The organism is Pseudooceanicola atlanticus, from assembly GCF_000768315.1.
Lineage (GTDB): Bacteria > Pseudomonadota > Alphaproteobacteria > Rhodobacterales > Rhodobacteraceae > Pseudooceanicola > Pseudooceanicola atlanticus.
Window position 1 is genome coordinate 56992 of the sequence record NZ_AQQX01000012.1, and the last position, 50721, is coordinate 107712.

Below are 50721 nucleotides of genomic sequence, written 5' to 3' on the forward strand. Positions count from 1 at the left end.
CAGATAGCCAAGCGCGGCCAGCCGATGGTGGTTTTCCTCGGGGTAGATGCCGTCGCGGTCCCAGCGTGCGGCGCGGTCCCGGAATTCCCCGAGCGCCAGTTTTCGCGCGGCATCCTTGAGAGCGACCTGTTCTGTCGTTAGCAACGAGGGATGCATCCGCCCTACCCCCGCCGCTGGTCGAAGCTGTGGCCGTAGACCATGGCGGCGATCGTATTGCGCAGGATTTCGACGGTGCCACCGCCAAGCGCGAAGCCGCGCGCGTCACGCACCATACGTTCCAGCGGGTATTCGCGCGTGTAACCATTGTGACCGTGGATCTGCAGCGCTTCGTTCGTGACCCTCTGCGCCATTTCGTTGGCGTAAAGCTTGGCCATGGTCGCATCCATCGGATCGGGAAAGCCGTTCGGCGCGGGGTTGGTCGCGGCCCGATAGACCATCAGACGCGCAGCATGGATCTGTGTGGCCATGTCGGCGATTTTCCATTGCAGGCCCTGGAATTCCTTGATCGGGCGCCCGAACTGATGGCGAATCTCGGAATACGACTTTGCAGCATCGAAAGCGCCCTGCGCCAGCCCCACGCACATCGCTGCGTTGCCCACCCGCTCGGGTCCGAAACTGCTCATCAACAGCGCGAAGGAGCGCGAGCTTTCCGGGTCCCCTTCGACCAGCACATCCTCGGGACCGGCCTTGTAGTTTTCAAGGATAATCTCGGCCTCGGTCAGTCCCCGGCCACCCATCTTCAGCGATATGTGGCCGATCCGAGCGCCCGGCTTCTTCAGATCGACGACAAAGGCACCAATCCCCTTCGCCCCGCTGGCCTTGCCGAAACGGCAGAAGACCAGCGCATAATCGGCCACATGGGCGCCCGTGGACCAGCATTTGTTGCCATTCAGCACCCATCCGTCGCCGTCCCTTGTGGCCGTGGTGCGCAGGTCTGTCACCGCCGACCCCGCCTCGGGCTCGCTGATGGCGATTGCGATGAATTTCTTGCCGGCCGCCATGTCTGGCAGGAACCGCTTTTTCTGCTCGTCGCTGCCCAGAACGCTGATTGCCCGGGATGGGCCGTTCAGGTAGAGTTGCGAGACCAGCGCCGTGTTGAAACAGACCCGCGCCATTTCTTCCAGAAACACCGTGCCCTGGATCACTGGCGCGCCGGAGCCGCCGTATTCTTCAGGGATGAACATTCCCAGATAGCCAAGTTCGGCCAGCTTGTCGCGGTTCGCGGCTGGAAACTCTTCGGCTTCGTCCCAATGGGCGGCCCTGGGAGCAAACTCGCGCTCAGCCAGCTTGCGTGCCTCGTTGCGAAAATCCTCCAATTCCGGATCGAGCTTGAACATGTCAGTAGGTGTCCTTTGATTGAGCAGAGGGCAGGTCCTGTTCCAGTGCGGTCAGGATGCGCGCCGTATCGGCGCCTACGGTTGGTGCGGGGATAGGGGTGACCTGTGGGTGAGCCGCGAAACGCATCGGCAGCCCTGGAACAGGGACCGTGCCCAGGTCTGGATGCGGAAGGTCATGGATCATGCCGCGGGCGCGCATGTCATCGTCCGACACCACCTCAGCGAGCGTGCGCACCGGGGCGCCCGGCACATGTGCGCTGCTCAGGGCCGCGAAAATCTCGGCGCGGGTCTGACTTGAGGTCCACGCCGTCACCCAGCCATCGACTTGGGCACGCCGCGCGCAGCGCGCGGGTCCCGCGGCCAGTTCGGGATCTTCGGCCAGATTAGGGCGACCCATGGCCCGGGTCAGCTGCTGCCAGTGGCGATCATTCAGGCACATGATGGCCACCTGCCCGTCGCGCGCCGGAAACAGGTCGTAGGGTGCGACCTTGAGCACGGCCTGACTGTTGCCGGCCCGGTCGGCGAACCCGTCAGGCGCCAGCAGATAGCTTGCGACATTCGACGCCAGCGCGTGGTGCGTGACGTCCTGCATCGCGATCTGGACAAAATCCCCGCGCCCTGTCGCGCCGCGCGCATGCAACGCCGCCATAATGCCACCAAAAAGGTGGATACCGCCCAGAAAATCGGTGATCGCTGCGCCGCATTTCACCGGCGGACCATCGGGAAACCCGGTCACCGACATCAGCCCGGTCAGGGCCTGAATAGGAAAATCCATCGCCGGCGCATCGCGATAGACGGAATCGGCCGCGTAGCCCTTTCCTGACCCCATGACCAGGCGCGGATTGCGGGCACAGAGTGTTTCCCACCCCAGCCGCAGTTTCTCCATCGTACCGGGACGGAAATTCTCGATTAGAACATCGGCCGAATCTGCCAGCGCCAGCAGGGCGCTGCGCCCGCCCTCGGACCCCAGATCGAGCGTCACGCTCTGTTTGCTGGAATTGAGCATCATCGCTGCGGGGTTCTCGCGCCCGCCCGCGATGCCGCGGATACTGTCGCCGCCGGGCGGCTCGACCTTGATGACCTCGGCCCCCATGAGCGCGAACATCAGACCGCAATAGGGCCCAAGGTAGACCTGCCCGAGGTCGATCACCCGAAGACCGGCCAGCGGGCCACTATCGGGCGCCGCGTTCATGATCCGACAAAGCGCGGCGGGCGCTTTTCCTTGAAAGAGGCGACCGCCTCGCGGTGATCTGCGGTCTGCATGATATGGGCTTCGGCGGTTGCCTCGATCTCGAGATAGGTCGCGAAATCGCAATCCATGCCACGGTTCAGCATCGACTTGCCCAGCCCAAAGGCTCGGGTCGGCCCTTCGGCCAGACGCGCGGCCAGCGCATCGGCCTCTGCGTCGAGCGCGTCTTCTTCGTGGATTGCGTGGACGATCCCAAGGTCGTGCGCCTCTTGGGCATCGATCACCTGGGCCGTCAGGAACATCGCCTTCGCCCGCTGCGTCCCGACCGTCCGCGCCAGCAAGTAAAGCCCGCCACCGTCGGGCACGATCGCCACGCGCGCATAGGCCTGGCAAAAGCGGGCCGAGGGCGCGGCCAGGATCACGTCAGCCAGAAGCGCAATGTTGAACCCCACGCCAAAGGCCGGCCCGGCAACCGCCGCGACGACCGGCTTTTCAAGATCATATAGCATCCGGGTTACGCGGTGCTGTTGTTTCATGCGGTCCCGCATGGCCACAGGCGAAGAACCGGCGAAAGTGCTGATATCGCCTCCGGCGCAAAACGCGCCCCCGGCGCCCGTGATCAACAGCGCGCGCACGCGGTCATCGTCGCGCACCTGGGTGACGATGCGTTCCATCTCTTTGCGTGCGTCTTGATCAAGGGCATTCTTCTTCTCGGGAAAATCGAAAGTCATCCGACCAACGCTTTCCGAGCGGCTGTAGAGCAATGGCACCGCTTCCTCCTCCCAGGAATGGGCTAGCATGGAACACGATAGGAGTGGCATTGAGCGACGGGCTATAGTCCGGTGCGGAAAATCAGACATGTGTAAAATTCACCCGTTCTGTGTATTTCCTTGCGGTCTGCTGGCACGTTTTTTCGGCTTCCCTTCCCATGCGCGCCCGTCACGGCTACGGGCCTCGGCACCCCCTGTTGAAACAGCAAAGAAGAAATAGACAATGTACTCCGACACCCCTCTCGGCCGCTTGCGCCTGCCTGTGATCTGCTCGCCCATGTTCCTGGTGTCCGGGCCGGATCTTGTCGTCGCCCAGTGCAAAGCCGGCGTCATCGGCAGCTTTCCGGCGCTGAACGCACGCGAGTCCGAAGGTGAACCGCCGCTGCTTGGAGCCTGGCTCAAGCGCATCACTGAAGAGCTTGACGCGCACAATCAGGCCAATCCCGATCGGCCCGCCGCGCCATTCGCGGTCAACCAGATCGTCCATCGATCGAATGATCGGATTGAGCGGGACGTCGAAATATGTGCGCGCTGGAAAGTGCCTGTCTGGATCACATCAATGGGCGCACGGGAAGACGTCAACCAGGCGGCACATGAGTGCGGCGGCACTGTACTGCACGATGTAATCAACAACAAATACGCCAGGAAAGCGATCGACAAGGGCGCCGACGGCCTGATCGCGGTCTGCGCCGGCGCTGGCGGCCACGCCGGGGCCTTGTCACCCTTTGCGCTGGTTCAGGAAATCCGGAAATGGTTCGATGGTCCGCTTGCCCTGTCCGGGTCCATCGCGACCGGGCGCTCAATTCTGGCGGCGCAGGCCATGGGTGCGGATTTTGGGTATATCGGATCCCCCTTCATTGCCATGACCGAGGCGGTCGCGTCGGAGGAGTACAAGCAAATGATCGTCGAAGGCGGGGCCGATGATATTGTCTATACCGACTATTTCAGCGGCGTGCATGCCAACTATCTGAAACCGTCGGTGCGGGCGGTCGGTCTCGATCCGGACAACCTGGCCGGGATCGGCAACAAACTCGATCTGGCCACCGGCGACATTCGCCCCAAGGCCTGGCGTGACATCTGGGGCAGCGGTCAGGGGATCGGAGCGGTGAAAGAGGTGATGACCACGGCGGACTACGTCGACCGTCTCGACCGGGAATACCAGGGCGCCAAAGATGCGCTCTGTTCCTGACGAAAGAGGGCGGCCAGTTGCCCGGCCGCCCATCTGTTTCTGCGGTTGTCGCGAATGATCGAGACCCGATCTTAGCGGTCGTTTTGGTTGACGATCAGTTCTGCATTTTCGGGTAGTTCCGAAACAATGTTCACCTCGTCAGCACGAATTCGTGCATGCAGTTTGAAGGTATCAGCGGCGGCGGCTTCCGCGGCGGAAGCGTCGGCACCGTCTTCCAGCACAAGCGAGAGGCGGATCATGTCGCGATCGTTCTCGCGCGTTACCACGGCCTGCGCGGCCTTTGCGCCCGGCGTGCCGATGACAACTTCTTCAACCACGCGCGGATAAACGAAAATCTCGCGCACTTTGACCGCTGCCCCGACCCGTCCCTGCAATGCTGAAATCCGGCTGACGGTGCCATCCGCGTTGCTTTCCAGGGCAAAGGCGCTGTCGCCGGTGCCGAACCGGATCATCGGCCAGGTGGCATCGCGCGCGGTCACGACAACCTCGCCCGGTTCACCATGGGCGACCTGTTCGCCGCTGATCGGATCGCAGATCTGCACCACGCGGTCGGGATGAACCAGGTAGCCTTTGCCGCCATCCTCATAGGCAACAAGGCCCAGATCGGCGGTGGCATAGGCGGCCCAGGTGGACACGCCGTATTCGGCCTCGATCCGGCGGCGCTTGGTCATCCAGTCGCCCATCTCACCGCCGAGGAAGGCTGTCTTCACCTTCCATGCGTCGCGGCCATAGGTTTCGATCACCTTGTCCGCCAGCGTCAGGAAAAACGCGGTCGAGGCGCAGATCGAAGTCACGCCGGTTTCGACGATGATCTGTGCCTGAAGCTCCGTATTGCCGACGCCGCCGGGGATTACGGTGGCGCCAGCAGCCTGTGCGGCTTCGTCGAACAAAAGCCCCGCGGGCACCAGATGATACATCCAGGTGTTCAGGATGATACCCCCCGGCCCCACGCCTGCCGACTTGAACAGCAGGTCAAGGCCGTGGCCGCCGCCGCCCGAAAGGGCCGGTTCGAAAATCGGGCCGGGGGACACGTAGATCCGCCCGATATCCTTCAGATCAGACGCCAGAAACCCGCCAAAGGGCGGGTTCTCGCGTTGGATTTTCAGAAGTTCTTCCTTTTTCATCACTGGAAGACGCGAGAGGTCCGTCACCGATGTGACGGCTGCCGGATCGAATCCGGCAGCCGCAAATCGCGATTTCAGGCCAGGAGCCTTGTTGGCCGCAGCGGCATAGGCTTGAGCTATATCTTGGTAGATATCATCAGACATTTCCATGCCTCCTCGTCCAATCGGGCGTTAAATCGGGCAGTCCTTGCGGAAGTTCGGCGTGCGCTTCTCGCGGTGCGACAACACACCCTCCTTGACGTCCTCGCTCATGAAGCCAAGCATCTCCAGCGCGGTCGACGCATCAAAGATCGGCCCGGCCTGGCGCAGCCAGTTGTTCAGCGAATACTTGGTCCAGCGGATCGCGCTTTGCGAGCCGTTGGCCAGTTCGACAGCCGTGTCCAAAGCGATCTGCTGAAGCTCGTCATCCTCGACGCACATTGACACCAGACCGATACGCTCGGCCTCTTCGCCCGACACCGGCTTGCAGGTCATCAGATAGTATTTCGCCTTGGCCATCGAGGTCAGCAGCGGCCAGATGATCGCCGCGACGTCACCGGCGGCAACACCAAGGCGGGGATGACCATCGACAATCTTGGCCTTCTTTCCGGCGATCGAGATATCGGCCAGAATGGCAACCACAAGGCCCGCGCCGGCCGCAGGGCCATTGATCGCGGAAATGATCGGCTTGTTGCAGTTGATGATGTTATAGACGAGATCCTTGGCTTCTTTCCACGTCTTCATGATCTCGTGCGAATTGCCAATCATGTTTTCGATCAGGCTGAAATCACCGCCGGCGGAAAACGCCTTGCCCGCGCCGGTCACGATGACCGCGTTAATGTCGGGGTCGCGGTCGATGTCGATCCACATGTCGGTCATCTGGGTGTGGGTTTCCGCATCCACGGAATTGAAGGTCTCGGGCCGGTCGAAGGTGATGCGCAGCACGCGATCCGCCGGGTAGTCAAATTTCAGTTTGTCGTATTTTGCATAACGATCCGACATAGTTCTATTTCCTCCGTGGGGTATTGAATTAACCAGGCAGCCCGAGGACCGCCTTGGACAGGATGTTTCTCTGGATTTCGTTCGATCCACCGTAGATCGTGGTGGGTCTGGCCTTGTAGAAGCTGGCCAGAACATCGACATTTATGTTGCCGACCTGAAGCGGCCCGATGGAGCCGCCATCGGGGCCGGCTGCTTCGATCATCAGCTCGGTGATGCGCTGGAAGCATTCAGTCACCCAAATCTTCAGCATGGAGACATCCGCACCCAGCGTCTCGCCACGTTTGAGCTGATCTGCAAAACGGGCATAAAGTGCGGCATGATCTTCCACATCCAGTGCCGCCTGGGCAAAACGGTCGCGGAACACCGGATCGTCAAACGCGCCACGGCCACGGGCAAAGCTCTCCAATTGCCCCAGCGCGTTCTGGGCCAGACTGGGCGAGCCGATGAAGATACGCTCGAAGCTCAAAAGAGCCTTGGCCATCGTCCAGCCCTTGTTCAACTCACCGACAAGGTTTTCGCGGGGCGTCCGGGCATCGTCAAAGAAAACTTCGCAGAACTCGGTTTCACCCGAAAGGGTGGTGATCGTGCGGACCTCGACACCGGGCTGATCCATCGGGGCCAGAACGAAACTGATGCCCTGTTGTTTTTTCGGCGCTTCCGGATCGGTGCGCACCAGCATGAAGATATGCGTGGCGTCATGCGCCATCGTGGTCCAGATCTTCTGTCCGTTGATGACAAAGTCGTCGCCATCAATATCCGCGCGTGTGCGCAGGTTCGCCAGATCGGACCCGGCGCCGGGTTCCGAGTATCCCTGACACCAGATGTCTTCGCAGGTCAGGATACGCGGCAGCCAGTAATCTTTCTGTTCCTGGGTGCCGAATTTGATGATCAGCGGCCCGACCATCTGCACGCCCATGTCGCGGCCGCGATTGACGCCCCAGCGCTGCTGCTCTTCGTAAAAGATCAGCAACTTGGCGGCGTTCAGCCCCATACCGCCGAATTCAGCGGGCCAGGCTGGCGCGACCCAGCCCTTGGCGTGAAGCTTGCGGTGCCAATGTTCGATCTCGGCGAACTTCGGTCGGTGCGGCAGGTGACGCAGCTCCTCGGGATATTCCGCCTCGAAGAACTGGCGCACTTCTTTGCGGAACTCTGCATCGGTCATAGCGTTCCAGTCGGTCATTGTGCTGCCCCCTCTGCTTCGCGTGTCTCGAACCATATCCGCCTGTGATAGGCATCGTCGCCCAACCAGGCCGACAGCACCAGCGCCCGGTTCAGGTAGAGCCCGATATCGAACTCATCCGTGTACCCGACGGCCCCGTGCAGCTGGATGGCGTCGCGGGTGATTTTCTTGGCGGCCGTGACGGCGCGCGCTTTGGCGCGGCTGGCAATCGGGGCCCGAACCTTCGGATCGGTTTCGCTATCCATCTGCGCAAGCGCCTCCCGCACTCCGGCCTGCGCGACCTCGCACATCACGTTGAGGTCGACGGCACGGTGCTGGATGACCTGGAATGATCCGATCGGCTTGTCGAACTGCTCCCGCGTCTTGATGTAGTCGAGCGTGATCTCGAAGGCGCGCTCGCTCAGGCCGACAAGCTCGGCCGCGGCAAGCGCCGTTGCATCGGCGACAGCCTCGGCCAGTGCAGTGAGAACTGCACCGCTGCTGGCCAATTCCGCGGCCGGAGTTCCCGAAAACGAAAGCTCGCCCAGAGAGCTGCCATCCGCCTGCGTCCGCTTGTCGATGACAAGCCCCTGCGCGTCTGCCTCAGCCAGAACCAGAACCGGACCATCATCCTGTTCGGCCACGACAAGGAACCCGTGCGAACCGATCGCACCGACGACCCAGGCCTTGCCACCGGTCAGCTTTCCGTCCGCGTATCGGCAGGTCGCATCGGCAGGCGCCCCGTCGGGGCCGCGTTCCTGCCAGGCAACCGCCAATGAAATTTCGCCGCCGATGAGCTGTGCCATCTTCGGATGATCCGGACAAAGGCGGCGCAGAAGGCCGAGGCTCAGACCGATCGTCGACACGACCGGTTCCGGGGCAATCACACGGCCGACTTCCTCGGCGATGACACCCCCGGCGGCTAGGCCCATGCCAAGCCCGCCCTGATCTTCGGGCACCGCCACGCCGAAAACACCGGCCTCGGCCAGTTCCCGGACCATCTCCGGATCGAAACCGCCCCCGGCATCACGGAGTTGTCGGGCTCTGTCACTTCCGCCCGCCCGTTCAAACAACGTGCGCACGCTCTCGCGCAACAGGCGAAGGTCTTCTTGTTCGCTGGAAAGGATATCAGTTTGTGTCATTTTGTTTTCGCTGGATCATCACGGGGGTGTCGGTCGAAAAAACGACCTCGCCCTCGGGGTTTTTGGCGCTGAGCGTATAGTGCAAAACACCTCTGTCGGGCTTGCTTTTTGACGGTGTGACCGAGTTGACCGTCAGTTCGACATCAAGGGGTTCGTTCGGGTGCACAGGCCGCAGCCAGCGCAAATTGTCAAAGCCCATGCCGCCGATATTGGCAACATCGACCATCATCTCGGTCATGACCGGCTTGAACACCTCAAGCATGGTCTGAAAGCCCGAGGCGATCAGGCTGCCATGTATGGCGGTTGCATAGTCTTCATCGGTGTGCAGCCGCTGCGGATCCCATTCCTTGGCAAAGGCCTTTATTGAATCCGCGCTCATCGGAGCGCTGCGAAAGCGATAGACTTGGCCCGGCGAGAAGTCTTCCAGATACCTCAAGAGGCACCCTCCTTTGCGAAACCGTCATCGTATCCGCTCGCATCCTTGGATATCCGGATGCGGTTGAATTCTTCCAGCTTCGGATAGGTTTCCTTGAACGCCACCAGGAACTCACCCATCGGCGCGTCGAAATAGAGACCACGGTCGTTCACATATTCCATGTGCCGGTGATTCTGTTCGTCGAACTCATGAAAGAGCGCGTCGTGATAGCCGTCGAAGACCAGGGGTTTGACCCCGAATCTTTCACACAGTTCCATGTTGAATGCAGGTGTCACCTTGTAGGCCTCATTCCCCAACCACAGCTGAACATAGCCGTGGTAGATAAAGAGATCGGTCCCCATCAACTCCTGCAACTTGGGTGTATTCAGGTGGTTGCGCACATCCGCGAACCCCAGAGCGGCGGGGATACCCACAGCACGCAAACAAGCCGCCAGAAGAATTGCCTTGGGAACGCAAAACGCCGCTTCCGCCCCAGCGATACGGCTGGCACGGTAAGAGTCCTCATCCAGCGCAAAACAATAGGGATCATAGCGAATATCGTCGCGCACCGCTTCGAATAGGCGGATCGCCTTGTCGCGATTGGTTGCGCCCACAGGGAGATCACGCAAAGCCGATGTCACGAAACCCTGCACTTCCAAGCTATCGCTTTCCACAAAGCGCGATGGCATGACATATCGCTCAGCTTCAGTCGGCAGGTCATCGTCAGACTTGTCCATTGGCCCCTCCCTTTTTCTAACAAATGTTAGATTACCGATTCAAAACCTGCCCGTCAACGGGATTTACTCTGTCTTTGGTTGGTCCACGCCATAACGCGTATTGTCTTCGCCCAGAGTGGCTGCAACTCCGACCGAATTTCCGGAAGAACGGAACTCCGGCGCAATTGGCAGCGGCAAAGCAGGCGCGTCCCGGCCGGAGATTTTTACGGTCCGCCCGAACACGTCACGCGCTTTGAAATGCGGGTCATGTGCCGCCTCGGCGGGCGTTTTCATGACCGAACAGCAGCAATCTGCCGCTGCCAGCAAAGCCTCCCAATGGGTCGAGGGATGTTCCCTCAGACGACGTGCAACCTCCGCGGCACAGGCATTTGGATCGGACCAATCATCGCGAAGGGCCACCGGCAAACCAATGACATCGCAGAACAACTGCCAAAACTTTTCTTCCAACGCGCCGACGGCGATCTGACGCCCATCCGCAGCCGAATAAAGCCGATACCGGGCCAGGCCACCCGTCAGACGGCTGCCACCGCTTTCGATGTTCTGCCCGGCAATCACACCTTCGGCATGGGCCCAATAGGCAAAGGCGAACGCCCCCTCGGCCATTGCGATATCCAGATGCGTCCCCTGCCCGCTTGCCTGGCGCGCAATCAGGGCCAGCAGGATATTCATCACCGCAGGATAGGTTCCGCCTCCGATATCGGCGACCAGCCCGAACGGGGCCGTTGGCTGGTCATCCGGTCCGCGACTGAGCGACAGGATACCCGCATCACCGACGTAGTTGAGATCGTGGCCGGCGGCGCTGGCCTTTGGTCCGGTCTGGCCATAGCCGGTGATCGAACAATAGATGAGACCGGGATTGATCTTTCGCACCGCTTCATAACCAAGCCCCAGCCGGTCCATCACGCCGGGACGGAACTGCTCTACCAGAACATCGGCCCTCTCGATCAAGGGGCGCAGACGTTCCACTGCGCCCCTTGACTTGAGGTCGATGGCCACCGATCGCTTGCCGTGGTTCAACACGGCAAATCCGATGCTCTCTCCGTCGATCTTGGGCTCGGTTTGGCGCGCGTCCTCGCCGACTCCGGGACGCTCGAACTTGATCACTTCGGCGCCAGCCTCGGACAGCATGAGCGTCGCCATCGGACCGGGAAGAAGTGTGCTGAAATCCAGCACCAGGATATCCTTGAGCGGTTGAGCCATCTTCACTGCCTCAGGCGAAGCGCGCCGCGCCGTTGTTCAGAACAACCACGTCGCGTGCCGGAATAGATGCTCGAAACCGGGCCTCGCCGTCCTCTTCCCAGATTTCGAACCGCACGGTTTCGCCGGGATAGACCGGCGCCGAGAACCGAACATCCAGACCGACAAGCCGGGCAGAATCATAGTCCAGCAACGTCTTGAGAATCGCCCGGGCCGCCAGCCCATAGGTCGCCAGACCATGCAGGATCGGGCGGTCGAACCCGACAGAACGGGCAACATCCGGGTCAGCATGAAGCGGATTGAAATCACCGCTGAGACGATAAATAAGGGCTTGGCGCGGCAGGGTATCGATATCACATATATGATCAGGCGCCCGATCAGGCAGCACTGCGGGTGCCGGACCCGCCTGGTTTTCACCGCCAAACCCCCCATCACCGCGACAGAAAGCCGACATCGCCACGCGCGCTAGTTTTTCGCCGCTGTCCGCGTCGATAATATCGCGGCTTTGGTAAATGACGGCTCCCTTGCCCTCGCCCTTGTCGGCGATGAAATCGATCTTGCTACGGCCGACAAGCCGGGCATGTGTCGGCAGCGGCTTGTAGATGTCGAGCCACTGTTCGCCGTGCAGCACTTTCTGCCAGTTTACGCCGGTCTTGGGATCGCGCAGCCAGAAGCCGGGATACCCCAAAATAACCGCCATCGAGGGAACTGCCTTGAGCCCGTCCTCATAGACATAGGCCAGCTCCTTTTTGTCGGTCGGATCCTCACCGAACCCAAGGCCGAGTGCATACAGGATGGTATCCCGCTCGGTTAGCGTCTGTTCGATTTCCTCAAAGTCCCAGTTCGACAGTGCATCGAAATCCAATGGCATTTGCTTTCCTCCCTTAGTTGCCGTCAGAGCGTGTTTTGAGATCCAAGTATGGCCGTGACCTGACTGGACAGCACACCGCCGTTGCCATGCGCCAGCGCCAGATCAATATCCTTCAACTGAATGCCTGGCGCGTCGCCACGGATCTGGCGGGCAGCCTCGATCACTGTGAAGATGCCGTACATCCCGGGGTGCACACAGGACAGGCCGCCGCCATTCGTGTTCACCGGCAAGACGCCGCCAGGCGCGATGCGTCCGCCCTCGACAAAGGCCCCTCCCTCGCCCTTGGCGCAGAACCCCAGATCTTCAAGAAACAGGATGGTATTGATGGTGAAGGCATCATAAAGCTCGACCGCCTGGATGTCCGCAGGGGTCACGCCGGCCGCCGCAAAAGCGCGCGCGCCCGAGGCGCGGGCGGCGGTCACGGTGAAATCCTTCATTTGCGAAATCTGCCGGTGCGAGCTTTCCGCAGCACTGCCCAGCACATAGACAGGCGCCTTCGGGAAATCCCGGGCGCGGTCCGCGTGGACCATAACGATCGCGCCGCCACCGTCGGTGACAAGACAACAGTCGCGCACGGTCAATGGATCGCCCACCATGCGCGCACCCAGCACGTCCTCGCGGGTCAGCGGGCCGCGCTCGAACGCTTCGGGGTTGCGCTGCGCCCAGGCCCGCGCGGCAACGGCCACGTCGGCCAGCTGTTCGCGGGTGGTGCCGTATTCATGCATGTGCCGCGCCGCGGCCATCGCGTAGGCCGAGATCGGATAGCGCGGATTATACGGCGCCTCGTAGGCCGGCGGACGTGAAGCGGTCACCAGTCTGCCCGATGCGGTGCGCTGGTTGGAGCCATAAACAATCAGCGCGACATCACACAGACCGGCATCAAGGGCCATGGTCGCGGACGTCAGGTAGTTTACGAAGGACGAACCGCCCGACATTGTGCCATCAATGAAACGGGGCTGGATGCCCAGATACTCCGCCGCCATAAGCGCCGGCATGCTGTCTTCCATCATGGTGCAAAACAGCCCGTCGACGTCGGACAGGTTCAGCCCGGCATCGCCAAGCGCCGCAAGCGCGGATTGCGCCATGACATCATAGGCCGTCAGGCCATGGGCTTCTCCGAAACCGGCATGACCGGTTCCCACGATGGCGGATTTTCCCCGAAGTTCAGTGGTCATGGCCTATCCCTCCGACGGTTTGAAAAGCACGGCCGGAACACCCTCAGCCTCGCCCACGAATGCGGTTACAGGCATGTCGATGACGACCTCACCTGGGGCAATGCCCTCGACCCGGCTCATCATCCGGACACCCTCGTCCAGCTCGACGACGCATACGTTGTAGTCGCCGCCCCGTTCGGGCTTTCGGCGCACGACTGTTGTGGTGTGGACCCGTCCCTTGCCGCCTGCCTGCTTCCACGAAATCGCGGCGCCATGACAATGGGGACACAGGACTCGCGGGAAAAAGTGATAGGCCCCGCAGTCGTCGCACTTGGGCAGCAGGATCTCTCCCTCTGCCAGCGCGCGCTGGAAAAACTGGTCTGGTCCTATGGCGTCCTGCACCGGCGTTCTCCTTCAAGCGATCCAGTCTTTGTCTAATCGTATTGATTATGTTTCTAACAATTGTTAGATTTAGTCAACCTTTTAGGATCAATTGAGAGAAACTCATGCCAGGTTCAGACTTAGCCCCCCTTTCCGGCAAACTCGTCGTTGCGTTGGAACAGGCAGTCGCCGCGCCTTTTTGCTCCTCGCGGCTGGCCGATGCCGGCGCGCGCGTGATCAAGATCGAACGCAAGGGAGCCGGCGATTTCGCCCGCGCCTACGATACCGCCGCCAACGGCGAAAGCGCCTATTTCACATGGCTGAACCGAGGCAAAGAAGCGGTCGCCTTGGACATTAAAGCCGACGAAGACCGTGAAATCCTGCTCAGGATGCTGGAAAACGCGGATGTGTTTGTTCAGAACCTGCTGCCGGGCGCGCTGGCCAAGCTCGGGCTCGATTCCGCAAGTCTGCGAGAGAGATTCCCGCGCCTCGTGACCTGCGACATCACCGGATACGGCGAAGACGGCCCGATGCGCAACGCCAAGGCCTATGACCTTCTGGTGCAATGCGAGAGCGGTCTGGCATCAGTGACCGGTACTGCGGACGGACCGGGACGGGTGGGCGTATCGGTCTGCGATATCGCCACAGGTATGACAGCCCATGCCGGAATCTGCGAAGCGCTTGTCGGGCGTGATCGCACCGGCAAGGGCAGCGGCGTTTCCGTGGCAATGTTTGATGTGATGGCCGACTGGATGTCGGTTCCGCTGCTGTATCACGATTACCTTGGCAAGCCGACACCGCGTGTCGGGCTGAACCACACGGTCATCTGCCCTTACGGGGCCTATGAATGCAAGGACGGTCAGCTTGTCGTCATTGCCGTTCAGCACAGCGGCGAATGGCAACGGTTCTGTGAACACATACTGGGCGATGCGGCTTTGGCAACCGACCCCCGGTTCCATGACAACACGTCGCGAATTGAAAACAAACCCGCGCTCGAAGTTCTCATCAAGGCCGTGTTCGCCTCGCATGACCGCGCCGAGATGCTGAAGCGGCTTGACGCTGCGGGCATTGCCTCGGGCGCGGTGAACGACGTGGCGACCCTGTCCGGTCACCCCCAGCTTGACCGGTCCGTAATTCGCACGCCTTCCGGTGAAATCAACGTCCCGACCCCCCCGATCCGGCGCAGCCTCGGCGAAACGGCACTGGGCCCCTGCCCGGCCTTCGATGCGCAAGGCAAGGCCCTTCGCGCCGAGTTCGGCCGTTGTTCATAAAAAACGGTAGGCAGCTAAGTGGACAATCAAATGACCGATGAGAACAATCAGGCGATCCTTCAAGACGTGAAGATCGTCGATCTGACTTCTGTAGTTTTCGGACCTTTGGCGACGCAGATGCTGGGCGATCTGGGGGCCGATGTGATCAAGGTGGAAGGCCCCGAGGGCGATCTTCTTCGCCAGGTCCAGCCATCGCGCAACAAGCTGATGGGTGCCGCTTTTCTGGGGGCCAACCGTAACAAGCGCAGTGTCGTACTCGACCTCAAAACACAAACCGGTCTCGATCAGTTGCGCAAACTGCTCATCGATGCCGATGTGATGATTTCGAGCATCCGGCCTGCGGCGCTTGCCAGATTGTCTTTGGAACCCGAAACCCTGCGCCAGGAAAACCCGAACCTGATCACGGTATCCGCCACCGGTTTCGGACAGGACGGGCCCTATGCCGCCAAGCCAGCATTCGACGATTCCGTCCAGTCGGTGTCGGGATTGGCCAGCCTGGCAACCTTGCGCGACCCCGAGGCACCGCCCGCTTATGCCCCGACAATTCTGGCCGACAAGCTTGGCGGGGTCACCGCCGCCTATGCCGTGATGGGCGCCCTGTTCCACCGCGAGCGTACGGGACAGGCCCAGCATGTCGAAGTTCCGATGTTTGAGACGCTGGCCGCCTTCCTGCTGGCCGAACATATGGATGGCGCCACCTTCGAGGAGGCTCCGCAGGATTTCGGCTATGCCCGCATGCTGGTTCCGCACCGGCGTCCGGTTCAGACCGCAGATGGCTACATCACAATTCTGCCTTACACCAACGTACAATGGGCACGGTTTTTCAAGACGGTTGGGCGCAATGACATGATCGACCATGTCTGGGTCACGGACATGGACGCCCGTAGCCGCAACATCGGCGCAGTATACGATATGGTGGCGCACATTGCGCTGACCCGGACCACAGATGAGTGGCTTGACCTCATGGAGCAGGCCGACATACCCGCCATGCCAGTGCGCAACCTGTCAGATTTGCCGAACGATCCCCATCTTGCCGCAACCGGGTTCTTTCAACGGATTGATCACCCGACCGAAGGTGCGATCTGGACGACACGCCCGCCGGTTCGCTTTTCGGCGACCCCTGCGCGACATGATCATCGCCCGGCCCCGCGACTTGGGGAACACAGCGACGAAATTCTGGGGCCGGGCAGGGAGTAGCCCCACCCGGCACCGGACGGATCAAACATCCATCGAGCGTGCGATCAGTTCCTTCATGATCTCGTTGGTGCCGCCATAGATCATCTGGACCCTGCTGTCGGCATAAAGTCGCGCGATGGGGTATTCCATCATGAAACCGTAACCGCCGTGCAGTTGCAGGCATTCATGCATGACCTCGTTCTGCGTCTGGCTGCCCCACCATTTCGCCATCGAAGCCGTGGCCGCATCAAGTTCGCCCGCTTCAAGACGCGCGAGCCCGTCATTTACGAAGGAACGTAGCAATTCGGCCTTGGTTTTGCATTCCGCCAGTTTGAAGCGTGTATTCTGGAAGTCCATGATCCGGCTTCCAAATGCCTTGCGGTCCTGAACATATTTCACCGTTTCATCGATCGCAAAATCAATAAAACCGAGCGCGGTAATGCCGATCATCAGCCGCTCCCAAGGCAGCTGCTTCATCAGCTGGTAGAACCCCTGCCCCTCTTCCGGACCAAGCAGGTTCGCCGTGGGCACGCGCACATCCTCGAAGAACAGCTCAGCAGTATCCGAACCTTTCATACCCAGTTTCTTCAGGTTCCGTCCCCGGCGAAAGCCCTCGGCGCCCTCGGTTTCCAGAACGATCAACGAAACGCCCTTGGCGCCGGCGTTGCGATCGGTCTTTGCCACGATAACAACGAGATCCGCCGTGTGCCCGTTTGTGATAAAGATCTTCGAACCGTTGATCTTGTAGTGGTTGCCATCCTTTTCCGCATAGGTTTGTACGTTCTGGAGGTCAGAGCCCGTTCCAGGCTCGGTCATGGCAATCGCCGCAACGCTGTCGCCGCTGACCAGTTTCGGCAACCACTTTTTCTTCTGTTCCTCACTGCCATATGCGTTGAGATAATGGATTACGATGGACTGAATCCCATAGCCCCAACCCGTATCACCGGTGCGCCCCTGCTCGTAGACGGTAATCGCGTCGAACCCGATGCCGCCACCGAACCCACCATATTCTTCGGCAATCGAGCCACCCATGACACCCTGCTGACCGACTGTTTTCCAGAAGTCGCGGTCAACAATTCCCTGCTCCGCCCATTTTTCAATCTTCGGAGCCATCTCTGCATCGAAGAGCCTGCGTGTACTATCGGCGAACATCTTGTGTTCATCCACTGCCCAACTCGGGGAGTTCTTGATCAGAGACATGTTTTATTCCTATCGGTTCATGCTTGCATTGAAGAAATCTAACAAGCGTTTTATTTCCTGGCAATGAACCCGAGGCGTTCTGACGGGGCGTCACAAGGCTTCGGACCGTGCGCATCCGGATTTATCCAATCACGCGCCGCCCATTCGGCTCGTACAAAAAGGCCCGCCAAAACAGGCGGGCCTTTTTGTAATTTTTTCGCAATGACTTACAGCCTGTCGGTCAGTTCGGGCACGGCGTCGAACAGGTCGGCAACCAGACCGTAATCGGCAACCTGGAAGATCGGGGCTTCTTCGTCCTTGTTGATCGCGACGATGATCTTGCTGTCCTTCATGCCGGCCAGGTGTTGGATCGCACCCGAGATGCCAACGGCGATATACAGGTCAGGCGCGACCACCTTGCCGGTCTGGCCAACCTGCCAGTCGTTCGGTGCAAAGCCCGAGTCGACGGCGGCGCGGGATGCGCCAACGGCGGCGCCCAGCTTGTCGGCCAGTTTCTCGATCAGGGCAAAGTTCTCTTCGGAGCCGACGCCGCGCCCACCGGACACGACCACACCGGCCGAGGTCAGTTCGGGACGATCCGATGCGGCGACCTTGTCTTCGACCCATTCCGACAGGCCGGGGTTGTCCCCGGCACCGATGCTTTCGACCGAGGCAGACCCGCCTTCGCCAGCGGCATCAAAGGTCGAGGTGCGGAAGGTGATGACCTTTTTCGCATCCGACGATTTGACGGTTTGAATCGCGTTCCCGGCATAGATCGGGCGCTCGAACGTTTTGCCATCGATAACGCCGGACACGTCCGACAGGACCATCACGTCCAGCAGCGCGGCAACGCGCGGCATGACGTTCTTGGCGTCCGTGGTGGCCGGGGCGACGATATGTTCATAGTCACCGGCCAGCGATGCGATCAGCGCGGCGGTCGGTTCGGCCAGGCGGTGACCCAGCGATGCTTCTTCGGCGACCAGAACCTTGGTCACGCCGTCGATCTTGGCGGCGGCGTCGCCTGCGGCAGCAGCAGAGGCGCCCGCGCACAGAACGGTCACATCGCCCAGGGCCTTGGCCGCGGTCACGGCCTTGGCGGTTGCGTCGATTGCCAGTTCACCATCGGAGACTTCTGCGAGAAGAAGAACAGCCATTATACAGCCCCCGCTTCTTTGAGTTTTGCGACCAGCTCGTCCACCGAGCCGACCATGATACCGGCCGCGCGTGCCGCGGGCTCGGAGGTTTTGACGATTTCCAGACGCGGCGTGGCATCAACGCCGTAATCATCGGCGGTTTTCTCATCCAGCGGCTTTTTCTTGGCCTTCATGATGTTGGGCAGCGACGCATAGCGCGGCTCGTTCAGGCGCAGGTCCACGGTGACGATCGCGGGCATCTTGACCTTGATGGTCTGCAGGCCGCCGTCAACTTCGCGGGTCACGACGGCACTGTCACCGTCGATGTCCAGTTCCGAGGCAAAGGTACCCTGCGACCAGCCCAGCAGGGCCGACAGCATCTGGCCGGTGGCGTTCATGTCGTTGTCAATGGCCTGTTTGCCCGCCAGAACCAGACCGGGCCGCTCTTCCTCGACGATCTTGGCGAGGATTTTGGCAACGGCCAAGGGTTCGATGTCGGTGTGCACGTCATCGGCAGCGACAACCAAGATCGCGCGGTCTGCACCCATGGCCAGGGCGGTGCGCAGGGTTTCCTGGGCCTGTTTCACGCCGATCGAGACCGCAACGACCTCCTCGGCCTTACCGGCTTCCTTCAGGCGGATGGCTTCTTCGACAGCGATTTCGTCAAAGGGGTTCATCGACATTTTAACGTTGGCCAGATCGACACCGCTTCCGTCCGCTTTGACACGAACCTTCACGTTGTAGTCGATCACGCGTTTCACAGGCACGAGTACCTTCATTGGCGTGGTCTCCTTGAGTTTTGCGATAAGGTTTCAACCGAGCTAACGGTCTTTGAATTCTGGAGTTCTTTTTTCCGAAAACGCTTTCATGGCCTCGGGAAAGTCATGCGCGCACAGCAAAACGCTTTGGGCATCGCGCTCGATATCCAGCGCCTCGAGATAGCTGCACTCGGCTGCGGCGCGCATCACACGCTTGGCGGTCTGAACGCCAAACATCGGGTGCGTTGCAATCTCGCGGGCAATTTCCAGCGCCCGTACCTCGACCTGGTTGGCCGGCACGCATTCTTCGACAACGCGCAGGTCCCTGGCGGTGCGCCCGTCGATTTCACGGCCCGTGAGCACAAGCATCCGGGCAACGCCCGCACCGGCGCGCTGCTGAAGCAGCCAGCTTGATCCCGTGTCGGGACAACCGCCGACGCGTGCAAATACTTCGCACAGCCGGGCATCTTCGGCGGCAACGACAATGTCCGCCGACAAGGCCAGGCTGAGGCCCGCGCCAAAAGCCACGCCGCATACCGCGGAAATCAGAGGTTTGCGAAACAGATAGGCCGCGCGTCCGCCATCGTGAACCAGGTCCACCATTTCCGACGTCGCCCGCGCGCCTTTGGCGATCTCGGACTGAAACCCGACAAGATCGCCGCCGCTGCTGAAATGATTGCCACCGGTCATAACAACGACACGGATCGTAGCGTCCCGTTCGGCTTCGCGCAGAAGCGCCACCAGTTCTTCGACGAACCCGATGCTGTAAGGGTTGCGTTTTGTCGGCTGAAGAAAACGCAGGATTCCGACAGGGCCTTCCCTGTCCAGGCGAATAAGCTTAGTCATTCAAGTCTCCATCAGGTCCCGGTCCAGACGGGTGCTCGCTTTTCAGCAAAGGCCTTTGGGCCTTCAATCGCGTCGTTGCTGGCGTAAACCACCTCGTGAAGGCGCTTGCCCTCTTTCAGGCCACCCGCACAGCCCAGGTCCATGGTCGCGCGAACGCCGCCTTTCGCGGCAACAACCGACAGCGGGGCCGCGCTGGCAATGCGTTTGGCAAGGTCAAATGCCCTTGCGCGGACAGCATCGGGAGTGTCTTCGATATAGTTGGTGAACCCGTATTCGTGCAGGCGCTCGATCGGCATCAAGTCGCCGGTCAGAACGATTTCCATAAGGATGGGCTGCGGTAGCATGGACAGTGCCGGCGATGCCCAGGGCGATCCACGACCGATCTTTACTTCGGTGATACCGACCTTGGTCCCCTTGAGACCGACCCGCAGATCGCAATTCAAGGTCAGCATCATGCCGCCCGCCATCAGCGACCCTGTCATCGCCGCGATGATCGGTTTCTTGCAGGCGCGCATGGTCTCGTGAAACGGGTCGCGCATCTTGGTCAGAATATCGACACCCTCGTCGCGTGCGATTTGTGTGGCTTCCTTCAGATCCAGTCCGGCGCTGAAAACGCCGCAATCGGCAGAAGTCAGAATGGCCACACGAACGCTGTCATCCGCCTCGATCTTCTCCCAAGCGTCGGTCAGCCCGTTCGTCGCCGCCACGGAAAGCGCGTTTTTACGTTCGGGCCGGTTGATACAGACGGTCGCAATTCCGTCTTCGATCTTCACGTCAATGGGGCTCATGATACCTGCTTCGCTTTCTCGGGACAATCTAACTGCGGAAAGCTTCCCCGCGACATGTCTGCCGCGGGGAAGCTCTGTCTTATTCGACGGTGAACGTCGCGGAGCTGTGCTTGATGACATCCCAAACAACGTCAAGATAGTCGGCGCTCCAGTCGGTCAGCGGAACCCAGGTTTCGCCATTCCACTGCTCGACCCGGGTCTTGCCGCCACCACCGTGGTCTTTGTCGGTCACTGTAACCGGGGCCATGATGCCGTTTCCATCGAAGTTCTCGATCGATTCATAGGCATTCTTCATGCTTTCCGGTGTGATCGGCCAACCGTTTTCAGTAATTGCGATCCGCGCGGCTTCGAAACCGGCCGAGTAGATCGCCATGCCCGTGTTGTAGTACACGTCGCGCACCAGGCTCTCGGGACCGCTGCCCTTGCCATTGGCATAGTAGGTGTCCAGCATCGTCTTGACGATCGGAACTTCCTGGCCACCGGCCACGTTGGTCCCGCGCAGGATGCCTTTCGCCTCTTGTGCGCCGATATTGGCGATATCGACTTCGTTCAGCCAGTTCACCGACAGATATCGGTCGATCGGGAAACGGTTGCGGCGCATTTCCTTCGAGGCGACCACATGCCCGCCCGCCAGCAGCCAGCTGATCACGTAGTCAGGCTTGTCGCGGCGGATTTTGCTCCATGCGCCGGCCTGATCCGACCCGGGAAGCGGTACGGGATACAGCTCCAACTCGAACCCTTCCTTTTCGGAAAGCGTTTTCAGGATCTCGATCGGTTCCTGGCCAAAGGGATAATCCAGATAGATGAACCCGATCTTCGCCTTGCTCAAGTCACCGCCCATCTGACCCTTGATGAAGGCAACGTCATTTGCCGCCTGCTGCCAGTACGTCGGACCGACCGGGAAAACCCATTCGAACACTTCGCCGTCCACCGCGTCACCGCGGCCAACGAAAGACTGCATCAGTACGTTACCGTCCTTCATGGCACGCGGCAAAACCGCGTTCGTGACCGGCGTGGACAGAAAGTTGAACAGGAACACGCCTTCGCGCTTGAGCTGCTCGTAGCATTCCACACCGCGCTGCGGTTCGTTGCCGTGATCGCGAATGATGACTTCAACCGGATGACCTTCGATACCGCCATTTTCGTTGGTGTACATCGCCAGGTCCTGCGCGGCCTGGGCCACCTGCGGTGAAATGAACGTGTAGGATTTACTAAGGTCGAAGCAGAGTCCGAAGCGGATAGGCTCCTTGTCCTGCGCTGAGGCAACAGTCGCGCTTGCTGCCAGTGCAGTAGCAACGGCCACTGCCTTAATGTGCTGTTTGACTTTCATGTTATCTCTCTCCCGTTGGTTTAGTGTAGGGCGGTGATACCGTTTCGTAAGCGCCACTGCCGCCCCGCGTAGCGTCACACTTCCTGCAATCAGTCATTCACTGCTCGTATTTCGCGGAACTCTCTTTAACCACACCCCACACAACGTCCGTGTACTCAGAGATCCAGTCGGTTTGCGGCACCCAAGTCTCTCCGTCCCACATTTCGATACGGGTCTTGCCCCCGCCGCCATGATCTTCGGCCGTCACCGTAATGGGGGCCATCAGCCCGTTCGCGTCATAGCCCTCAAGCGACTCCAGTCCGGCCTTGTAGGATGTCGGAGTGATCGGCAGCCCCTCGGCTTCCGCCGCCTTGCGCGCGGCTTCGAACATGATAGAATACATGGCCAGCCCGGTGTTGTAGAAAACGTCCTGCGTCTTCTCGATCGGGCCGGATCCCTCGCCCTTGTCATAAAGCTCGGCCATGATTTCCTGATACAGGGCAATATCCTGACCGCCCACGACATTGGTCCCGCGCTTGATACCTTTGGCGGCCTCTTTACCGATGTTGGCGATATCGACTTCGTTCAGCCAGTTGACCGAGATGTATTTGTCCATCGGAATGCGATTGCGCTTCATCTCTTTCGAGGCAACCACATGGGCACCGCCCAGCATCCAGACGATCACATGATCGGGCTTGTCGCGGCGCACCTTGGACCACACGCCGGCCTGGTCGCTGCCAGGCAGTGGCACGGGGTACAGTTCAAGCTCGAAACCCTCTTTCTCGGACAGGGTTTCCAGGATCTCGATCGGCTCCTGCCCGAAGGGATAATCGAAGTAAACAAACCCGACCTTCACATCTGACAGATCGCCGTCATTCAATTGCTTGATGTAGGCGACATCGTTGGCGGCCTGTCCCCAATAGGTCGGCCCGATCGGATAGACCCAATCGAAGACGGTGCCATCAACGGCATCGCCGCGCCCGACAAGAGACTGCATCAGGATACGCCCGTCTTCCATGGCCCGCGGCAGGATAGCCAGAGACACCGGAGTGGACAGGGTATCGAAAACAAAGACGCCCTCGCGGCTGAGTTTCGAGTAGCACTCGATTCCGCGCTGCGGTTCGTTCCCGTGGTCACGCACGATGACTTCGACCGGTTCCCCACCGATGCCGCCCTTCATGTTGATGAGCTTGGCAAGGTCCATCGCGGCCTGCGAAACCTGCGGCGTGGCAAAGGTATAGGCTTTGCTGAGATCGTAGCAGATGCCGATCTTGAATGGCTCGGCCAGCGCCTGGGTGCCAAACATTGCTCCGCCGAACATTGATAATACGGCCAACGCTTTGGTAAGTTTCTTCATTTGTTCCTCCCTGAACAGCTTCTGATTAGTACCTCAACTCAACCAACGTTTGCGTCGGCTGTAGTGTTTGACGTTGTGAAAATCGGTCTCTCCGCCGCCTAGATAGAACTCCTGAATGTCGGAGTTAGATTTGAGCGCCTCGGCGGTGCCGTGCATAACAACGCGGCCGTTTTCGATAAGGTACCCTTGCGAAACGATTTCCAGAGCCGCCAAGGCGTTCTGTTCCACCAGCAGGACGGACAGGCCCTCATCCTTATTGATCTTTTGTAGGATGCCGAAGATTTCCTCGACCAGGAACGGAGCAAGCCCGAGACTTGGTTCATCAAGCATCAACAGCTTCGGCTGGGTCACGAGGGCCCGCCCAATGGCAAGCATCTGTTGCTCACCACCCGACAAATAGCCTGCTTGCGAATTTTTGCGTTCGGCAAGCCGCGGAAAATATCCGTAGATCTTTTCCTTTTCCGCATTCAGCGTTGATCGGGACATTCCGCGTGGCGCGGCGGCGGTCAGGTTCTCGTCGGGGGTCAGGTGTTCGAAGACCCGCCGCCCTTCGATGACATGACAGATGCCCATCTCTACGCGTTTTTGCGCGAGCGCTTCGGTAATGTCCGTTCCCTGGAACGTTATCTCACCTCGGCTGATGCGTCCGCGCTCGGCTTTCAAAAGACCGCTGATCGCTTTCAACGTGGTGCTTTTTCCCGCTCCGTTAGAACCCAAAAGTGCGATCATCTCGCCCTTTGGAACCTGAACCGAAACACCTTTGATCGCCAGCATTACATTGTCGTACAGCACCTCGACACTGTTCATGGACAGAATGTTCTGGGCTTCAACTTTTTCTTGCATCGGCATTCCCCTATTTCTTGAACTGATCGAAGGGCCAGACCATCAGATAGTCTCTGATGTTGCCGTAGAGTTTTCCCAAACCGAGTGGTTCGATCAGAAGGATAATGACGATCAGTGCGCCATAGACTGCGTTCGGGATGTGAGCGAGTGTTTCAACATCGATCTGCGTGCCAAGCCCGTCACTCAACGTGACGACGAGACCGTTCACGATACCCGGAACAAGAAGGATCAGGGCAACACCGAAATAGGAACCGATAATGCTGCCAAGGCCGCCAACAATCACCATCGCAAGAACCTGGATCGAAACGGCAACCGAGAATTGCTCGGGTGCGGCGAGAAAGAAAAAGGTGGCAACAAGCAACGCACCGCTGACGCCTGCGATGAACGAAGAAGTCGCGAATGCGAGGATTTTGTAGTAGAAACTGTTCACACCCAGGATCGCGGCCGCAAAGTCTTTTTCCCGGACAGCGACCAAGGCGCGACCGAGTCCAGTCCGCTTTAGATTAAGCATGAAGATCGTCACCAACACACACCAGCCGAAGGCGACATAGTAGAAGCCAGTATCAGTGGTAATCTCTTGCCCGAGCAGCGCCAATGTCGGTGACTGGAGCGACGCGTGTGAGCCCCCCGAGATCGCCGGAGAGTGGGTCAGAACCCAGTCCATCACGAATTGCATAGCGAGAGTAGTGAGAGCGAGATAGAGGCCCTTGACCCGCAAAGCGGCAAAAGCGAACAGGCTGCCGATCACGGATGACGTCAATCCGCCGATGATAAGGGCGAATTCCCACGGCACCCCGAAACGCGCGGCATGGATCGACGAATACGCTCCGACGGCCATGACTGCAGCATAACCCAAGTGAAGTTGGCCTGCCCAACCTGTCACCAGATTCAATCCAAGCGCGGCGGCCGTCCAGATCAGCCAAGGAAGCATGTAGCTGTTCAGATAAAGCGACGGGATGATGAATGGCGCGGCAAGGCCAATCAAGAAGATGAATGCTGTCAGATTCCGGTCAGCAGGCAACTTGAAGATTCGGCTGTCCGAAACGTAGTTGGCGTGATGGACGCCAGAAAGTCTGTAAAACATGCCTTACACCCTTTCGATGTCGTGACGACCGAACAGCCCGTGCGGACGGATCATGACGGTAAGAATGAGCACGGCAGCGACGATAAGCTCACGGCTTCCGCCTCCGACAAGCGGATCGAGGAAATCAGCGCCAACGTTTTCGACGACGCCCAGGATGATGCCTGCGATCACGGCGCCAAGGATACTGTCGAGACCACCGAGAACGGCAACCGTCAGACCTTTGAGAAGCAACAGCGACAGCGCCTGATCGACACCCTGAATCTCGCCCCAGATAACGCCAGCGGCGACGGCAACAACGGATGCCAATGCCCAGGACAACCCAACGCCGCGCTCAACCGCGATACCGACCGACCACGAAGCCATGTAATCATCCGCGATCGCCCGCAACTTGATCCCGGTCCGGGTTCGGAAAAACAGCATGAATGCGACAAACAAGGCGAGCGCAACACCGGCACCAACCAGATGGATGCGGCTGATGAAGATGTCGCCCAGGAACAGCGGATCATAGCTGACGCCCAGTTCCATCGAACGCGACGTCCCGCCCCAGATCGCAAGCGTTGTACCCCGCAGAAAAATGTCGAGGCCGAGTGTCAGCATCAAGATCATGACAACCGGCCGACCTGCGAGACGGCGCAGGGCAACACGCTCAATGCCGAACCCAAGGCCGAACATGACAACCGCAGCCAGAGGGATGGCCAGCCACAAGGGTAAACCCACGTCGCGTGCCAGCGCCAGGACCACATAGGCCCCGACCATGGTCAACCCGCCCTGCGCCAGATTGGGCACCGAAGATGCCTTGTAAATCAGCACGAGGCCGATGGCGAATAGCGAGTACAGCAGACCCGTCAAGGCTCCGTTGATCGCAAGCTCTGATAGAAAGACCCAGTCCATTTATACCTCCCTGATGGGAAGGCTTCTTTCGACCTTCCCTACTTCCCCGGTCTCGTAAGTCACCTGCGCGCTTACATGGACCTCTTTTGAACCGTCGTAGAGCGCCGCGATCACGTCAGCATAGCGTTCCTGAACGACCTTCCTCCGCAGTTTTCGGGTTCGCGTGATTTCACCATCGTCCGGGTCGAATTCTTTCGGCAGACTGACAAAGCGTTGCAGGCGCAATGGTTCGGTGACGGCCTTGTTGACCCGTTGGAAGGCCTCGCGAAGCAACGTCGCGACCTCTTCACGCTGAGAAAGATCGGCATATGACACGTAAGGTACGCCGTTCACTTCGGCCCAGTGCCCCACGGCCTCGAAATCCACGCAGACCATCGCCGTCAGTTCCTTCAGCCCGGCGCCAATCACGGCCGCATCCTTGATATACGGGCTGAATTTCAACCGGTTCTCGATGTAGTTTGGAACGTAACGTTCACCGTCGGCGGTGTGCATGACCTCGGATACACGCCCCAGAACAACCAGGTGTCCGTCGTCCTCCAGATAGCCGGCATCACCTGTATGCAGCCACCCGCCGTCAAGGGCTTCGGCGGTCGCTTCGGGTTTGTTGAAGTACCCTTCAAACACGCTGTCCGAGCGCACCAGGATCTCACCGTCTTCGGCAATGCTGACCTCGACGCCAGGCGCGGGTTTGCCAACCGTATGAAGACGGACCTCGCCCGGAGCCTGAATCGCGTTGATCGCGCTGTTCTCGGTCTGGCCGTAGAGCTGACGCAACTTGATCCCCAGGGCGCGGTAGAACACAAAGGTGTCTTCCCCGATCGCTTCACCGCCGGTGAACGCATTCTTGAGGCGGCTCATCCCGAACTGGTCCTTGATCGGACCGAAAACAATCGCCTCGCCCAGAAGCCGGCCCAATGGCTCAAGAACACCGCCGCTTTTGCCATTCAGCTTGCGCGTTTCCGCCGCGATGGCCCGATCCATGAAAAAATGGTACAGCCATTTCTTTAAAGGGGTCGAATTTTCGATACCAACCTGGATTGTCGTCAGCATCTGGTCCCAGCTTCTTGGCGCCGCCAGATAGAATGTCGGAGCGATCTCGCGCATGTCGCGCACGACCGTTTCCTGGCGCTCAGGCACATTCACGGTGAAACGCCAAAGGAGTGCCGCGGCAACGGTTATGGCGTAGTCTCCCACCCAGGCCATCGGCAAGTACGCGAGGATCTCCTCATTTTCGTCGAAGGCACCCGCCGCATGTCCATTCCGAGCAGCAGCAAGAACGTTCTTCTGACTCAGTACGATGCCCTTCGGCGCGCCCGTCGTTCCGGAGGAGTGCAGAAAAATGGCCGGATCTTCCGGCTTCGCACGACTAAGCAGTTCCTCACGCAGGCCCGGGGTTTCGTTCAGATCGTGCTGACCAACTTCGATCAGGTGATCCCAGGACAACAGCCCTTCAACCTCGTAGAAGCCAAGACCGCGCGCTTCATCATAAATGATGTGGTCGATGCCCTCGGCGCCCGCGTCCTTCAGTTCCAGGATCTTGTCAACCTGTTCCTGATCTTCGGCGATGGCCGCGACGATTTCGACTTCGCCAAGAAAGTGCCGGAGTTCTTCGAGCGTCGCGCCGGGATAGGCAGGCATTGCATAGGCACCCAGCAACGAAATAGCCAGCATTCCGCCATACAGCCGCGCCCGGTTGTCGCCCAGGATAAGCACCGCCTTGCCCGGTGTTACGCCGATTTTCTCAAGCCCGGCCGCGCAGGCCAGCACCTCTTCGGCGTATTCCGCCCATGTGGTTTCCTTCCAGATCCCACGCTCTTTTTCGCGAAGCGCGATTTCCGAACCGTGTTTCGAGGCGTTCCGCGCCAGAATTGCGCCGATCGTGTCGCCGCCCGAAGACTGTTTCTTCGTCAAATCAGTCATGCGACCCTCCGATATATGCCTCGATGACCCGCGGGTCCTTCACAACCTCCTTGGGGATGCCACTTGCGATCATTTCACCATAATTCAGGGCCAGCATCCGATCACAAATGCCGGTGATGACATCCATATGGTGTTCGATCAGCAGAACGCTGACGCCGCGTTCGGCACGGGCATCCAGAATGAAACGGGACATATACCCTTTCTCTTCCTGGTTCATGCCGGCCATCGGTTCATCGAGAATCAGCATCTGTGGCTCGGCCACCAATGCCCGCGCCAGCTCGACCCGTTTTTTCAACCCGATCGGAAGGCCATCGACCAACTCATGCCGGATGCTCTCGAGTTGTAGAAACTCGATCACCTCTTCGACGATCTTGCGGTTTTCGATTTCTTCACGCTGTGCTGCCCACCAGTAAAGCGCGGTGCGCAGAACGCCCGGTTTCATGTGGATGTGCCGCCCCAGCAGGATGTTGTCCAGAACGCTCATCCCGTTGAACAAGGCAAGATTCTGGAACGTCCGGGCGACGCCGAGCTTGGCAACCTTGTGAGGTGCCGTACCCGTGATTTCCTTTCCTGCCAACCGGACAGTCCCCACATTCGGTGGGTAGAACCCGGTAATTGCGTTCGTCAGTGTTGTCTTGCCGCTGCCGTTCGGGCCGACAAGTCCAAAGATTTCCCCCTGCCGAATGACGAGGTCCACACCGGTGACAGCGACGATGCCGCCGAACCGTCGCTCGACCCCGCTGCACTCCAGTATCGCCCCATCATCGGCTCCGATTGCTGTTTTAATCCTTGTCGTCATCTAGATATCATTGTCCCCCTAAGGTTCATGGCCAACATCAGGTAATCCGGAAGTAGTCCGGCCGCCCCGTTGGCCATGGATCCCCCCACAATTGCTGCCCACCGTCGATGTTCAGAACTTCTCCGGTTACGAATTTCCCTGAATTCGCCGCCATATAGACAACCCCTTCAGCGACATCCCATTCGTCCCCGGCGTGCCGCATCGGGTTGGAGTCCTGAAAGGTCGCAGAACCCTCCGGAGGGTAGTTCCCGAAACCGTTGCTTTCGCAGCAACCCGGCGCCACGCAGTTCACTCGGATACCGTGCGGGGCCCACTCCACCGCAACCGACTTGGACAGGTAAACTACCCCTGCCCGGGCCGCACAGGTATGCGCGATGCCGGGCATGCCGCGCCAGATATCGGCCACGATGTTGACGATGGAGCCCGATTGCTTGTTGGCAACCCAGTGGCGCGCCGTGGATTGCATCATCCACCACGTGCCGTTCAGGTTGGTGTCTATGACCGCATTCCAGCCCTTTGGACTAAACTCCAACGCTGCTTGCGGAAACTGACCCCCAGCATTGTTCACCAATACGTCAATCGCCCCGAACTCCTGGTTCGTCTTGGCGACAAAATCCTCGACCTGCTCAGGCTCCCGGATGGTCATAGGCACAGCGAAGACTTTACCCCCGAAACTTTCGAGGAACTCCCTCGCCAAAGCCAGTTTCTCTTCGTTGCGTCCATTGATCGCCAGATTGGCCCCGAGCCTCGCGAACAGGGTCGCAATTGCCAGCCCCAATCCGCCTCCAGCGCCGGTCACCACAACAGTTTTGCCGGTGAATAAACCGCATGCGTAAACGGTTGCACGTTTTGATAGGTCCTCCCTCGAAGACCCAAACTGCGTCTTATTCATGACGCCTCCTCCCATTCCCCATTAGGGGCAGTTGCCAGCAATCTAACGAGTGTTAGAAAATTGGTCAAGACAACTTTTCCCACCAGCCCCGCCCGTTATCTCCGATCAGTAAGACTTTGGAAGTCCAAGGGCTTTTTCTGCTATGAACGACAGAAGCATCTGCGGTGTCACCGGTACGATGCGGAACAGCAGAGCTTCACGTACCAGTCGCTCCACGTGATATTCCTTAGCATATCCGAATCCGCCAAACGTAATTTGCGCGGCTTCGGTCGCCTCGACCGCGGCGTCGGCGGCCAAAAGCTTGGCGGCGTTCGCCTCGACGCCGCAGGGTTCTCCCGCATCGTAGAGGGCTGCAGCGTGCATCACCATGAGATTGGCAGATTCCACTCGCGCCCAGGCTTTGGCGAGTGGATGCTGAACCCCCTGATTTTGGCCGATCGGGCGGTCAAAAATCACACGTTCGTTTGCATAATGCGCCGCTCGCGCCAGTGCGTTGCGCGCAATACCGATGCATTCACCGGCCACCAGGATGCGTTCGGGATTCAACCCGTGCAAAATTTGCCTAAAGCCTTTGCCCTCCTCCCCGATCAGGTCCTCAGCCGGAATCGGCAATCCATCGATGAAGACTTCGTTCGAATCGACAGCCTTTCGACCCATCTTTTCGATCTCTCGCACGTCAACGAAATTTCGGTCGAGATCTGTATAGAACAGGCTCAGCCCTTCGGTCGGGCTGCTCACATCCTCTAGCCGCGTTGTTCTGGCCAGAAGCAACATCTTGTCCGCCACCTGCGCGGTAGAAATCCAGACTTTTTGTCCGTGCACGACATATCTGTCCCCCTGCCGCACCGCCATGGTCTTCAGCTTTGTGGTGTCTAACCCGATCGTCGGTTCGGTTACGGCGAAACAGGCCTTTTCATCGCCTGCTATTAGAGGGCCAAGCATACGCGCGCGCTGCTCATCGGTCCCAAACTTCACCACCGGGTTGAGCCCGAAAATGTTCATGTGGATGGCCGAGGCTCCGCTTGCGCCGGCCCCCGACTCGGCAATTGCCTGCATCATTATGGTCGCCTCGGTGATCCCCAGACCCGCGCCGCCGACAACTTCTGGCATGGCGATACCTAGCCAGCCGCCATCGGCCATTGCCCTGTGCAGATCATGGGGAAAACCACCGTTGCGATCCCGATCCAGCCAATAGTCGTCGTCGAACCCTGCGCAAATCCGCAGAATCTGGTCGCGAATCTCTTGTTGGTCGGCGGTCAATCGAAATGTCATAGCGCGCGCCCTCCCTCCAATCTTACGAGCCCAGCCTCACATAGGGCAGCGATCCGCTTATCGTTAAAACCAAGATCACGCAGAATGCTTTGGCTGTCTGCGCTAGGCGGTCGTCCCAGCCAACGAAGCTGACCGGGCGTCGCGCTGAGATGAGGGACCGGACCAATGACCTGGGTCTGTTCGCCGTCGACCGACACGATGTCCCCACGATGGCGTATCTGCTCGTTCGTCATGATCTCTTCGACGCTCAACACACGCGAGGCAACCGCATCATGGCGGGCGAATACCGCTTCCACTTCCTTAGCCGTGTGCTGCGTGACGAAATCATTGATCGCGTCAAAGACCACCGTCATGTGCCGCGACATCTCGCCCAATGTCGCGAACCGCGGGTCATCGGCGAGGGCATCGCCTCCGACCGCCCGCAACAGGCGCTGCGCGGTTTCCGCGCTCCCTGCCGAAACGCTCAGCCACACCCCATCGGACGTTCGGAACATCCCCCCCGGAGCAAAGTCCATCGGCTGGCGCAGCCCATTGCGTCGCGGCGAGAGGTTCGCGCCAGTCAATGCGGGAACAGGATAATCCATCAACCGAAGCAGGGCCTCGAATACTGCAATATCGACGACCTGACCGCGTGCTATCCCCTTTTCGCGAGCAAATAGCGCGATCATGATTCCCAAAGCGCCCATTAGCCCTGTCGTGCTGTCAGCCGCCGGAAAGCCGGGGTGCATCGGCGGCCCGTCGGGAAAACCGGTCAGATGCGCTAATCCACTCATGGCCTCCGCAGCACGCCCAAACGCTGGCAGGTCGCGCATCGGACCGTCCTGTCCGTAACCTGAAACCCGCAAGACAACCAAGTCCGGGTTCCAATCGTGCAAGACGTCTGGCCCAACACCGGCACGTTCCAGCACACCCGGTCGGAAATTCTCGATCAGCACGTCGGCATCTTCGACCAACTTTCGCAGGATGTCCCGGCCCTCGTCGGACTTCCAGTCCAGACCTAGTGTTTTCTTGTTACGGCCCAAAGTCTTCCACCAGACGCCCACCCCATCCTCTGCCTTGGGTCCAAGGTCGCGCATCATATCCGTCCGGTTGGGGGCTTCGATCTTGATGACATCTGCACCAAAATCCGAGAGTAAAGCTGCCGCAAGTGGTCCGGCAATTACGTGACCAAGTTCTATAATCTTCAGTTGATCAAGGGGTCCAGACATCTGCACTTTCGACTTTGCTAATTTTCTAATGATTGTTCGATTCCTAGCAAAGGCGAAGTCGGACCTCAAGATTCAAAGGTAATCACCTCCCCGAAAACGTAACCGCCCGGTTGTTACCATGGATCAGATCATTGGCGTCCTGTTCCATGGAAGCGGTTCGTTGAGCGGGTTGGTCATGTGATTGTGGATGCGGTCGAGGATTTCGGCCAGCCAGGCTGGCGGATAGAGGCCGTTCATCTTGGCTGTCTCGACAAGGGACATCGCCCAGGACAGCGTTTCGCCACCGCTGTCGGAGCCTGCAAAAAGCCAGTTCTTTCGCCCGACGCTGATCGGGCGCATGACGCGCTCGGCGGTGTTGTCGATGCCGACGCGGCCATCTCCAAGGAAGAGCTCGAATGACGGCCAGCAGCTGAGACCATAGCGGAAGGCCTTCGCGAGATCGCCCTTGCCGGGAATGCGTCGCAGTTGGGCCTCGGTCCATGCCTTGAAGGCCTAGACCATGGAGCGGGAGTGCGCCTGGCGTGCTGCCAGCCGCAGTTCCGCTGTCTTTTTTGCCCACCCGAACTATGGCCTGCCGTGCGTTCTTTCAGGCCTGTGGGACGAAGCGCTCGTCTTTGGCGGCACCGAAGTGGCTCCGACATTCGGCGGTTTTCTCGAAGGCGCGCTTGAGGCGACGGAACATGCCTACACCGTCCTTAAGACGGGTCGAGGGCGCTCAGAGAAACGCTTATAACTGCATCTGCGTTCAGGCTGTCGCTGGGGAACCTGAAGGAGCGGTTTCTTGTTTAGGCGGCTTGATCAAGAAAAACAGCGCATACAATACCGGCACCGCGACCAGTGTCAGGATCGAGGCGAACGCGAGGCCACCCATGACTGTGACAGCCATCGATGCGAAGAAGGCGTCTGATATGAGCGGAATCATACCGAAAATCGTTGTGCCCGCAGCCAGCGCGACGGGCCTCAAACGGCTGACCGAGCCATCGATCAACGCCTGATAGTCCTCGACACCTTCGGCGCGTTGCTGATCGATTTCTTCCACCAGCACAATGGCATTCTTCATCAGCATCCCGGAAAGGGACAAGAAGCCGAGAAGCGCCGTGAACGTGAACGGTAGCCCAGTGAACAGCAGACCAAGAACCATCCCCGTGACCGACATCGGAACCACGAGCCACAGGATCAGTGGCTGGCGCACTTTGTTGAACATCAGGATCGAAATTGTCAGCATTACCAGAAAGCCCAAGGGAAGCTGTTTGCCGAGACTTGCCTGCGCTTCTCCAGCGCTTTCGAACTCGCCACCCCATTCCATCGTGTAGCCTTCGGGAAGCCGAATGGCTTCGATATCAGAGCGGACACTGCGAAAGGCCTCATCTGCTGTCAGGTCGCCGCCTGCGCCGCCGAGGACCGTTATCGTACGCTCACGGTCGCGGCGGTGGATAAGGGCCTCGACGAGGCGGGGCTCAAAGCCGGAGACGAGGTTGGCCATCGGCACATAGCCATTTGCACCCGGCGACCAGACGGAGAGATCGCGCAAACGATCCAGCCCGTCGCGCTCGACCTCGGGAAGCCGCAGATACATCGGGATTTCGGCATCGCCTTCGCGCAGGGTGCCGACCCGCAGGCCCGAGGTGCCGTATTGCACGGTGTCGGCGATCGAAGCGCGAGTCGCACCGGCCAACCGCATGCGAGCCTCGTCGACGATGGGTTCGACGAGAATTTCGCGCTGCCGCCAGTCTGTGCGCGGGTTTGTGATCGTGCCGGCCTCGTCGAAGATCGCAAGCGCGTTATCCGATAGCTGCCGAAGGACCACCGGATCGGGTCCGGAAAATCGCACGGCGACATCGGCCCCGGCAGGAGGACCGAAGACGATCTCCTCGACGCGGATAAGAGGATTGGAGAATTGCGCCGGCAGTTCGCGATTGAGACGCGCCGCAACATCGGGGATGAGTGTGGCATCGGTCGCACGCACGATCAGCTGACCGTAGCTCGCATCGGCCTGCTCAGGGTTGTAGGTCAGCATGAAGCGGCTGGCCCCTCGCCCGACAAGCGTCGTCACGTCTGTCACGATCTCCTCGCCTAAGATGATCGCCTCCAGCCGAGCGATTTCTTCATTCGTGACTCGAATGTCCGTGCCTTGCGGCATCTGGAATTCGACGTAGAATATCGGTGTGTTCGACGCCGGAAAAAAAGCCTGCTTGACCTGGCCGAAGGCCATGACCGACCAGACCGTGATTCCGGCGATCGTCAGGACGACGAGCACGCGGGCGCGCAGCGCCATCCAGAGGAAACCGCGATAGGCCGAATAGATGAGGCCGCCATAGGGATCCTTGGAAATGTCTTTCGGTGCCCTCAGAAGAAGCTTCCCGAGATAGGGTGTGACGGTTACGGCGAGGATCCAGCTCATCAGCAACGAAATCGCGATAACCGCGAACAGCGAGAACAGAAATTCGCCGGTGGCATCTGGCGACAATCCAATTCCAGAGAACGCCATGATCCCGATCACGGTGGCCCCAAGCAGAGGAAACGATGTCGCGGTCTCGGTATCGGCGGCGGCGTCTTCGGCGGACTTGCCCCGCGCCATGCCAATCAGCATGCCTTCGGCGATCACGATGGCGTTGTCGACCAGCATACCCATGGCGATGATCAGTGCCCCGAGACTGATCCGTTCCATCTCGATGCCGAAGACAGACATGAAAAACAGCGTGGAAAACACCGTTAGGCCCAGGGTGGCACCCACGACCAAACCCGCGCGCCAACCCATGGTCAGCATCAGCGCCCCGATGACGATGGCCACGGATTGACCGAGGCCGACGAGAAAGCTCGAGACCGCTTCGTCGACGACCTTATGCTGTTCATAGATCGGTACGATCTCGACGCCGTCCGGCAATTCGGTCTTCAGCTGGTCCAGCCGTGCCTCGACCGATCTGCCGACCTCGACAACGTTGCGGTCCACGAGCGCCGAGACCCCGAGGGTGAAGGCCCGCGTGCCATTGTGACGCACGATCTGGCTCGGCCGCTCTGTCTCCTCTCGGACCACGCGAGCGATGTCGTAGAGCGCAATCTGCCCGACCTCTCCGGGGGCGCCGAGCCGCAGCGCCTCTATGCCCTCGACGCTGACATAACCCGGCGGAACGGACACGCCCAGCCGAGACAGCCCTTCGCTGATCTCGCCGTTGGAGAAAACCTGGTTTTCGTCGGCGATGATACCGAGGATCTGGTCCGGTGGCAGGCCCAGTTCGGTCAGGCGCGCCGAAGGGATCGAAATGATGATCTCCTCTTCAGCCAGCCCCTGAACCTCGATCTTGGCCACCCCGTCGACGGTGACAAAGCCGCGCCGCAGTTTAGTCGCGAGGTCTCGCTGTTCCGAGGCGCTCAACCCATCGGCCGTCACAGCGTAGAACATGCCGTAGACGTCGCCGAAATCGTCATTGATGATCGGAGACTGCGCACCGGAGGGGAGCTCTCTTTCGATGTCGCGGATGCGGCGGCGCATTTCGTCCCAGACCTGTGGGATCTCGTCGGGCCCATAGGTCATCTCGATCTCGACCGTGATCTGGGCCATGCCCGGCATGGATTTCGATTCCACCCGGTCGAGCTGCTTCATCTGTTGGAGTGCGCTTTCCACGACATCGGTGACTTCCTCTTCCACCTCCATCGCCGTCGCGCCCGGATAGGGCACGAAAACGAGCGCCGTCTTGAGCGTGAAACTCGGGTCTTCGAGGCGTCCGACCGTGTTCAGCCCCCACAAACCGCCGAGAAGGCAAAAGATAATTGCCAGCCAAACGGCGACCGGACGTCGGATGCTTGCGCGGGAAATACTCATTGTCATGGTTTCGGTTTTCCGGTCCAGGATCGTTCAGAGGCCGCGAACCGCGACTGTTTCGTTTTCCTTCAGGCGCCACCACCCGCCGGACACAACCAGTTCGTCTCCGGAGAGCCCCTCAAGCACGACGATTTCGTCGTCGTTCGGCAGCCCCAGGCGGATCGTCTTACGGGACACCCGGCCGGTCCCCTCGTCATACAGCCAGATGGACGGCTCGCTCCGGCTCGTCGTGTCGATCGCTGAGACCGGGACGACTACCAACCGCGATTGCGCACCCTCCGCGGCGGCGGCTACGCGCACATTCGCCGTCATTCCGGGCAGCAATCTCGGGTCGATGGCGCCCTCGATTGCAAGCTCGAAGTCATAGGTTTGGGCTGTGGGGTCTGCATCGGTCACGAATGTCCGCAGATACAGAGTTGCGTCATATCCCGGCACAGCGGGGAAAGAGGCGGTTACCCTGAATGCATCGGGCTGGGCCCGTGCGATCGCGGCGAGTTCCTCGGGCAGCGAAATCCGCACCCGCATTTCACTGATGTCCTGCAACCTGGCAATCGGAGCCGCAGGGGTGACGTTCGAAAACTCCTCCAGAAAGATGCGCGCGACAATGGCCTCGAAGGGCGCCGCGATCGTGGCTTGAGCCAGACGACGCTTCGCTTCACGGAGGGCGACTTCTGCCTGGGCAAGCTGCGCGCGGTTCGTTTCAAGTCGGGCGTCGGTCGCCACCCCCCTCTCGGTCAGACTCAACGCACGATCGTATTCGGATTTTGCGAGGTCGAAAGAGGCCTGTGCCCGGTCCAGAGCCAATTCGAAATCGACCGGGTCGAGCGCGGCGATTAAATCGCCTTTCTCGACCCGAGTCCCAGCATCTACCGCGAGGTCGGAAAGCTGACCCGAAACCTGAAAGGCAATATCCACGGTCCGGGCGGGCTCCACGCGGCCTGCCAGGCTGCGCGCCCTATCGCTATCGCGAAGCTCGGCACGCGATACTTCGACCGTGACCGGTTGGGCCATGTCTTGCTCGGCGCTCCCTTGCGCATCGGCACCGGAAACCTCATCCGTAGTCTGCGCGAAGACCTTGGATGCGAGGTTCGGGCCGAATTGCACGAGAAGGACAATGGCGAGAAGGAGGGCGACCAATCCGGCGACACCTCCTCGGAAGTATCTGGTTCTATTCGAGCTCATCGATCATGTCCTTGAATCTGTCGATGGTGGCGTCTTGCTGATCGGCATCACCATCCGCGAGGCGAAGGAGCCTCTGGAAACGAAGACCCTGGATCGCCAAAAAGAGAACCATCGCCGCAGTGTCGTCCTGCGCGTCCGAACGGATGCGCTCGACATCACGGGACAGTTCTTTTCTCAGCGGGTCCAGAAGATTCGGATCCGACGCCGAAACCGCGAGAATAGCCATCGAAAGGTCATCATCGGTGCTTCCGGCTTGCAGAACTGTCTCGAGATGACCGCGCAGGGTGCGGGAACTGTGCCCTTCCGGGACCGACGCCAGACGTTCGCGGTGCTCCGCGAGCATTTCGTCGAGCAGCCCGGCCAGAAGCGCTTTCTTGGTGGGGAAGTTGTACAACACCCCACCCTTGCTGAGGCCGGATTCCCGAGCGACGGCGTCGATCGTGATCTTTCCCGCGCCTTCTCGCAGCGCAATCGCCCGCGCAGCGCCGAGAATCTTCGGCGAGGCGTTCTTCGGTTGCTTTTCCACTTGTGCAGTCACCCTGTACCGTCCGGTCGGTTAAGTCATTGGGCGAGCTAATGCGCTGCCCCGTATTTGGCAAGCGAGCTCAATCTGAAAATTTGTCTCTGTGGCCGCTACCGTAAAGTCGCAGGAATGCAGCGACCGCTTCGCGCGCATGTTGCTCGCGGTGGACAGCTCGTTTCACTGCGAGAAGGCGCGGCATAAGTAGCCCCGAAACGCAAAGGTGTATGAAGTGATCGGACGCGCGCCGGTCGTCATCGACATCGAGCGCGCCTTCGCGCGTAAGGCGCTCCAGAATCCTACCGACGAGTTCGCGAGCAGGTTTCGGGCCTGCGCGAAAATAAACCTCACCCACTTCGGGCAGTGCCTCGGAGGCGCCAACGCACGTTCGCAGGAGACGGATGTAGGTGTCGTCCAAGGTGAGGTCGACCATGCGAAGGGCGAGTTCTTCCAACTGGGCGCGCGGCTCCAAAGACGCGATCAAGGGCCGGAGGATTTCGTCCGCAAGCCGACCGCATTCGGATTCAACCACGCTCAGGAACAGTTGCTCCTTGGTCGGGTAATACGAATACATGGTTGCCTTCGACACTTTTCCTTCAGCGGCAATCGCATCGACCGTGGCTCCTTCGTAACCGCATCGGAAGAAAACCTCGCGCGCACCAATCATGACGTCGGCCATTTTTCTCACGGGCATCTCGTTCTCTCTATCCCAGGCAGGACTAGGCGGTTACAAGCTTTACTGTACCGTCTAGTGAGTATAGTAGATAGAAGTTGATTTAGCAGCAAAGCGTAAAGCTGTGCGGATCTACCCCACCAAGCGCCGCTTGGCGGCTTTTTCTAGCGCCGTTTTCAATTCGTCATGAGCTTCGGGTCTGATTCTGCCTGAGTTGTTCTCGGGCGCGGGATTATCCCGCGAACAGGAGGGGTACCGTCATTCTGCCGCGCTTGCGGTCCCGACAAAGGCACCCTCGGCCTCCCAGCGGCGTGCGATCGAGCCAAGCTTGTCCAGCACGCCGCGCAGTTCCGCGCCGCGCTCAGTCAGCCCGTAGGTGACAGCGGGTGGGATGGTCATGGCCTGCTCGCGCCATACAACGCCAGCATGTTCCAGCATTCTCAGCCTCTCGGTCAGGACCCGGGTGGAAATGCCGGGCACCAAACGCTTGAGCGCGCCGAAACGCTGCGGTCCCTGCTCGGACAGAACCCAGAGTATATAGATCGTCCAAGGGCCTGTGATGACACGCAGAAGCGCCTCCATCGGGCATGAGGGGGGCTGGACGCTCTTCATCGTGGATTATCCTCGCGGTTAAAGTAATCTAGTTACTTTTAAGTGCCTACTTTCACGAGCGATGCAAGACACCTAAAGGTACTTAGAGCGGAAACTGCGGCTGAACAAGCCCTTGCAAACAGGGAGTGCGGTGATGAGTGACAACGTGGCAAAGTATGTCTACTGGATCGCGACCGGCCTTGTGGCGCTGGTCTATCTGGGTGCGGCGACTTTCTACATCTCATCCCACGATATGGTCGCGGGCATGTATCGCGAGGTGTTGAGCTATCCCACATACATCATCTGGCCGCTCGCGATTTTGAAGATTGTCGGCGCGGTGGTGATTCTTTGGCGCCCTTCGGCGATGCTGGCGGACTGGGCTTACGCGGCGATGTTCTGGCATCTGGTGTTGGCGTTCGGGGCGCATGTGGGCGCGGGCGATCCAGGCTGGCCACCGGCTCTTGCGACCTGGGTGCTCCTGATCGCCTCGTGGATGACAGCCAATCGCGTGCGTGCGGTAAAGTCGGCATATGCGCCGACGTTTCCGACAGAGACGAATTAATCCGATGCGGAGTTGCCACGGCGCTGGCCATCCACCCTCGGGCTTGGGGTTCAAAAGGACGACAGAATGACCGAAAGGCAGCCGACAGTGTTTGTTCCCCATGGAGGCGGCCCTTGCTTCTTCATGGACTGGAACCCGCCTGACACCTGGGACAGGCACCGCAGATTCCTTGAGGCTTTGCCTGCGAGCCTGCCGGCAAAGCCAAAGGCGCTTCTCGTGATCTCAGGCCATTGGGAGGAACGGGTGTTTACCGTGCAGACCAACTCCGCGCCGCCGCTGCTGTTCGACTATCAGGGGTTTCCCCCCCATACTTATCAGCTGACCTGGCCCGCGCTAGGCGATCCTACGCTGGCGGCCCGTGCAAGCGAGCTATTGAATGGCGCGGGTTTTGAAACCCGGGCCGACGCCACGCGTGGCTTCGATCATGGGGTGTTTGTTCCGCTAAAGGTGGCTTTGCCTGAGGCCGACTTACCTACCGTCCAACTGAGCCTGCGCGATGATCTCGACGCTGAGGCGCATCTTGCTGCTGGTCGCGCGTTGGCGCCCTTGCGAGACGAAGGTGTTCTGATCATCGGGTCCGGCAACACCTATCACAACATGGGCAAGATGATGCGGGCGATGAGGGGCGGACCCGATGGCCCGGTGAACGGCGGCGACTTTGACCGATGGCTCACGGGTGCGGTGACCCATGAAGACCCCGGGGCGCGCCGCGCCATGCTGGCTGCTTGGGATCGGGCACCCGGCGCACGCGACGCCAATCCGCGCGAGGAACATCTAATTCCATTGCACGTCGTGGCCGGCGCCGCGCTTGCGGATCGGGGGGAAAAGACCCTCGAGGATCACGTATTGGGCGCGGTCGAAAGCGCGTTCAGATTTGGATAGGACCAGATATGTGCTTCGAACTTCCTTTGCGGCAGGGTCCGCGCCCCGAAGCCACCGAGTGCGCCCCGCATGAGCAAGTGTCGCAGAACTCCTCGGCCGAGATTCACGCATTGTTCAAGCAGAAGGCCTTCGCCCTGCCCTTCGTCGAGCGTTGCCGATCGGGTATTTCGGTCCCCGGCGCCGAGGCATTAGTCCTGCCGCGGCCGCATGCCTGCGGCCCGCGCGAAGCCTTCATGATCGGACGCGAATTTGCGCATGTGCATCCCGCCTATGACGGTTCGTCGCACATGATGCTGCCGCTGCCGGCGATTGAGGAACTCATCGCGAAGGGATGGGGCGAACAGCACCCGATGGCCTCGGCCGGATACATCCCGGCCAATGCGATCATGGCCTTTGCTCCACGCGATGAGGCAGAGGTCGATGTGATGATCAAAATCCTGACCACAAGCTGGGGTTTCGCGCGCGGCAAGCTGGCGAATCCCGCCCCCACCCAAATCCACGATTGATCGCAAGCGCGCTTGCAGAAATATCAAGATAAGAGAGATACCATGTCCAACATCCAGAACGGCCCCTTCATCGTGACCGGCGCGTCCGGACAACTTGGCCGGCAGGTGGTCGACCTGCTGGTTCAGGCAGGTGCCGGGCCGGTCATCGCGATCTCGCGCACTCCCGACAAGCTTGCCGATCTGGCGGGAAAAAGAGTCGAGGCGCGCGAGGGCGATTTCAACGACCCGGCTTCTCTTGAAGCAGCCTTCGCGGGCGGCAAGCGTCTCCTCATCATCTCCACCGACGATCTGGAGCCGGGCAAGCGGCTCGCAGCTCATTCCAATGCGATTGCTGCGGCCAAGACGGTAGGTATCGACCACATCGTCTATACCTCCTTCGCAGGCCCAGTCGCGGAAAGTCCAATCGGATTCGCTCAAGACCACGAAGGGACCGAGAAGCTGATCACGGAAAGTGGGGCGGATCATTCGATCCTGCGCAACAATATGTACACCGACTTTCTGTTGATGGGCGGCCAGCAGAGCGTCGCCATGGGCACGCATTTCTCCGCCGCAGCAGATGGCAAGACCGGATATGTGACACGCGCGGATTGCGCCCGTGCCGCAGCCGCGGCGCTAATGAAAGCTACGGGAAGGAAGACCCTCGATATCACCGGGCCGGAGACGGTCAGCCAGGCCGAGGTCGCGGCGATCTTGTCCGAAATTGCGGGTAAGGAAATCCCCTATGTCGCCCTGCCCGCCGAGGATCTGGTGCAGGCGATGATCGCAAATGGACTGCCGGAGTTCATGGCGAGGGTCTTTGCCTCCTTCGACGAAGCAATCGCGCAGGGCTATCTCGATGTGGCCAGCGGCGATCTCGAATCGCTCACCGGCAAGCCCGGACAGTCGGTGGCCGATTTCCTGGCCGCTAACCGCGCGGCGCTTCTTCAGGCGCCGCAGGAACAATAATGCTGGAAAATGTCATGAGGCTTTACAACGCGAACTTCTCACCGAATGCGCTGCGTGTACGGGCGGTGGCGCACGAACTGGGCGTGGAACTCGAAATCGTCGAGGTCGACATCCGTGCCGGGGACAACCGCGCGGCGGAATTTCTTGCCCGCAATTCAAATGCAAAGGTGCCTGTTTTGGAGGACGGGAATTTCGTGCTCTGGGAGTCCCGGGCGATCTGTGCCTATCTGGCCGGGATCCGGCCCGAGGCAGGGCTCTATCCTGATGGCCTCAAGACGCGGGCCCTCGTCGATCAGTGGGCCTGGTGGCAAGCCATCCACCTTGGCCCGGCGATGCAGAAGTTGTCCTTTGAGCTGTTCCTCAAAGAGAAATTCGGCATGGGCGATCCTGATCCTACTGTGGTCGAAGTGGAACGGAAAGCCACCGATCAGTTCCTTGCCGTTCTGGAAACCGGACTCGACGATAAGGATTGGATTGCAGGCGCACTCAGCCTTGCCGACTTCTATCTGGCGACCACATTCATGTATCGCGACCAAGCGGGGATTTCGCTGGACGAATTCCCCAGAATCGCGGGCTGGATCGGCCGGCTTGAAGCGCGTGACAGCTGGCAGAAGGCCGTAGCACCGCTTCTTGCGCTCTTCGCCTGACATCGCGCTCGCCGCGATGATTGAACGATCTGCATCACGTCCGGCGATCGGCCCGCTATCAGATTTAGACATGAAGCAGTGTCCCAACGGTTGGTGTAATGCCCGCCGGTAGCGCGGGCTGAGCGGAGCCTTCGCGTAGCGAAGCGAGGCCCGCGTGGGTCGCTTGGCGGCCACGGTTGTTCTTCGGCTAAGGTTCGGTTTGCCGACCTGACCGATGACCGAGGAGATCAACCGTGACCAAAGACAGCCTATCAGAGACCGCAGCCTTGCGCGCGCTTTTGTCGGAGACGTCCGACACCCACCTGCTGGCCGAGATGCTCGGGTTTGTTGCCGACCGGCTCATGGCGCTGGATGTCGACCAGCTCTGCGGCGCCGGCGCGCACGAACGCAGCGACGACCGTGTGAACCGCCGGAACGGATACCGGTCCCGGGCCTGGGAGACGCGTGCAGGCCGGGTCGATGTGAAGATCCCGAAGCTGCGCAAGGGCCGCTATTTTCCCGAGTTCCTGGAGCCGCGCCGGGCGGCGGAGAAGGCGATGACGGCGGTCATTCAGGAGGCCTATGTCCAAGGCCTGTCGACCCGCTCGGTGGACGACCTCGTCAGGGCGATGGGCATGACCGGCGTGTCGAAAAGCCAGGTCTCGCGGCTCTGCGGCGAGATCGACGAACGGGTCGACGCGTTCCTGAACCGCCCGCTGGAAGGCGAATGGCCCTACCTGTGGCTCGACGCTACCTACATCAAGGTGCGCCGCGGCGGCCGGATCGTCAGTGTCGCGGCCATAGTGGCCGTGGCGGTCAACCTGGACGGCCGCCGCGAGGTCTTGGGCATCGCCGTCCAGCCCAGCGAGGCGGAGGTCTTTTGGGACGAGTTCCTGCGCTCTCTCGCGGATCGCGGCCTGCGCGGCAACCGTCTGATCATCGCCGACGATCACAAGGGCCTGAAGGCTGCAGCCGCCAAGGTGCTCGGCGCGACCGTCCAGCGCTGTCGCGTGCATTTCATGCGCAATGCGCTAGCCTGCGTCGGCAAGAAGGACCGCCCGATCGTCACCGCGGCGCTCCGGACCGCCTTCGACCAGGACACGCTCGCGGCCTCGAAAGACCACTGGACCAAGCTGATCGACGCGTTCGAACCACGCCATCCAAAGCTCGCCGAGTTGATGCGCCGTGCCGAAGAGGACGTCCTGGCCTACAAGGGCTTCCCCAAGGATCATTGGCCGAAAATCCATTCGACGAATCCGCTTGAGCGCTTGAATAAAGAGATCAAGCGCCGGACCAACGTCGTCGGAATCTTTCCGAACGAGGCCGCGGTGACGCGTCTGGTCGGAGCGCTGATGCTGGAGCAAAACGATGAGTGGGCGATCACGCGGCGCTACATGACACTGGAAACCGTCGCCGCCATTTGCGACACTGACCCCATGGACCCGGCGAAGATCGCCGCCCTGTAACTGCGGCCAAGCCAAGGCCGAAGAGCAAAGTTACACCATTTCCCGGGACACTATCAGCTCTGGGTGTCAGATTTCACCTATGTCTCAAGCTGGCAAGGGATGGTCTACGTCGCTTTCGTCATCGACGTCTTTGCCCGCAAGATTGTCGGCTGGCGCGTGGCGACTTCAATGACCACAGGCTTTGTTCTCGACGCCCTGAACCAGGCCATCTGCCAGCGGGCGCCGTCCGGGGCAGACAAGCTGATCCATCATTCGGATCGCGGATCGCAATACCTGTCGATCAAGTACACTGAGCGTCTGGCTGAGGCCGGCATCGACACGTCTGTCGGCAGCGTCGGGGATTCTTATGATAACGCCCTGACTGAAAGCATCATCGGCCTGTTCAAGACCGAGGTCATCAACTTCCTCGGCCCATGGAAGTCGGTCGGACAAGTCGAATGGGAAACGCTGAAGTGGGTCTCCTGGTACAACACCGAGCGCCTCCACAGCGCCATCGGATATGTCACGCCACAAGAAGCAGAGGAGGCATTCTTCGCAGACTTGAGCGCCACTGAGAAAGCGGCATAACTATTGAACCTCAAACTCTCCGGTAAACCCGGGGCGGTTCAGTCCGAAGGCATCCTCTTTGTCACTTACGCGACTCTGCGTTCCGCCGAACGCGAAGGGAAGGCGTCGCGGCTCGACCAGGTGACGTCCTGGCTGGGCGAAGGGTTCGACGGGGTTATCGCTTTCGACGAAAGCCACGCCATGGCGAATGCCGCCGGCGAAAAGTCCGATCGCGGCGACAAAAAGGCGTCGCAGCAAGGTCTTGCCGGCCTCGCGCTGCAAAATGCCGTGCCAGATGCCCGCGTCCTCTATGTCTCGGCCACCGGCGCCACTGTGGTCGGCAATCTCGCCTATGCCACCCGCCTCGGGCTTTGGGGCACCGGGGATTTCCCCTTGGTGGCGCGGGCCGAATTTGTCGCCGCGATGGAGGCCGGGGGTATTGCCGCAATGGAGATGATCTCGCGCGACCTGAAAGCGCTCGGGCTGTATCTGGCACGCTCGCTCTCCTATGCCGGGGTCGAATACGAGATGCTGGTGCATGAGCTGACCCCCGCCCAGGTCGCGATCTACGACAGTTACGCCGATGCCTATCAGATCATCCACACCAACCTCGAGGCGGCCCTTCATGCCTCGGGTATTTCCTCCGAGACTGGAACTTTGAACGCTCAGGCAAAATCCGCCGCCCGCTCGGCCTTTGAGAGCAACAAGCAGCGTTTCTTCAACCATCTCATCACCGCAATGAAATGCCCCTCGCTGATCCGCGCCATCGAGGCGGACCTGGCAGCGGGTCATTCGGCGGTGATTCAGGTGGTCTCGACCAGCGAGGCGGTCATGGAACGCCGCCTCGAGGAGATCCCGCCCTCGGATTGGGACGACCTGCAGGTCGATTTCACGCCGAGGGAGAACATCATGGACTACCTGATGCACAGCTTCCCGACGCAGTTCTTCGAGCCCTTCACCGACGAGAATGGCGATCTGCGTTCGCGCCCCGCTGTCGATGCGAGTGGCAACCCCATCATCTGCCGCGAGGCGGAGCGGCGGCGGGACGATCTGATCGAACATCTGGGCGCGCTCGCCCCGGTGCAGGGCGCGCTCGACCAGATCCTCTGGCATTTCGGCGGGGACGCGGTGGCCGAGGTCACGGGGCGCAAGCGGCGCATCGTGAAAACCCTTGAAGGGCGGCTCAAGGTCGAAAACCGCCCTGCCTCCTCCAACCTCGGAGAAACCCAAGCCTTCATGGATGATGCCAAGCGCATCCTGATCTTCTCCGATGCCGGTGGCACGGGGCGCAGCTACCATGCTGATCTCGGTGCTAAGAACCAACGCCTCCGTGTGCATTACCTGCTCGAGCCTGGTTGGAAAGCCGACAATGCGATCCAGGGGCTGGGGCGCACCAACCGCACCAATCAAGCGCAGCCGCCGCTCTTCCGCCCCGTCGCCACAAACGTGAAAGGTGAGAAGCGGTTTCTCTCCACCATCGCCCGCCGCCTCGACACGCTGGGTGCTATCACCAAGGGGCAACGCGAGACCGGCGGGCAGAACATGTTCCGTGCTGAGGACAACCTCGAAAGCCCCTATGCGCGGGCGGCGCTGCGGCAGTTTTTCTACAAGCTGCGCGCGGGCAAGATCGATGCCTGCTCCTATACGAAGTTTCAGGAGATGACCGGGCTGACGCTCGACGAGGCGGATGGCACGATGAAAGAAAATCTGCCGCCGATCCAGCAGTTCCTGAACCGTTGCCTGGCGCTCCGGATCGACATGCAGGACGCGATCTTCGAGGCCTTCGGCACCTTCCTTTCGGCCATCATCGAAGATGCGCGCCAGGCGGGCACGCTGGACGTCGGCCTCGAGACCCTGCGCGCCGAAAAGTTCGAGATCGTCGATCGCAAGGTGATCTTCGAGCATGAGGCGACGGGCGCGACGGCGACCGCGCTCACCGTCGAGCGCACCGATCGCAATGACCCGCTCACCCTGCCCCGGATCAAATCGATCTGCGCAAAAACGGACGGCGCGACGCTCTGCTGGAACAAGTCCTCCAAGCGCGCGGCGTTGATGGTCAATGCGCCGGCTTTCATGGACGAGGATGGTGTTCCGATCCTGCGGGTGAAACTGCTGCGGCCCATGGGAACCGAAATCCTCCCGCTCGGCGAATTTTCGACCTCGCATTGGGAGGAGATCGATGACGCGATGTTTGAGCATCTCTGGCAGGCCGAGGTCGACGCCGTTCCGGAGTTCACCACCTCGAAGATCACGCTGATCTGCGGGCTTCTTCTGCCGATCTGGGACCGGCTGCCTGCCGATAACATGCGCATCTATCGTCTGCAGACCGAGGACGGGGAACGCGCCATCGGCCGTCTGGTCAGCCAGGAGCAGCTTCTCAATGTCTATGCGCGCCTTGGGCTCGACTGCAAGATCGAGATGTCGCCGCAGGAGGTGCTCGCGGCCGTGATGGAGGCCAGGACGCCCCTGAACCTCCTCGGCGGCTACCAGCTGCGCAGGTCGCTCGTCATGGGGCAGCCGAGACTTGAACTCATTGGCGCCTCGGGCGCGGCCCTGTCCGGATTGAAAGCCATGGGCTGCTTCACCGAGGTGATCCAGTGGAAGACGCGGGTGTTCATTCCGGTGGACGGCATTGACGTGCTGGCGCGGGTGCTTGCCGAGCATCCAGTTGGCGCAAGCGCTGCGGATACCGCCGCATGAGTGCGCAGCGCAGCATCGCAGACCTCTCGGCCGATCTAGCGACCCGTGCCGAGAGTTTCTGCCGCCAGTATTTTCCAGAGGGGCGCAAGCGGGGGACCTATTGGCAGGTCGGCGACACCTCGGGCGCCAAAGGGCAAAGCCTCGCCATTAGGCTCCATTCGCAGGATGGGCGCAAGGCTGGCGCCTGGGTCGATTACGCGACGGGTGAATATGGCGATCTGATTGATCTGCTGCATGAACGGCTTGGGTCGGTCTCGCTCAAGGAAACGCTGAGGGAGGCCCGGTCCTTTCTCGGCGAGGCCCCCTGCCCTGCCGAGCCACGAGAGCCACGAAAATCTGAGCGCCCGGATGCAGATTCCAGCAATCGCAGCGCGCGGGCGCGCAAACTATTCGCGGCAGGCAAACCGGTGCTTGGCACATTGGCCGCCACCTATCTTCAGGGGCGCGGTATCACACGGCTTGGACCTGCCCTCCGTTATCACCCGCGGGTCTTCCTGCGGTGGGGCGAGGACGACGCCGATCCGCCGCAAAGGACTCCTGCCCTGCTGGCAAAGATCACCGACAATCGGGGCCAGATCACCGGCTGCGCGCGCACCTATCTCGACCCGTCCACGGGCGGCTTGGCCGCAATCGAGAGCCCAAAACGGATCCTCGGGCAACTGCATGGCCATGCCATCCGCTTCTGGTCCGGCAAGGCGCGCTCTGATCTCATCGTCGGCGAAGGTCTCGAGAACACCCTCTCAGTTGGCACCGCTTTCCCCGAGTTCGACCTCGCGTCCTGTCTCACCGCCACCCATCTCGGTCTCTTCATCCCGCCGCCGGGCATCCAGCGCATCTGGATCGCGCGGGACAATGACGAAGCGGGACGTAACGCATCAATGAGATTGCGTAACCAATTGGAATCTCTTGGAATTGACTGTGGTGATCTCGTGCCAAGCTTGGGCGATTTCAACGACGATCTGCGGGCGTTTGGCAGGGATGCGCTGCGCCGGTCCCTGTTTGAGGCCATGAAAGCGCAAGGTCTGGAGATCGGGGACGGTTGAGTGCCAGCTTCCTCGCGTGATGATCGACGGGGCAAAGGTTCCGCGGTCTCGATCTGATCCCGTTTGGATAAGGGGAGCGATGGACCGGCGGGTCGGGGCTGAGTGCCCCTCGCCCGGGCAGCAATGCGCCCCGAACCAGAAAATTCCCCTGCCCCGCCGCGTGGCCGCGTCGGCTCATTCCTCGCGGGAACAATTTTCCGGCCCGGGTCACATTCTCCGCTGCGCTTCGATCCTGGCGGATGCGGCCCGGTCGCCGCCGGTCCTGATATCGCCCCATCCAAATCGGGTCAGATCAATCAGAGGAACCAGACAATGCCCCATCAGACAGACATCCAAGAAGAAACCGGCGTAACCTCCGCCATCCTCGACCACCTGGCACTTCACGGCGCAACGCCGAGGCCCGGCGAGACCGATCATCGCCCCCTGCCCCAGCCAGATGAGGTCGAACTCGCCATGGCGACCCTCTTTGACACCACCATCGGCCTCCTCACCGGCAGCCAGTTGGAAGACAATCTCGAAGAGATGCTCTGGTCCCTCACCTCGATCTTCCATCGCCGGCTGACCCATATCCAGAAGCTCCTCGACGACAACGAATTCGAGGTCCGGGAAAGCCTTGCGATCCAAGACGGCTCCGAGGTCGCCTCGGTCGAGCTCGAGCGCCTCCAGATGATCGGGTTGAAGCTCTGGGACCATCGCGACGCCTTCGAGCAGATGCGCGATCTCGCCGTGGACCATTTCTCGGCCGCCACGGGCTCGCCCTGGCTGCCCCGGACAGGATCCAAGGTCTCCCATCGTGGTCTCACCTCCGCCGTGGTGGATAGCCGGGCCTATCTCTCTGCCAAACGCCGCAAGGAGACCGAGGTGCACTGCCCCGAAGGCACGCGGATCGCCTTCTCAGGCGGGGACTATCACGCCTACGATCTGATCTGGTCCGTCCTCGATGCCACCTTTGCGAAATACCCCGACATGGTGCTTCTGCACGGCGGCACGCCCAAAGGCGCCGAAATGATCGCCGCCCGCTGGGCAGATACCCGAGGTGTCACCCAGGTGGTCTTCAAACCCGACTGGAAAAGCCACGGCAAGGCCGCCCCTTTCAAGCGCAACGACAAGATGCTCGAGACCATACCGCAGGGTCTGATTGCCACGCCCGGTTCGGGCATCACAGAGAACATCGTCGACAAGGCCCGCAAGCTCGGAATCCGCATCAAGAGGATCGGGGCTTAGGCCCCGGTTCGATCTCGGCTTGGATCAAGGAAGCAACCTTTGGCCCTGTTTTCGCGAATAGGCAGCAATGCGGGACTTTGCTGCCGTTCGCTGTGTCTCTGCGAATGTCAGCTCTGGGTCCGGCGGGTCAACTTCATCAATCGCGGCTGTTGCCACATCGCAATCCCGCTCAACGCGATAATCGGAAATACGCCCAACTGGATCATTGCCTGAAACGCTGCATTGCCGCTTAACGTTGGACTGTAGACGTATGCGCCAATTAAGAGCCCGGCGACCAAATGGACGTATCGAAGTGGTTTGCGCATCTACATGCTCCTTCTTGCGTTGTCGGAGGGTAGTTGATATTGTCATTGTCAATATAACTTCAAATTGACAGCGTCAATATGCCGAAGACAAAAAACTATCATCGCGGTGATGTGAAAACCGAGTTGATCAATGCCGCCGTGGAAGCGCTTAAGACGCAATCGTTTCAAGCGGTAAGCATGCGCAAGTTGGCGAGTGCGATCGGCGTAAGCCACAACGCGCCATACATGCACTTCAAAGATAAAGAAGCGCTATGGCTAGCGATCTCGGATCACGGCTTTGAAATGCTGAGCAACGAGATCACCCGGGAGATCGCCACACATTCGACTTGGAGGGACCGGCTGGAAGCAGGCTGCAGGGCCTATGTAAGGTTCGCCGAAAGGAATCGAGAATACATGCTCGTGATGTTCCGCCCAGCAACCCCGGGTAATGTTCGAGCGCTTTCTCCAAAAGGCGCGGAAGCCCTAGACTTATTGACACTTGAAATTGCCGCCGGGGGAGCGTCCGGCCAAATCGAACTCACAGAGCCCGCAAAACTTGCGGTATTGCTCTGGATAATGCTCCACGGTCTGACGATGGCGAAACTTCAAATCGGCGGCGAGCGCGGTCCGCTGCTGGAAATCGCCGGTGACGACCATATCGGTTGGATGTTGGACAAGGTGCTTGCAACGGAAAAATGAGAAGCGGCCATTAGCTACCTCTGCAACATCTGAGCTACCCCCCGAAATTCGGACACTGACATAAGCTATGATTTGCAGTC

47 protein-coding genes and 3 pseudogenes (1 of these 50 only partly in view) are annotated in these 50721 nt (G+C 60.1%); 14 read left to right on the forward strand and 36 right to left on the reverse strand.

Annotated features, from left to right (window positions below):
- The 4 genes in view from ATO9_RS18740 to ATO9_RS18755 are tightly spaced (at most 17 nt apart) and all read right to left on the reverse strand, a layout consistent with a single transcriptional unit that may run on beyond the window.
- Positions 1 to 144, reverse strand: partial view of an acyl-CoA dehydrogenase family protein gene (locus ATO9_RS18740; protein ID WP_229737781.1) — the 5' end (the start) only. 999 nt of this gene lie to the left of the window's left edge; the window shows 144 of its 1143 coding nt (coding positions 1-144); it begins with the start codon at positions 142 to 144; the stop codon falls past the left edge of the window.
- Between the two features lie 17 nt (positions 145 to 161).
- The gene (locus ATO9_RS18745; RefSeq protein WP_027264328.1) at positions 162 to 1337 is read right to left on the reverse strand and encodes an acyl-CoA dehydrogenase family protein; all 1176 of its coding nucleotides are present in this window, start codon (positions 1335 to 1337) and stop codon (positions 162 to 164) included.
- Between the two features lies 1 nt (position 1338).
- Positions 1339 to 2529, reverse strand: a complete 1191-nt coding sequence (locus tag ATO9_RS18750; protein WP_043753070.1) for a CaiB/BaiF CoA transferase family protein — start codon at positions 2527 to 2529, stop codon at positions 1339 to 1341.
- Positions 2526 to 3296, reverse strand: a complete 771-nt coding sequence (locus ATO9_RS18755) for an enoyl-CoA hydratase/isomerase family protein (protein WP_238318808.1) — start codon at positions 3294 to 3296, stop codon at positions 2526 to 2528. Before ATO9_RS18755 ends, ATO9_RS18750 begins: the two co-directional genes overlap by 4 nt.
- A 223-nt stretch (positions 3297 to 3519) precedes the next feature.
- Here ATO9_RS18755 and ATO9_RS18760 point away from each other — a divergent pair, with 223 nt between their 5' ends.
- The gene (locus tag ATO9_RS18760; protein ID WP_043753074.1) at positions 3520 to 4485 is read left to right on the forward strand and encodes an NAD(P)H-dependent flavin oxidoreductase; all 966 of its coding nucleotides are present in this window, start codon (positions 3520 to 3522) and stop codon (positions 4483 to 4485) included.
- Positions 4486 to 4556: 71 nt separating this feature from the next.
- Here ATO9_RS18760 and ATO9_RS18765 read toward each other — a convergent pair whose 3' ends face one another.
- The 10 genes from ATO9_RS18765 to ATO9_RS18810 form a co-directional block, all read right to left on the reverse strand.
- Positions 4557 to 5753 (reverse strand): phenylacetate--CoA ligase family protein, encoded by a 1197-nt coding sequence (locus ATO9_RS18765; protein WP_229737779.1) that lies wholly within the window; start codon positions 5751 to 5753, stop codon positions 4557 to 4559.
- Positions 5754 to 5780: 27 nt separating this feature from the next.
- Positions 5781 to 6590: an enoyl-CoA hydratase/isomerase family protein gene (locus tag ATO9_RS18770; RefSeq protein WP_043753079.1), complete on the reverse strand. Its 810-nt coding sequence runs from the start codon at positions 6588 to 6590 to the stop codon at positions 5781 to 5783.
- Positions 6591 to 6618: 28 nt separating this feature from the next.
- On the reverse strand, positions 6619 to 7770 hold the full coding sequence (locus ATO9_RS18775) for an acyl-CoA dehydrogenase family protein (RefSeq protein ID WP_043753080.1): 1152 nt from the start codon (positions 7768 to 7770) through the stop codon (positions 6619 to 6621).
- Positions 7767 to 8891, reverse strand: coding sequence for an acyl-CoA dehydrogenase family protein (locus tag ATO9_RS18780; protein ID WP_043753081.1), 1125 nt, complete (start codon positions 8889 to 8891; stop codon positions 7767 to 7769). The genes ATO9_RS18775 and ATO9_RS18780 overlap by 4 nt, the downstream gene beginning before the upstream one ends.
- Complete coding sequence (locus ATO9_RS18785) at positions 8878 to 9327, reverse strand: MaoC family dehydratase (protein WP_027264320.1); 450 nt, start codon at positions 9325 to 9327, stop codon at positions 8878 to 8880. Before ATO9_RS18785 ends, ATO9_RS18780 begins: the two co-directional genes overlap by 14 nt.
- Positions 9324 to 10043, reverse strand: coding sequence for a transglutaminase-like domain-containing protein (locus ATO9_RS18790; protein ID WP_028284916.1), 720 nt, complete (start codon positions 10041 to 10043; stop codon positions 9324 to 9326). Before ATO9_RS18790 ends, ATO9_RS18785 begins: the two co-directional genes overlap by 4 nt.
- A 63-nt stretch (positions 10044 to 10106) precedes the next feature.
- Positions 10107 to 11243, reverse strand: a complete 1137-nt coding sequence (locus tag ATO9_RS18795) for a CaiB/BaiF CoA transferase family protein (protein ID WP_043753082.1) — start codon at positions 11241 to 11243, stop codon at positions 10107 to 10109.
- A gap of 10 nt (positions 11244 to 11253) precedes the next feature.
- Positions 11254 to 12111, reverse strand: coding sequence for a MaoC/PaaZ C-terminal domain-containing protein (locus ATO9_RS18800; RefSeq protein WP_028284918.1), 858 nt, complete (start codon positions 12109 to 12111; stop codon positions 11254 to 11256).
- 23 nt (positions 12112 to 12134) lie between these two features.
- Positions 12135 to 13286 (reverse strand): thiolase, encoded by a 1152-nt coding sequence (locus ATO9_RS18805; protein ID WP_043753083.1) that lies wholly within the window; start codon positions 13284 to 13286, stop codon positions 12135 to 12137.
- Positions 13287 to 13289: 3 nt separating this feature from the next.
- Positions 13290 to 13667, reverse strand: a complete 378-nt coding sequence (locus ATO9_RS18810; RefSeq protein ID WP_043753084.1) for a Zn-ribbon domain-containing OB-fold protein — start codon at positions 13665 to 13667, stop codon at positions 13290 to 13292.
- Between the two features lie 104 nt (positions 13668 to 13771).
- Between ATO9_RS18810 and ATO9_RS18815 the strand changes: the two genes are divergently transcribed.
- Positions 13772 to 14917 (forward strand): CaiB/BaiF CoA transferase family protein, encoded by a 1146-nt coding sequence (locus ATO9_RS18815; protein ID WP_043753086.1) that lies wholly within the window; start codon positions 13772 to 13774, stop codon positions 14915 to 14917.
- A gap of 30 nt (positions 14918 to 14947) precedes the next feature.
- Positions 14948 to 16114, forward strand: coding sequence for a CaiB/BaiF CoA transferase family protein (locus tag ATO9_RS18820; RefSeq protein ID WP_043753088.1), 1167 nt, complete (start codon positions 14948 to 14950; stop codon positions 16112 to 16114).
- Between the two features lie 21 nt (positions 16115 to 16135).
- Here ATO9_RS18820 and ATO9_RS18825 read toward each other — a convergent pair whose 3' ends face one another.
- The 21 genes and pseudogenes from ATO9_RS18825 to ATO9_RS18925 form a co-directional block, all read right to left on the reverse strand.
- Positions 16136 to 17293, reverse strand: coding sequence for an acyl-CoA dehydrogenase family protein (locus ATO9_RS18825; protein WP_081979662.1), 1158 nt, complete (start codon positions 17291 to 17293; stop codon positions 16136 to 16138).
- A 206-nt stretch (positions 17294 to 17499) separates the two neighbouring features.
- Positions 17500 to 18426: an electron transfer flavoprotein subunit alpha/FixB family protein gene (locus ATO9_RS18830; protein ID WP_043753090.1), complete on the reverse strand. Its 927-nt coding sequence runs from the start codon at positions 18424 to 18426 to the stop codon at positions 17500 to 17502.
- Complete coding sequence (locus tag ATO9_RS18835; protein ID WP_043753092.1) at positions 18426 to 19184, reverse strand: electron transfer flavoprotein subunit beta/FixA family protein; 759 nt, start codon at positions 19182 to 19184, stop codon at positions 18426 to 18428. Before ATO9_RS18835 ends, ATO9_RS18830 begins: the two co-directional genes overlap by 1 nt.
- Before the next feature lie 42 nt (positions 19185 to 19226).
- Complete coding sequence (locus ATO9_RS18840) at positions 19227 to 20009, reverse strand: enoyl-CoA hydratase/isomerase family protein (protein WP_043753093.1); 783 nt, start codon at positions 20007 to 20009, stop codon at positions 19227 to 19229.
- An 11-nt stretch (positions 20010 to 20020) separates the two neighbouring features.
- Positions 20021 to 20932, reverse strand: coding sequence for an enoyl-CoA hydratase/isomerase family protein (locus ATO9_RS18845; protein WP_238318810.1), 912 nt, complete (start codon positions 20930 to 20932; stop codon positions 20021 to 20023).
- Positions 20877 to 22127 carry an ABC transporter substrate-binding protein gene (locus ATO9_RS18850; RefSeq protein ID WP_043753095.1) on the reverse strand — a complete coding sequence of 417 codons (1251 nt, stop codon included), beginning with the start codon at positions 22125 to 22127 and terminating at the stop codon, positions 20877 to 20879. The genes ATO9_RS18845 and ATO9_RS18850 overlap by 56 nt, the downstream gene beginning before the upstream one ends.
- Before the next feature lie 97 nt (positions 22128 to 22224).
- Entirely contained in the window at positions 22225 to 23463 is a 1239-nt protein-coding gene (locus ATO9_RS18855) for an ABC transporter substrate-binding protein (RefSeq protein WP_043753096.1), read from the reverse strand.
- Between the two features lie 33 nt (positions 23464 to 23496).
- Positions 23497 to 24306 carry an ABC transporter ATP-binding protein gene (locus ATO9_RS18860; RefSeq protein ID WP_043753147.1) on the reverse strand — a complete coding sequence of 270 codons (810 nt, stop codon included), beginning with the start codon at positions 24304 to 24306 and terminating at the stop codon, positions 23497 to 23499.
- 10 nt (positions 24307 to 24316) lie between these two features.
- On the reverse strand, positions 24317 to 25390 hold the full coding sequence (locus ATO9_RS18865; protein ID WP_043753098.1) for a branched-chain amino acid ABC transporter permease: 1074 nt from the start codon (positions 25388 to 25390) through the stop codon (positions 24317 to 24319).
- Between the two features lie 3 nt (positions 25391 to 25393).
- Positions 25394 to 26281 carry a branched-chain amino acid ABC transporter permease gene (locus tag ATO9_RS18870; RefSeq protein ID WP_043753101.1) on the reverse strand — a complete coding sequence of 296 codons (888 nt, stop codon included), beginning with the start codon at positions 26279 to 26281 and terminating at the stop codon, positions 25394 to 25396.
- On the reverse strand, positions 26282 to 28201 hold the full coding sequence (locus tag ATO9_RS18875) for an AMP-dependent synthetase/ligase (protein WP_048534188.1): 1920 nt from the start codon (positions 28199 to 28201) through the stop codon (positions 26282 to 26284).
- A complete protein-coding gene (locus ATO9_RS18880; protein WP_043753103.1) occupies positions 28194 to 29000 on the reverse strand; it encodes an ABC transporter ATP-binding protein in 807 nt (268 codons plus the stop codon). Before ATO9_RS18880 ends, ATO9_RS18875 begins: the two co-directional genes overlap by 8 nt.
- Before the next feature lie 37 nt (positions 29001 to 29037).
- The gene (locus tag ATO9_RS18885) at positions 29038 to 29892 is read right to left on the reverse strand and encodes an SDR family oxidoreductase (RefSeq protein WP_043753104.1); all 855 of its coding nucleotides are present in this window, start codon (positions 29890 to 29892) and stop codon (positions 29038 to 29040) included.
- Positions 29893 to 29997: 105 nt separating this feature from the next.
- Positions 29998 to 31164 (reverse strand): acyl-CoA dehydrogenase family protein, encoded by a 1167-nt coding sequence (locus tag ATO9_RS18890; RefSeq protein WP_043753107.1) that lies wholly within the window; start codon positions 31162 to 31164, stop codon positions 29998 to 30000.
- Positions 31161 to 32372 (reverse strand): CaiB/BaiF CoA transferase family protein, encoded by a 1212-nt coding sequence (locus ATO9_RS18895; protein ID WP_043753109.1) that lies wholly within the window; start codon positions 32370 to 32372, stop codon positions 31161 to 31163. The genes ATO9_RS18890 and ATO9_RS18895 overlap by 4 nt, the downstream gene beginning before the upstream one ends.
- Before the next feature lie 123 nt (positions 32373 to 32495).
- Positions 32496 to 32915: pseudogene (locus tag ATO9_RS24785) on the reverse strand (IS66 family transposase); the annotation flags it as partial.
- A gap of 202 nt (positions 32916 to 33117) precedes the next feature.
- Entirely contained in the window at positions 33118 to 36198 is a 3081-nt protein-coding gene (locus ATO9_RS18905) for an efflux RND transporter permease subunit (protein WP_081979666.1), read from the reverse strand.
- 27 nt (positions 36199 to 36225) lie between these two features.
- Positions 36226 to 37329, reverse strand: a complete 1104-nt coding sequence (locus ATO9_RS18910) for an efflux RND transporter periplasmic adaptor subunit (RefSeq protein ID WP_229737778.1) — start codon at positions 37327 to 37329, stop codon at positions 36226 to 36228.
- A gap of 31 nt (positions 37330 to 37360) precedes the next feature.
- On the reverse strand, positions 37361 to 37912 hold the full coding sequence (locus tag ATO9_RS18915; protein WP_229737777.1) for a TetR/AcrR family transcriptional regulator: 552 nt from the start codon (positions 37910 to 37912) through the stop codon (positions 37361 to 37363).
- Between the two features lie 67 nt (positions 37913 to 37979).
- Positions 37980 to 38588 carry a TetR/AcrR family transcriptional regulator gene (locus tag ATO9_RS18920; RefSeq protein ID WP_043753118.1) on the reverse strand — a complete coding sequence of 203 codons (609 nt, stop codon included), beginning with the start codon at positions 38586 to 38588 and terminating at the stop codon, positions 37980 to 37982.
- Between the two features lie 237 nt (positions 38589 to 38825).
- Positions 38826 to 39179 carry a winged helix-turn-helix transcriptional regulator gene (locus ATO9_RS18925; RefSeq protein WP_229737775.1) on the reverse strand — a complete coding sequence of 118 codons (354 nt, stop codon included), beginning with the start codon at positions 39177 to 39179 and terminating at the stop codon, positions 38826 to 38828.
- A gap of 133 nt (positions 39180 to 39312) precedes the next feature.
- On the opposite strand from ATO9_RS18925, the gene ATO9_RS18930 reads away from it, so the two are divergent.
- From ATO9_RS18930 to ATO9_RS18975, 10 genes and pseudogenes are all read left to right on the forward strand, one after another.
- Positions 39313 to 39720 carry a DoxX family protein gene (locus tag ATO9_RS18930; protein WP_043753122.1) on the forward strand — a complete coding sequence of 136 codons (408 nt, stop codon included), beginning with the start codon at positions 39313 to 39315 and terminating at the stop codon, positions 39718 to 39720.
- 66 nt (positions 39721 to 39786) lie between these two features.
- Positions 39787 to 40602: a DODA-type extradiol aromatic ring-opening family dioxygenase gene (locus tag ATO9_RS18935; RefSeq protein ID WP_043753124.1), complete on the forward strand. Its 816-nt coding sequence runs from the start codon at positions 39787 to 39789 to the stop codon at positions 40600 to 40602.
- 8 nt (positions 40603 to 40610) lie between these two features.
- Complete coding sequence (locus ATO9_RS18940; protein ID WP_043753126.1) at positions 40611 to 41108, forward strand: luciferase domain-containing protein; 498 nt, start codon at positions 40611 to 40613, stop codon at positions 41106 to 41108.
- Positions 41109 to 41150: 42 nt separating this feature from the next.
- On the forward strand, positions 41151 to 42053 hold the full coding sequence (locus tag ATO9_RS18945) for an SDR family oxidoreductase (RefSeq protein WP_043753128.1): 903 nt from the start codon (positions 41151 to 41153) through the stop codon (positions 42051 to 42053).
- Entirely contained in the window at positions 42053 to 42700 is a 648-nt protein-coding gene (locus ATO9_RS18950; protein WP_048534191.1) for a glutathione S-transferase family protein, read from the forward strand. The genes ATO9_RS18945 and ATO9_RS18950 overlap by 1 nt, the downstream gene beginning before the upstream one ends.
- A gap of 233 nt (positions 42701 to 42933) precedes the next feature.
- Positions 42934 to 44145: an IS256 family transposase gene (locus tag ATO9_RS18955; protein ID WP_043753130.1), complete on the forward strand. Its 1212-nt coding sequence runs from the start codon at positions 42934 to 42936 to the stop codon at positions 44143 to 44145.
- A gap of 54 nt (positions 44146 to 44199) precedes the next feature.
- Positions 44200 to 44712, forward strand: a pseudogene (locus tag ATO9_RS18960) (IS3 family transposase); the annotation flags it as partial.
- A gap of 45 nt (positions 44713 to 44757) precedes the next feature.
- Positions 44758 to 47391 (forward strand): annotated as a pseudogene (locus ATO9_RS18965) (strawberry notch family protein); the annotation flags it as partial.
- On the forward strand, positions 47388 to 48434 hold the full coding sequence (locus ATO9_RS18970; RefSeq protein ID WP_043753132.1) for a DUF7146 domain-containing protein: 1047 nt from the start codon (positions 47388 to 47390) through the stop codon (positions 48432 to 48434). The pseudogene ATO9_RS18965 and the gene ATO9_RS18970, both read left to right, overlap by 4 nt.
- 312 nt (positions 48435 to 48746) lie before the next feature.
- Positions 48747 to 49658: a DUF2493 domain-containing protein gene (locus ATO9_RS18975; RefSeq protein WP_043753134.1), complete on the forward strand. Its 912-nt coding sequence runs from the start codon at positions 48747 to 48749 to the stop codon at positions 49656 to 49658.
- 107 nt (positions 49659 to 49765) lie between these two features.
- Here the strand turns inward: ATO9_RS18975 and ATO9_RS18980 are convergent, their stop codons facing one another.
- Positions 49766 to 49963: a hypothetical protein gene (locus ATO9_RS18980; protein ID WP_043753136.1), complete on the reverse strand. Its 198-nt coding sequence runs from the start codon at positions 49961 to 49963 to the stop codon at positions 49766 to 49768.
- 78 nt (positions 49964 to 50041) lie between these two features.
- Here ATO9_RS18980 and ATO9_RS23645 point away from each other — a divergent pair, with 78 nt between their 5' ends.
- Entirely contained in the window at positions 50042 to 50641 is a 600-nt protein-coding gene (locus tag ATO9_RS23645) for a TetR/AcrR family transcriptional regulator (RefSeq protein ID WP_052418460.1), read from the forward strand.
- Positions 50642 to 50721 lie beyond the last annotated feature (80 nt).

What these genes read in the sequence shown, in the direction of transcription:
- ATO9_RS18745 (WP_027264328.1), bottom strand. Translation starts at nt 1,337, where the DNA reads ATGTTCAAGCTCGATCCGGAATTGGAGGATTTTCGCAACGAGGCACGC.
- ATO9_RS18750 (WP_043753070.1), bottom strand. Translation starts at nt 2,529, where the DNA reads ATGAACGCGGCGCCCGATAGTGGCCCGCTGGCCGGTCTTCGGGTGATC.
- ATO9_RS18760 (WP_043753074.1), top strand. Translation starts at nt 3,520, where the DNA reads ATGTACTCCGACACCCCTCTCGGCCGCTTGCGCCTGCCTGTGATCTGC.
- ATO9_RS18765 (WP_229737779.1), bottom strand. Translation starts at nt 5,753, where the DNA reads ATGTCTGATGATATCTACCAAGATATAGCTCAAGCCTATGCCGCTGCG.
- ATO9_RS18770 (WP_043753079.1), bottom strand. Translation starts at nt 6,590, where the DNA reads ATGTCGGATCGTTATGCAAAATACGACAAACTGAAATTTGACTACCCG.
- ATO9_RS18775 (WP_043753080.1), bottom strand. Translation starts at nt 7,770, where the DNA reads ATGACCGACTGGAACGCTATGACCGATGCAGAGTTCCGCAAAGAAGTG.
- ATO9_RS18780 (WP_043753081.1), bottom strand. Translation starts at nt 8,891, where the DNA reads ATGACACAAACTGATATCCTTTCCAGCGAACAAGAAGACCTTCGCCTG.
- ATO9_RS18790 (WP_028284916.1), bottom strand. Translation starts at nt 10,043, where the DNA reads ATGGACAAGTCTGACGATGACCTGCCGACTGAAGCTGAGCGATATGTC.
- ATO9_RS18795 (WP_043753082.1), bottom strand. Translation starts at nt 11,243, where the DNA reads ATGGCTCAACCGCTCAAGGATATCCTGGTGCTGGATTTCAGCACACTT.
- ATO9_RS18800 (WP_028284918.1), bottom strand. Translation starts at nt 12,111, where the DNA reads ATGCCATTGGATTTCGATGCACTGTCGAACTGGGACTTTGAGGAAATC.
- ATO9_RS18805 (WP_043753083.1), bottom strand. Translation starts at nt 13,286, where the DNA reads ATGACCACTGAACTTCGGGGAAAATCCGCCATCGTGGGAACCGGTCAT.
- ATO9_RS18815 (WP_043753086.1), top strand. Translation starts at nt 13,772, where the DNA reads ATGCCAGGTTCAGACTTAGCCCCCCTTTCCGGCAAACTCGTCGTTGCG.
- ATO9_RS18820 (WP_043753088.1), top strand. Translation starts at nt 14,948, where the DNA reads ATGACCGATGAGAACAATCAGGCGATCCTTCAAGACGTGAAGATCGTC.
- ATO9_RS18825 (WP_081979662.1), bottom strand. Translation starts at nt 17,293, where the DNA reads ATGTCTCTGATCAAGAACTCCCCGAGTTGGGCAGTGGATGAACACAAG.
- ATO9_RS18830 (WP_043753090.1), bottom strand. Translation starts at nt 18,426, where the DNA reads ATGGCTGTTCTTCTTCTCGCAGAAGTCTCCGATGGTGAACTGGCAATC.
- ATO9_RS18835 (WP_043753092.1), bottom strand. Translation starts at nt 19,184, where the DNA reads ATGAAGGTACTCGTGCCTGTGAAACGCGTGATCGACTACAACGTGAAG.
- ATO9_RS18840 (WP_043753093.1), bottom strand. Translation starts at nt 20,009, where the DNA reads ATGACTAAGCTTATTCGCCTGGACAGGGAAGGCCCTGTCGGAATCCTG.
- ATO9_RS18850 (WP_043753095.1), bottom strand. Translation starts at nt 22,127, where the DNA reads ATGAAAGTCAAACAGCACATTAAGGCAGTGGCCGTTGCTACTGCACTG.
- ATO9_RS18855 (WP_043753096.1), bottom strand. Translation starts at nt 23,463, where the DNA reads ATGAAGAAACTTACCAAAGCGTTGGCCGTATTATCAATGTTCGGCGGA.
- ATO9_RS18860 (WP_043753147.1), bottom strand. Translation starts at nt 24,306, where the DNA reads ATGCAAGAAAAAGTTGAAGCCCAGAACATTCTGTCCATGAACAGTGTC.
- ATO9_RS18865 (WP_043753098.1), bottom strand. Translation starts at nt 25,390, where the DNA reads ATGTTTTACAGACTTTCTGGCGTCCATCACGCCAACTACGTTTCGGAC.
- ATO9_RS18870 (WP_043753101.1), bottom strand. Translation starts at nt 26,281, where the DNA reads ATGGACTGGGTCTTTCTATCAGAGCTTGCGATCAACGGAGCCTTGACG.
- ATO9_RS18875 (WP_048534188.1), bottom strand. Translation starts at nt 28,201, where the DNA reads ATGACTGATTTGACGAAGAAACAGTCTTCGGGCGGCGACACGATCGGC.
- ATO9_RS18880 (WP_043753103.1), bottom strand. Translation starts at nt 29,000, where the DNA reads ATGACGACAAGGATTAAAACAGCAATCGGAGCCGATGATGGGGCGATA.
- ATO9_RS18885 (WP_043753104.1), bottom strand. Translation starts at nt 29,892, where the DNA reads ATGAATAAGACGCAGTTTGGGTCTTCGAGGGAGGACCTATCAAAACGT.
- ATO9_RS18890 (WP_043753107.1), bottom strand. Translation starts at nt 31,164, where the DNA reads ATGACATTTCGATTGACCGCCGACCAACAAGAGATTCGCGACCAGATT.
- ATO9_RS18895 (WP_043753109.1), bottom strand. Translation starts at nt 32,372, where the DNA reads ATGTCTGGACCCCTTGATCAACTGAAGATTATAGAACTTGGTCACGTA.
- ATO9_RS18905 (WP_081979666.1), bottom strand. Translation starts at nt 36,198, where the DNA reads ATGACAATGAGTATTTCCCGCGCAAGCATCCGACGTCCGGTCGCCGTT.
- ATO9_RS18920 (WP_043753118.1), bottom strand. Translation starts at nt 38,588, where the DNA reads ATGCCCGTGAGAAAAATGGCCGACGTCATGATTGGTGCGCGCGAGGTT.
- ATO9_RS18925 (WP_229737775.1), bottom strand. Translation starts at nt 39,179, where the DNA reads ATGAAGAGCGTCCAGCCCCCCTCATGCCCGATGGAGGCGCTTCTGCGT.
- ATO9_RS18930 (WP_043753122.1), top strand. Translation starts at nt 39,313, where the DNA reads ATGAGTGACAACGTGGCAAAGTATGTCTACTGGATCGCGACCGGCCTT.
- ATO9_RS18935 (WP_043753124.1), top strand. Translation starts at nt 39,787, where the DNA reads ATGACCGAAAGGCAGCCGACAGTGTTTGTTCCCCATGGAGGCGGCCCT.
- ATO9_RS18940 (WP_043753126.1), top strand. Translation starts at nt 40,611, where the DNA reads ATGTGCTTCGAACTTCCTTTGCGGCAGGGTCCGCGCCCCGAAGCCACC.
- ATO9_RS18945 (WP_043753128.1), top strand. Translation starts at nt 41,151, where the DNA reads ATGTCCAACATCCAGAACGGCCCCTTCATCGTGACCGGCGCGTCCGGA.
- ATO9_RS18950 (WP_048534191.1), top strand. Translation starts at nt 42,053, where the DNA reads ATGCTGGAAAATGTCATGAGGCTTTACAACGCGAACTTCTCACCGAAT.
- ATO9_RS18970 (WP_043753132.1), top strand. Translation starts at nt 47,388, where the DNA reads ATGAGTGCGCAGCGCAGCATCGCAGACCTCTCGGCCGATCTAGCGACC.
- ATO9_RS18975 (WP_043753134.1), top strand. Translation starts at nt 48,747, where the DNA reads ATGCCCCATCAGACAGACATCCAAGAAGAAACCGGCGTAACCTCCGCC.
- ATO9_RS18980 (WP_043753136.1), bottom strand. Translation starts at nt 49,963, where the DNA reads ATGCGCAAACCACTTCGATACGTCCATTTGGTCGCCGGGCTCTTAATT.
- ATO9_RS23645 (WP_052418460.1), top strand. Translation starts at nt 50,042, where the DNA reads ATGCCGAAGACAAAAAACTATCATCGCGGTGATGTGAAAACCGAGTTG.